The following is a 57671-nucleotide window of genomic DNA, read 5'->3' on the forward strand; positions in this document are numbered from 1 at the left end:
CGGGCGCTTCCCTTCGTTCTTGCGTTTCCGACTCTATCAGATCTTTTCTCGACCCGATTTCCTCGGTGCTTTCCAGGTTCCCGCTTCCGCGTTTCCCTTTCCGGCGGTTCCGACTCTATCAGACCCTTTCGGCGCCTGACCCCCAGTCAGCGGGGCTTGTCCTCGCGGCCGTTGGGCCGTTCCGACGTCTCAAACCTTAGCGGATCCGCCCGGCGATTCCCAATCGGGCCGCCGAGCCCCTATTCGAATTGAATTCGGGCACGCCGAAATCAATCCCGTAGGGAGATCGTGCTGGTGTGAGGGTGCCGCTCGTAGCGGCGGAGGTGTCGTCGAGGAACCGTTACGGCTCCGCGGCAACCCGGAGAACTTTACGGATCGGGCAGGGAGGTGTCAAGCATCCCTGTCAAGAACTTTTGCGGGACCTCAGTCCAGGTCGCTGAGCCGGCCGCCGGCGTCCGGCTGGGCATGCTCCACCCGGCGCAGGAGCCTGGTCAGCACCTCGCCGAGCACCAGGCGCTCGGCGGGGCTGAGGTCCTGGAGCAGCTCCTCCTCGAAGACGGTGGCGAGGCGCATGGCCTCGAGCCACTTCTCCCTGCCCTCGGGGGTGAGCTCCACGATCACCCGTACGCGGTTGGTCTCGTCACGCTCCCGGGTGACCAGGCCCTCCGTGACCATGCGGTCGATGCGGTGGGTCATGGCGGCCGGCGTGAGGCCGAGCCGCTTGGCCAGTTCGCTCGGTCCCAGGCGGTACGGAGCACCGGAGAGGACCAGTGCCTTGAGGACCTCCCACTCGGCGTTGCTGATCCCGAGGTCCGCCGTCTGGCGGCCGTACGCCACGTTCATGCGGCGGTTCAGCCGGGACAGCGCCGACACGATCTTCTCGACCTGGGGGTCGAGGTCCTGGAACTCGCGCTGGTAGGCGGCGATCTGTTCTTCGAGGGTCGGCTCCGTGTCGCCGGGCGTGTCGGCCATGGCCGCAGTATCGCACGACGTCCCTTTGCCTTGAAGTCCTTGGACGTGTACTCTTTAGCTTCGAACTTTAGCTTCGAAGTCTTCACTCCTAACTTGTGAGAGAGGTGAACGTGACCAGGGCGATGGGCGCAGCGATGCGCCGGATCCACGTGGGCAACGCACTCAGCGCTTTCGGGCTCGGCTTCACGGTCCCCTACCTGTACGTCTACGTGGCGCAGGTGCGGGGTCTCGGAGCCATGACGGCGGGTCTCGTGCTCGCCGTCTTCGCCGTGGCCGCGCTGATAGTGCTGCCGTTCGCCGGCCGCGCGATCGTGCGCCGCGGCCCGCTGCCGGTCCTGCTCGCCGCCCTGGTCGCCGCCGCGCTGGGTGCGCTGAGTCTGGGACTGGCGGGCAACGCCGGCGCCGTCCTGCTGTCCGCCGCGGTGCTCGGCGCCGGGCAGGCCGTGATGCAGCCCGCACTGGCCACGATGATCGTGGACTGCTCGACGGCGGAGACCCGGTCGCGCGCCTTCGCGATGCAGTTCTTCCTGCAGAACCTGGGACTCGGCGTCGGCGGCCTGATAGGCGGCCACCTCGTCGACACCACCAAGGTCTCCTCCTTCACCCTGCTGTTCGCGATCGAGGCGGGGATGTTCCTGCTGCTGGTCGCGGTGATGGCGACGGTGCGGATGCCGCACTCGCCGCGTATCGCCGACGCGCCGTCCGACGGAGTGAAGGGGAGCTGGAAGCGGCTGCTCGGGAACCGGGCGATGGTGCAGCTGTGCGTGCTGGGCTTCGTGCTGTTCTTCGCCTGCTACGGGCAGTTCGAGTCGGGGCTGAGCGCCTACGGCGTCGAGGCCGCGGGGATATCGACCTCGGCGCTCGGCACGGCGCTGGCCGCGAACACGCTGATGATCGTCGTCGCGCAGTTCGCCGTGCTGAAGTTCGTCGAGCGCCGCCGACGGTCCCGGGTGATCGCCGCTGTGGGGCTGGTCTGGGCCGTGGCGTGGCTCGCCGCGGGGTACGCCGGGCTGGGACACGGCAGCCAGGAGATGGCCACCGCCGCGTTCGTGTCGACGTACGCGCTGTTCGGTCTGGGCGAGGCGATGCTGTCGCCTACGGTCGCTCCGCTGGTCGCCGATCTGGCTCCGGAGGGGATGGCCGGCCAGTACAACTCGGCTTTCGCTCTGGTGAAGCAGTTGGCGCTGGCGGTCGGGCCGGCGGTGGGCGGGCCGCTCGGCGCCTCGCTGCACGCGCCGTACATCGTGACGTTCCTGCTGTTCTCGCTGGGGATCACCGTGCTGGCGCTGCGGCTGGGCCGTGGGCTGACCGCCGCGCAGGACCAGCCCTGGGCTGTCTCCGCGAGCCGGGTCGTGGCCCGGGGCGCGGCCGCGGAGCCGGTCGCCGCGGAGGCGTAGGCGCCCGGTGCCGGTGCGGCGCGGTGCGGCGCGCCTGGCACGTGCCCTGCGGGTGTCCGGACCACTGCCGAACGGCCGCTAGCCCTTCGGCAGCAGGAACTCGCACCACACTGCCTTGCCGCCGCCCGGGGTTCTTCGTGAGCCCCAGTGGGAGGCGATGGTGGCGACGATGGCGATGCCCCGGCCCGATTCGTCCGCCGGTTCCGCCTGGCGGCGCCGGGGGAGGTGGTCGTCGCCGTCGGTGACCTCGATGATCAGGCGGCGGTCGGTGCGGCGCAGCCGCAGGCGCATCGGGGGTGTGCCGTGCTGGAGGCTGTTGGCGACCAGTTCGCTGGTGGCGAGGACGCCCAGGTCGTGCAGGTCGGCGGGGAACCGCCAGCTCGTCAGCACGCCGGAGGCGAAGGCTCTGGCCCGGGGGGCCGCTTCCACGCCGCCGAGGAGTTCCAGGGCGGCGTTGCGGAAGAGGTCGCCCTCGTGGCCCCTGCGGGCGGGGTGCTGGAGGACGAGGACGGCCACGTCGTCGTCGTGGTCGGCGGTGACGCCGGCCGAGCGGACCAGGCGGTCGCAGACGACCTGGGGGGTGCCGGTGGCGCCGGACAGGGCGCGTTCCAGGGACGCGATGCCCTCGTCCAGGTCCTCGTCCCGGCGTTCGACCAGGCCGTCGGTGTAGAGGACGGCCGTGGAGCCGGGCCCCAGTGGGATCGAGCCGGAGGCGTGCACCCAGCCGCCGGTGCCGAGCGGCGGGCCGGTGGGCTCGTCGGCCCGCAGCACCGTGCCGTTCTCGTCGCGGACCAGGATGGGCAGGTGGCCCGCGGACGCGTACACCAGGCGGCCCTCGTTGGGGTCGTGGACGGCGTAGGCGCAGGTGGCGATCTGGTTGGCGTCGATCTCGGCGGCGAGGCCGTCGAGGAGCTGCAGTACCTCGTGTGGCGGGAGGTCGAGGCGTGCGTAGGCCCGCACGGCCGTGCGGAGCTGGCCCATGACGGCGGCCGCCCGCACGCCCCTGCCCATGACGTCGCCGATCACGAGGGCCGTGCGGCCGCCGCCGAGGGTGATCACGTCGTACCAGTCGCCGCCCACGGCGGCCTCGGTGCCGCCGGGCTGGTAGGTGGCGGCGATGCGCAGGTCGTCGGGCTGTTCCAGTTCCTGCGGGAGCAGGGAGCGCTGCAGGGTGACGGCGGTCTCGCGCTGGCGGCGCTCGCTGGCGCGCAGGCGTTCGGCGGCTTCGGCGTGGTCGGTGACGTCGGTGGCGAAGACCAGTACGCCCGCGTCCCGGTCGCCGCCCTCGGTCACCGGGGTGCAGGTGAAGGTGTAGGAGCGGCCGTCGACGGCCTTGCGGGACTTCAGCGTGCGCGGTCTGCCGCTGCGCAGCACCTGGTCGAGGAGCGGGAGCAGGCCGAGTTCGGCGAGTTCCGGGAGCGCCTCGCGGGCGGGGTGGCCCGGGGGCCGCACTCCGAAGGCCGAGGTGTAGGCGTCGTTGACGTAGGCGATGTGGTGGTCGGGGCCGTGGACGAGGGCGACGAGGGCCGGGACGCGGTCGAGGACGTCGCGGGCGGGCAGTTCGTCGACGGCGGGCACGGGCGGTGTCCCGTCGGCGGGCCGGCCGGCGCGGGCCGCGGGCACGGAGCCTTCCCCCCGGCGGTCCGGTGGGACCGCGGTGTCGGTCCGCGCGGCGGCGCGGCGCTGCGTTCCGGGGAGCCGGGCGCTCCAGCGCGTGAAGTTCACAGTGGGGAAAGCCTCGTGTGTGCTGAGGGCGGGCGGGTGCCCGTCCGAGGACGTGGGGCAGTCTGGCAGGTGGCCGTCGTCCGCGGCGATATTCGTCAGACGCCGGGGCGGCCCGGGGAGTTCCCGGGCCCGGTCAGGACGACCCCTTCGGGTCGTCGGAGGGGCTGTGAGGAGGCCGTCCCCCGGCCGCGAGTTCGAACTCCGCTCGGGGGTGTTCGAGTGAACCGAGCGAGACGATCTCCCGTTTGAAGAGACCGGCGAGGGTCCACTCCGCCAGGACCCGGGCCTTGCGGTTGAAGGTGGGCACCCGGCTGAGGTGGTAGACGCGGTGCATGAACCAGGCGGGGTAGCCCTTCAGCTTGCGCCCGTAGATCTGTGCGACGCCCTTGTGCAGGCCCAGGGAGGCCACCGAGCCGACGTACTTGTGCGCGTACGTCTCCAGGGGCTCGCCGCGCAGCGCGTGGGCGATGTTGTCACCGAGGGTCCTGGCCTGGCGGACGGCGTGCTGGGCGTTGGGCGCGGTGTGGGCGCCGGGCTGGGCCGCGGTGACGTCGGGGACGGCGGCGGCGTCGCCCGCGGCCCACGCGTGCGGGGCGCCGTCGACGGCCAGCTCGGCCGTGCACTTCAGGCGGCCGCGCGCGTCGAGGGGCAGGTCGGTGGCGGCGAGCAGCGGGTGCGGTTTGACGCCGGCCGTCCACACGAGCGTGCGGGCCGGGAAGCGCTGGCCGTCACTGAGGACGGCGACGCGGTCGGCGCAGGACTCCAGGCGGGTGCCGAGCAGGACCTGGATGTTGCGGCGGCGCAGCTGGGTGACGGTGTAGCGGCCCATCTCCTCGCCCACCTCCGGCAGGATGCGGTCGGAGGCCTCGACGAGGATCCACTTCATGTCCTCGGGGCGGACGTTGTGGTAGTAGCGCGCGGTGTAGCGGGCCATGTCCTGCAGTTCGCCCAGCGCCTCGACCCCTGCGTAGCCGCCGCCGACCACCACGAAGGTGAGTGCGGCGTCGCGGACCGCGGGGTCGCGGGTGGAGGAGGCGATGTCCATCTGCTCGATGACGTGGTTGCGCAGCCCGATGGCCTCCTCGACGGTCCGGAAGCCGATGCCGTACTCGGCGAGGCCGGGGATGGGCAGCGTGCGGGCGACCGAGCCGGGGGCGAGGACGAGCTCGTCGTAGCCGATGAGTTCGGCGGCCCTGCCCTCGCCGGCGGTGGCGAGGGTGGTGACGGCGGCGGTGCACACCGCGTGGTCGATGGAGGTGACCTCGCCGACGACGATGTGGCAGTGGTCCAGGACGCGGCGCAGCGGTACGACGACATGGCGGGGGGAGATGGAGCCCGCGGCCGCCTCCGGGAGGAACGGCTGATACGTCATATAGGGGTCGGGAGTGACGACGGTGATGTCGACCTCCCCCCGCCTGAGCTCCTGCTTCAGCCTCCGCTGCAGGCGCAGGGCCGTGTACATCCCGACGTAGCCGCCGCCGACAACCAGAATGCGCGCACGTTCCTTCACCATCCCATGACGCACCCGTAGCTGTTGTTTGTCCACAGCCCCGGCAATTTGTGTGACCGGCGAGCGGGTGTGCGCGCGCCGATGCGCGCCGCCGGGCCGGGGAGAAAGCGGGCAGGTCAGCAGGGGCGGGCGAGAGCGGGCGAAGGTGCGTTATCGGGGCGTAACTGACCCGTACTCCGATCGAGGGGCGCACTGTGCGGAACCTGCCCCTTCTGAATTGACTGCCTCTCAACTATGTTCGTGTGTCGACGGGGTGTAGGGGATGTGGCCGAACGGGTCCGCGAAGGGCGGTCCCGGTCAGGGACCGTTGCCAGGTCCGCGCACTCCGGAATCAGTGGCGGGGAGAGTCTCCGGGGGGAGACGTCATTTACCGGGGGAACACATGCATGTTCAGGACACTCATTGGTCGTCGGCAGCCGCACTCGCATCGGGCGGCACGACGGTGAGCGCGGCGGGGGGCAACGGGCGCGCGGACTCGGCGCGCACGACGCCGCTGCGGGTGGACGCACAGCGCAATCTGGAGCACGTGCTGCGTGCGGCGCGTGAGGTGTTCGGCGAGCTGGGCTACGGCGCGCCGATGGAGGACGTGGCACGGCGGGCGCGGGTCGGGGTCGGGACGGTGTACCGGCGCTTCCCGAGCAAGGACGTGCTGGTCCGGCGGATAGCCGAGGAGGAGACCGCGCGGCTGACCGAGCAGGCGCGGACCGCCCTCGGGCAGGAGGACGAGCCGTGGTCGGCGCTGTCCCGCTTCCTGCGGACGTCCGTGGCGTCGGGTGCGGGACGGCTGCTGCCGCCGCAGGTACTGCGGGTCGGCTCCGCCGGCACCGGCGAGTCGGACGGCCCGGTCGGGCTGGTCGTCGCGCCGGGTCCGAGCGGCTCGGGCGATGAGCTCCGGGTGCCGCAGCAGCGGGTGCAGCCGGGGACCGGCGAGTTGCGGCTGGTCCCGGAGGACGCGTCCGCGGCCGTGGCGGACGACGCCGGGGTCGGCGCGCTGCTCGAAGTCGTCGGGCAACTGGTGGACCGGGCCCGGGAGGCGGGCGAGCTGCGGACGGACGTGTCCGTGGCGGACGTGCTGCTCGTGATCGCCACGGCGGCTCCGTCGCTGCCGGACGCGGCGCAGCAGGCCGCCGCTTCGGCGCGGCTGCTGGACATCCTGCTGGAGGGACTCCGGTCCCGGCCGGTGTAACCGCGGCCCCCGCGGCCCCGGTCCGGCTTCGGCTTCGGCTTCGGCTTCGGCTTCGGCTTCGGCTTCGGCTTCGGCTTCGGCTTCGGCTTCGGCTTCGGCTTCGGCTTCGGCTTCGGCTTCGGCTTCGGCGGGATCTTGTTCCGGGCCCGCACCACCCGTGCGTTGTCACGGTCGGGTGGTGCGGGCGGCCCGCGTAGCGTGCGTGGCGTGCGTGCCAACTGGGAGCCCGGTAACCGAATTTCACGTTCGGGTGACGCTCGGTACTGCCGGGAAGAGTGCTGTGGCACCCTGAGCCGGTGACGGGTTGGGCTTTGCCGGTTTCGGGGGCTTTGCACGATGGGCGCTGACGGGTGGGACGAGCCGCGTGGTGATGGCGAATCCGAGGCCGGCGGGCTGACCTCGCCCCAGGTGCCGAAGCAGGGCGGCCCGGCCGAGGCACCCGTCGAGGCGGGCCTGCCCGCCCAGCGGGACGGCAGGGCCCCCGCGCACCGCCGGACGCTCCCCGCGGACGGCGAGTTGATCCACCGGATGCGCGCGGGGGACGACTCCGCCTACGAGGAGCTGTACCGGCGGCACGCGGACGCCGTGCGGCGCTACGCCCGTACCTGCTGCCGGGACGCGCACACCGCGGACGACCTCACCGCCGAGGTCTTCGCCGGCATGCTGCAGGCGGTACGGGGCGGCGCCGGGCCCGAGTACGCCGTGCGCGCCTATCTGCTCACGTCGGTACGGCGCGTGGCCGCGCACTGGGCCAGGTCCGCCCGGCGCGAGCAACTCGTCGACGACTTCGCCGTCTTCGCCCAGCAGGCCGCCGCCCGGCCCGCCGAGGGCACCGGCGACGAGGCGGTGGACGTGGGCGCGGACGTCCGTGCGCTGCACGACGCCGAGCAGTCCATGGCGCTGCGGGCCTTCCGCTCGCTGCCCGAGCGCTGGCAGGCGGTGCTGTGGCACACGGAGGTGGAGGACGAGTCGCCCAGTGAGGTGGCCGTCCTGTTCGGACTGGACGCCAACGGCACCCGGGTGCTGGCGAGCCGGGCCCGGGAGGGGCTGCGGCAGGCCTATCTGCAGGCCCATGTGAGCGCGGCGCTCACCGGTGACGAGGAGTGCGCCCGTTACGCCGACCAGCTCGGCACCTACGCCCGACGCAAGCTGCGGCTGCGTGCCGAACGGGGACTGCGCAAGCACCTTGAGGAGTGCGCGAGGTGCCGGCTGGCGGCCGCGCAGATCGAGGAGGTCGCGGGTGGCATCCCCGCCGTGGTGCCGGTCGCGGTCATCGGCTGGTTCGGGGCCGCCGGGTACGGGAAGGCCCTCGCGGTCATCGCCGGCGGCGCCGGGGCGGGTGCGGCGGGTGCCGCAGCGGCCGGAGGGTCCTCCGCGGCCGGCGGGGGCTCCGCGGGATCGGGTGCGGGCGGGGGCGCGGCCGCCGCCGGGGGGCTCGGCGCGCCCGTGAAGGCCGGGATCGCGGCCGGTGTGGTCGCGGTGGCCGCGGCCGCGGTGGCGCTGGCCCTGGTGAACGACGGCCGTCCGGCCCTGGAGGTGGCCGGGCCTGCGCCGTCCGCTCCCGTTCTGCGGACCCCGCCGCCGTCGGTGTCGTCACCCGCGCCCGTTTCGCCGCCCGCTCCATCGCCGACCGGTAGGAAGCCGCCCGCCGCCCAGCCAATGGCGCCGGTCTCCAGGACGGGCTCCGCGCCGGCGCCGGCGCCGGTCTCCTCGCCACCCGCTTCCGCGCCCGCACCCGTGCCAGGGACGACCACTGCTCCGCGGCCCACCACGGAGCCCAGTCCTGAGCCGTCCCCGACGGCCGCCCCGACCACGGCTCCCCCTCCTGCCCCGGCTCCCGTGGTCTACGAGTGGAGCGGCCTGCGTTACGACGTCAACGGGGACGGGACCGTGCCGGAGATGCGGCTGCGGCAGAGCAGTTGGGTGTGGCAGCGGTACGGGATGTCGGTCGGCGGGAAGCGGTACACGCGTGGCGTGTCCGTGCGCGGGGGCTCGTCCGTCGTCGTCGACCTCAATCGCCGGTGCACCGCCTACGACGCCCTCGTCGGCGTCGACGACATGACCCTCGGGCTCGGCAGGGCCGTCTTCTCCGTGTACGCCGACGGGGGCTTGCTGTGGCGGTCCGGGGTGGTCGCGGGGCGGGACGCGGCGGTGCCGGTGCACGTCGATCTCACCGGGCGCGGGACGGTACGGCTTGAGGTGTCGGGTCGGGGCGCCGGGCTCGACCGGGTGGCGCCGGCCGACTGGGCCGAGGCGCGGTTCAGCTGCTGAGGGCGCCCGGCGCGGTCGGGCGGCCGGGCCGGAGCTGTCCGCTCCGAACGGTGCTCGGGGCTTCGCCGCTGGTGTTCGCTCCGCGCCCTGAGCGGCGCTGGACCGGGGCTGATTGCGTAACCGCGCCGAAGGGATCACCGCTGACCCACCGGTGCCGCCCTTGGCCGCCCGCCTGTCCGCAGCCGTGCCGCCCTTCGCAGTACGCCTGCCCGCAGCCGTGCGGACCCGGTCCCCGCAGCAGCCACGCCCGGGCACCCGCGGCCACGCCCGCACCCGAGCCACCACCGGAAGACCACCGACCCGCACGACACGCGCGGGCTGCACAGGCCCACGCACCCGCGGCCACGCTGCGGGTGCCCCGCCCGCGGTGCAGGTGCCCAGGCGTCGTCGGTCAGGCGCCGGAGGCGAGGGCGTTGCGGCGGGGCTGGATTCCCGAGGGGACCGCCCGGGCGCGGGCCGGGGTGCCGGTCCAGCAGGTGCCCCGGCGGGCCAGGAGGCGGCGGAGCCAGAGTTCGAGGGAGGTCAGGTCGGCCAGGCCGTCGAGGGGCAGGGGCTCGCCCGTCGCGGCGGCGCGGACGGCCTTGCGTACCACCCGGGCCTCCACCAGACCCGCGTCCGCCAGCAGGGGCGTGGCGAAGAGGTCCATGAGGTCATCGGCGGCGAGGCGCAGGCCCGCGCGGGTGGCCGCCGCCGAGGTGCCGTGGGGCGGGGCGCCCCAGCCGGGCGGGAGGTCGGTGACGCCGGCGCCTTCCAGGACCCGGCGCAGGACGGCGGAGCGGGCGCCGGGCTGGACCCGCAGGGCCTCGGGGAGGGCGCGGCAGGCACGGACGACCTGGTTGTCGAGGAAGGGCGCGTGCAGTCGCTGGGAGCGGACCTCGGCGGCCTGTTCCAGGACGCGGAGGTCGGCGGCGTGGCGGGCGAGGGCGGCTCGCGCGCGGTAGTCGCCGGGGCGCTGGGCGGAGCCGAGGGCGGAGCGGTCCGGCTCCGCCTGCAGCAGAACCGATACTTCAGCCAGTGCCTCCCCGGTCAGCCAGCGGGCCGCCGGCCCGGGTCTGGCCCAGGCGAGGCCGGCGAGGGAGGCGCCGACCGCGCCCTTCGGCTCGTCGAAGCGGTGGCGCATCAGCCGCTCGGCGAGCAGTTCGAGGCCCGTCCGGTACGGGGTGCGGGCCAGCCGCCGGGCGGCGCCGTACACGCGCGCGGGGACCATCACCGAGCCGTCGGCCCGGGCGAGCGCCGCGACCGGCCGGACCAGGTGGCGGCGCTTGCGGTCCATGAGGAGGTCGGCGAGGCGGGCGGGGTGGGCGTCCAGGACCTGCCGGGCGCCGTGGCCGGTGAAGTGGTCGGCGCTGCCCGCGGCGAGGCGGGCGCGGTGGCGGGCGGCCGTCACCAGGGACGGGCCGGGCTCGTCGGTGAGGGGGCCGTCGAGGTCGGCGTACGGCAGGGTCCGCTCGTCGCCGGTGACCACGACATGGTGCAGGCGCGGGTTGGCCGCGAGGGCGCCGGCGCGTTCGACCTCCGGCTCGCGGCCGCCGACGGCCAGGTCGTTGAAGGTGACGGCGAGCAGCCGCTCCCCGGCGCCGGTGCCGTGGCCGAGCAGGGTGCCGGGCCTGCCGGGCAGCCCGGCGGCCAGCAGGGCCAGCGTGCCGGAGGCCGGTCCGCCGGACAGGTCGGCGCCGATGCCGGGCACGGGCATCCCGCGCGCGGCCCGCCGCTCGGCCGGTCCCATGCCGGGCACCGGGCCGGGGTCGAGGCCGGGTACGTGCCGGGGCGCCGACAGCCGCGCGCGTACCGCCTCGACGAGGGCGTCGCGTACGGCGTCCACCGCGCGGTCCGGGTCGGCGGGAGGCGCGGCGACCGCGAGGGAGGCGACCGGCTCGTAGCCGGTGATCTCGCGCGCTCCGGCGCGCAGGACGAGGGCGTGGCCCGGCGGTACCCGCCGCACGCCCTCGTACGGGGTGGTGTCGCGCAGCGCGGCCGGCACGTCGGGGGCGGCGAGCAGGGCGGCCAGGTGACCGAAGTCGAGGTTGGCCTCGACGAGGTCGGCGAGCGGCAGCGCCGCCGTGGCGTAGGCCGTGCCGCCGGCCCAGGGGGTGTGGAAGACGGGGCGGGCGCCGGCGAGGTCGCCGCAGACGGTGATGCGGCGGCCCACCTGGACGACGGCCGTGTAGCTGCCGGGCCAGGCGGTCAGATGGCGCAGCGCGCCCCCGCGCGCGGTGAACAGGCCGCGCCGCAGCTCCTCGTCGGTGGCGCCGCAGGTGCCGAGGACGGCGATGCGGTTCTGGCCGTCGGAGTGCACCACGCGCACCTCATCGGGGCGCCAGTCGCCGACGGCCCACAGCGGGTCGGGGTCGCCCCACAGGAGCTGGGAGCCGACCGGGTGCAGCGTCTCGCCGTCATGTCCGGTGGCGCCCGCCGAGCCGATCCCGGCGACGGCAGCGGCGGTGCTGCTCCAACCCACCAACCACCGCATCGACGCCTCCACACAGCGTGGACAACCACTGCACCGTACGAACCGGGTCCCCATGCTGCCATGAAGAACGCGCCACGGAGGCGCGGTGACGCCGCCTTCGATCGAGGGAAACCGGGGAACGGGTCCGCGAGGTGCGGCAGAGTACCGGGTACGGACCGACGGGTGAACTCCCGGTCGCCCGGCGGCCGGCGACGGAAACGGGCACGACGGGTGCGACGCGAATGCGCCCCTCTATGCGCCCCGCGAACGCCTTTCGCGCCCTCAAGTACCGTGGTGGGAGCGGTAATCGCTCATCCTGAGCAGGGCTTGTTTTCAGCCAAATCGGTGACAGCCGCGGAGGTTTGAGCACGCTCCGTACAGGCCTGCGCAACGCCTGCCGGCGCGGTCACGCGCACAGTCCGGGAGGCGGTCAACGCCTCCCGGACCGGTCCGCCACCCGCGGGGATGAAGGCGGCGGTGTCCCCCAGCCCACTGGATCCAGTACAGCGGGCCGACCCACGCGACAGCCATGGAACCGCTTGCCGGATGGCCGGAGAAGAGCGCACGGACGGGCGCACGGCCACACGTGCGGGGGCACGCCGCGAGGCCCCGTGCACGGTGCGTACAGGGCCGTACTCCCGTACGGACCACAATCCCGCCAACCGGAACAATGCCCCTTAACGCTTGGGATGCGGCGAACTACGCTGGGTTTACGAATGCCGCACGGTTATGCCAGCGCGGCAGCCGTCTGTGTCGAGGGGTGGCGCATGTCCAGGGAGCAACGCGGGCCGAACGAAAAGCTCGGCGCCGTTCTCGCCCTCGCGGGAATCAGCAACGCCGGACTCGCGCGGCGCGTCAACGACCTCGGCGCCCAACGCGGGTTGACGCTTCGCTACGACAAGACCTCGGTGGCGCGCTGGGTGTCGAAGGGGATGGTGCCGCAGGGCGCGGCGCCGCACCTCATCGCGGCCGCCATCGGCCAGAAGCTCGGCCGCCCGGTGCCGCTGCACGAGATAGGCCTGGCGGACGCGGACCCCGCACCCGAAGTGGGCCTCGCCTTCCCCCGGGACGTGGGGCAGGCCGTGCGGTCCGCCACCGAGCTGTACCGGCTCGACCTGGCCGGGCGCCGGGCCGGCGCCGGCGGCATCTGGCAGTCCCTCGCGGGATCGTTCGCGGTGAGCGCGTACGCCACGCCCGCGTCGCGGTGGCTGATAACCCCCGCCGACAGCTCGGTCGCACGCGAGGCGAACACCGCCGAGGGCTCCGGCGCACCGATAAAAGTCGGCCACAGCGATGTGCAGAAACTGCGGGAGGCCGCCGAGGACGCCAGGCGCTGGGACTCCAAGTACGGAGGCGGCGACTGGCGTTCGTCCATGGTGCCGGAGTGCCTGCGGGTGGAGGCGGCGCCCCTGCTGCTCGGCTCCTACTCCGACGAGGTGGGCCGCGCGCTGTTCGGGGCCTCCGCCGAACTGACCAGGCTGGCCGGCTGGATGGCCTTCGACACCGGGCAGCAGGAGGCGGCGCAGCGGTACTACATCCAGGCGCTGCGGCTCGCCCGGGCGGCGGCGGACGTCCCGCTCGGGGGGTACGTGCTGGCCTCCATGTCGCTGCAGGCGACGTACCGGGGCTTCGGCGACGAGGGCGTCGACCTGGCGCAGGCGGCGCTCGAGCGCAACCGGGGGCTGGCGACCGCCCGCACCATGAGCTTCTTCCGGCTGGTCGAGGCGCGGGCCCACGCGCGCGCGGGGGACGCGCCGGCCGCGGGGGCAGCCCTGAAGGCGGCGGAGAGCTGGCTCGAACGATCCAGGGACGGTGACAACGACCCTTCGTGGCTTGGTTTCTATGGTTATGACCGGTTCGCCGCTGACGCGGCGGAGTGCTACCGCGACCTGAAGGCGCCGCGCCAGGTGCGGCGGTTCACCGAACAGGCGCTGTCGAAGCCGACGGAGGAGTTCGTGCGGTCGCACGGGCTGCGCCTGGTGGTGTCGGCCGTCGCCGAGCTGGAGTCGGGCAATCTGGACGCCGCCTGCGAGCAGGGGGTGCGGGCCGTGGAGGTGGCGGGGCGGATCTCGTCCGCGCGGACCACCGAGTACGTCAAGGACCTGCTGCACCGGCTGGAGCCGTACGGCGACGAGCCACGGGTGGTGGAGCTGCGGGAGCGGGCCCGGCCCCTGCTGGTCGCCCCGGCGTAGAACCGCCCGGTCCGGGTTTGAAGGCGTTGTCAGTGGCGCAGTGCACTATCGGAGCCGGGAGGTGGTGCGGGTGCGTGAGGGTGCGTACGACTGCGACGTGCTGGTGATCGGAGGCGGGATCGTCGGCCTGTCGACGGCCTACGCGATCACGCGGGCGGCGCCGGGTACGCGGGTGACCGTGCTGGAGAAGGAGCCGGGCCCGGCCCGGCACCAGACGGGGCGCAACAGCGGCGTCATCCACAGCGGCGTCTACTACCGCCCGGGCTCGCTCAAGGCGCGGTTCGCCGTGCGCGGCGCGGCCGAGATGGTGAAGTTCTGCGCCGAGTACGGCATCGCGCACGCCGTCACCGGGAAGCTGATCGTGGCCACCGAGCGGGACGAGCTGCCCCGGCTGCACGCGCTCGTCCAGCGCGGCCGGGAGAACGGCATCCCGGTGCGCGAGCTGGGCGCCGCGCAGATCGGCGAGTACGAGCCGGAGGTGCGCGGGCTGGCCGCGATCCACGTCGGCACGACCGGGGTGTGCGACTTCGTGGGCGTGGCCCGGCAGCTCGCGCGGGCCTCGGGCGCGGAGATCCGCTACGGCGCGCGGGTGGTCCGGGTGGACCGGCGCCCCGAGCGGGGCGTGGCCGTGCTGACCGCGTCCGGGGACGTGGTGCGGGGCCGGGTGCTGGTGAACTGCGCCGGGCTGTACTGCGACGAGGTGGCCCGGCTGACCGGGGACGAGCCCGGGGTACGGATCGTGCCGTTCCGGGGCGAGTACTACGAGCTGGCGCGCCCGGAGCTGGTGCGCGGTCTGGTGTACCCGGTGCCCGATCCGGCGTTCCCGTTCCTCGGCGTGCATCTGACCCGGGGGATCGACGGGGGCGTGCACATCGGGCCGAACGCGGTCCCGGCCCTGGCCCGGGAGGGGTACGGCTGGGGGGTCGTACGGCCCGGGGAGCTGGCCGGGACGGTGGCGTGGCCCGGTTCGTGGGTGATCGCCCGGCGGCACTGGCGCTACGGGGCCGGGGAGCTGCGCCGGTCGGTGTCGAAGGGGGCGTTCCTGACGGCGGTGCGCAGGCTGCTGCCGGCCGCCGAGGAGTCCGATCTGGTGCGCGCCCCCGCCGGGGTGCGGGCGCAGGCGGTGCTGCGGGACGGGACGCTGGTGGACGACTTCCTGATCCGGGAGGGCAGCCGTGCGGTGCACGTGCTCAACGCCCCGTCCCCCGCGGCGACCGCTTCGCTGCCGATCGGCAGGGAGGTGGGGCGCCGGGCGCTGGACATGCTCGGTGCGCTGTGACGTCGCTCCCGGGCCCCGGGCGCCGTCCCGGGAAATCCCGCCGCCGCCGTAAAATCGGTGTCACTGTGTCTGACTCCCTGAACCTCCCCGAAGCCCCCCGGCCCGCTGCCGCCGCCGCGCCGCGGCCCCCGCACGTCCCCGGTGTGTCCGTGCGGCACAGCCGGGCCAAGGGGGAGCCGCGGTTCCCCGACGGGCCCAGGGCCGACCCGGCCGGGTCGCACTTCGAGCGGCGGATCCGCAGCTTCCAGCCGCGGCGGAGCCGGGTCACGGCGGGGCAGGCCGACGCCCTGCAGCGGCTGTGGCCCAAGTGGGGGCTGGACATCGACGGGCAGCGCGTCATCGACCTCGGCGAGCTGTTCGGCGACGACGGTCCCGTGGTGCTGGAGATCGGGTTCGGGATGGGCGAGGCCACCGCGCTGATGGCGGCCGGCGACCCCGGCGCCAACATCCTCGCGGTGGACGTGCACACCCCGGGGCAGGGCAACCTGCTCAACCTCGCCGACCAGCAGGGGCTGTCCAACGTCCGGGTGGCCAACGGCGACGCCATCATCCTGCTCCGGGAGATGCTCGCGCCCGACTCGCTGGACGGGCTGCGGGTGTACTTCCCCGACCCCTGGCCCAAGAAGCGGCACCACAAGCGGCGGCTGATCCAGCCCGAGTTCCTGACGCTGGCCGCGAGCCGGCTGAAGCCCGGCGCGGTCGTGCACTGCGCGACCGACTGGGAGCCGTACGCCGAGCAGATGCTCGAGGTGCTCACCGCGCACCCGGACTTCGAGAACACCCGGGCCGACGGCGGCTTCGCGCCGCGTCCCCCGTTCCGGCCGCTGACCCGTTTCGAGGGACAGGGACTGGACAAGGGGCACGTGGTGAACGATCTGCTCTTCCGCCGCGTACCGCACCGGGACCACCAGGCCTGAACCAGCCGACAGCCCCTCCCCCGGTCACCGTTAGGGTCGATGCCGTGGCCATCAGTCCTCCGTACCCGAGCTACTCACCCGGCCGCGGAAGCGGAACGCACCCGCACTGGTGGCAGCGCCGGTGGGTGCGCTACGGGGCGCTGATCACGCTGCTGGCGCTGTCCGGCCTGGTCATCCTGGCGCTGGTGCGCCGGCAGACCGGCACCGAGGGCTTCCTGGTCGGGCTCGGGCTCGCCGTGCTGCCCGTGCCCTGGCTCCTGGCCGCCTTCCGCTGGCTGGACCGGGTCGAACCGGGCCCCTGGCGGAACCTGGTCTTCGCGTTCGCCTGGGGCGCCTGCGCGGCGGCGCTGATCGCCATCGTGGCCAACAGTTTCGCGACGAAGTGGATAGCCACCTCGACCGCCGACCCGGCCGGCGCCGACACCCTGGGCGCCACCGTGATAGCGCCCGTCGTGGAGGAGTCCGCGAAGGCCGCGGCCGTGCTGCTGGTCTTCCTGTTCCGCAGACGGGACTTCACCGGGATCGTCGACGGCGTGGTGATAGCCGGGGTCACCGCCACCGGCTTCGCGTTCACCGAGAACATCCTCTACCTGGGCACGGCCTTCGGGACCGACCAGCTCACCGGCGGCCGTGGCATCGCCTCCGTCACCGCCGCCACCTTCTTCGTGCGCGTGGTGATGTCCCCGTTCGCGCATCCCCTGTTCACCGTGCTCACCGGCATCGGCTTCGGCGTCGCGGCGCTCTCCACCGAACGCCGGCCCGCCCGGCGCCTGCTGGTGCCGCTCGGCGGACTGCTGCTGGCGATGGGCATGCACGCCCTGTGGAACGGCTCGGCGGCCTTCGGCCAGTTCGGCTTCCTCGCCGTCTACGCCGCCTTCATGGTGCCCGCGTTCGGGCTGCTGACCTGGCTGGCGGTCTGGACCCGGCAGCGGGAGCTGCGCACCGTGCGGGAGGAGCTGCCGGCGTACGTGCGGGCCGGGTGGCTGGGGCCGGCCGAGCCGTTCGCCCTCGGGTCGATGCGGGCGCGGCGCGCCGCCCGGGACCACGCCCGCCGCCACCTCGGCGGGCGGCCCGCCGCGCGGGCCGTCGCGCAGTACGAGGCGTACGCCACCTCGCTGGCCTTCCTGCGGCACCGGGGGCGCCGGGGGCGGGCCGGCGCCGGCGCCGTGGCCCGGGAGCGGGAACTGCTCGCCGAGCTGTGGCGGCGCCGTGAGGTGGCCCGGCCGGCGCTGGAGCACGCGGCCAGGACCGTGGCGCCGGTGCCGAGGGTGACCGCGCACTGGGCACGGTACGGATACCCGGCGGCGCCTTCCGGCCGCCCGGCGGCGTACGGGCACCCCGCAACGTACGGATACCCGGCGGCGTACGGGCAGCCCACGGCGTACGGGCAGCCGAACCCGGCGGCGCCGTACGGACAGCCGGCGCCGCCGCACGGACATCCGGCGACGCCTCAGGGGACCTGGGCGGTGCCGTACGGCGATGCGTCCGGGCCGCCGGAGCCGCACCCCCAGCACAACCCGTACCGGTCCTAGGGCCTGTCTGACGCCAACCCCCGCCCGCTCCCGGCCGTGGATCAGGCGGAGGCCTGGGTCAGCCGGTCCAGGTCCTGCTGCGAGAGCCGCAGCTCCGCCACGCCCAGCAGCGCCGGGAGCTGTTCCACCGTGCGGGCCGAGGCGATGGGAGCCGTGACCGTGGGCTGGGCGGCCAGCCAGGCGAGGGCGACCGTGGCGACGGGGGCGTCGTGGGCGGCGGCGATCTCGTCCAGGGCCGTGAGCACCCGCTGACCGCGCTCGGACTCCAGGTGCTTGGCGGCCGAGCCGGCGCGGGCGCTGTCGACCGTCGTGCCGGGGCGGTACTTGCCGGTCAGGAAGCCGGAGGCGAGCGAGAAGTACGGGACCGCCGCGAGGCCCTCACGGGCGGCGAGGTCCTGCAGCGGCCCCTCGTAGGTGTCGCGGGAGACCAGGTTGTAGTGGGGCTGGAGGGCGACGTACCGGGCCAGGCCCTCCCGGTCGGAGAAGTCGAGGGAGGCCCGCAGCCGCTCCGGGCTGATGTTGGAGGCGGCGATCTGCCGGACCTTGCCCGCCTTCACCAGCTCGTCCAGGGCGCCGACGATCTCCTCCACCGGCACCTCGGGCTGGTCGAAGTGCGTGTAGTAGAGGTCGATGTAGTCGGTGTCCAGGCGCCGCAGGGAGGCGTCGGCGGCGGCCCTGATGTTGGCCGCGCTCAGCCCCTGGTACTCGGGGTGCTGGCTGACCTTGGTCGCGATGACGACGTCGGAGCGGTTGCCGCGGGCCTTGACCCACTTGCCGATGATGGTCTCCGACTCACCGCCCTTGTTGCCCTCGATCCACGCCGAGTAGGAGTCGGCGGTGTCGACGAAGTTGCCGCCGGCCGCCGTGTAGGCGTCGAGGACGTCGAAGGAGGTCTTCTCGTCGGCGGTCCAGCCGAACACGTTGCCGCCCAGGGCGAGCGGGAAGACCTCGAGGTCGGAGGAGCCGAGTTTGCGCAGATGGACAGTCATGCCCTGTTACAACGATCAATCCGGTACCGCTCATTCCGGAACCGCGCGGGGGATCCCGGAACACGGCCGGCGGCCCTGACGCCGGGGGACGGTGTCAGGGCCGCCGGGGAAGCGGTCCGCGGTGCCGGGCGGGGTCAGGAGGCCCCGGCCGGGCTCAGGGGTTGAGGCCCTTGTCGCGCAGCCACGCCATCGGGTCGATGCCGGTGGCGGCGCCGCCGGGGTGGACCTCGAGGTGCAGGTGCGGGCCGGTGACGTTGCCGGTGGCGCCGACGCGGCCGATGACGTCACCGGTGCTGACCTTCTGGCCGACGGAGACGCTGATCGAGGACTGGTGGCAGAACCAGAGCTCGGTGCCGTCGTCGAGGGTGAGGATGGTGCGGTAGCCGTAGGAACCGGCCCAGCCCGCCTCGGTGATGGTGCCGCTGTGGATGGCCTTGATCAGGGTGCCGGTGGGCGCGGCGAAGTCGAGGCCGGTGTGGTGCCCGGAGGACCACATCGAGCCGGCCTGGCCGAAGGTCGAGGTGATCGTGTACGACGAGGTCGGCAGCGCGTACTGCTTGGCCAGCGCGGACAGCCGCTCCTCCTCGGCCTTCTTCTCGGCCGCGGCCTCCGCCTCCTTCTTGGCCTCGGCGGCCTTGGCGGCGGCTTCCTTCTGCGCCTTGGCGGCCGCGTCGGCGGCCTGCTTCTCGGCGGCGGCCGCGGCGGCTGCCGCGGCCCTGGAGTCGGCCTTGCTCTGCTGCTGCTCGGCCTGGGCCATGATCCGGTTGCGCAGCGTCTCGCCCGCGTCGGAGGCGTCCTGCTGGTCGCCGGCGGCGGCGGTGGTGGTGCCGACCGTGCTCAGCGAGGCCTCGGCGGCCTTGGGCGCATCGGAGTGGCCGTCGTCGAAGAGGGAGCCGACGGAGGGCAGGTCCGGCATGGAGATGGACACCGGCGGCTTGCCGGTCTGGGCGCTGGCCATGCCGCCCGCGCCGACGGCCGCGATGACGCCGACGCCGAGGACGGTGGAGCTGCGGGCGAGTCCGCCGCCGCGCTGCTTGGCGACGCGGTGTCGGCCGCGTACGGGGCGGATGGACTCCTCGGTGGGATTCCACTCCTCCCAGGGACCCTCTTCGGCGCGGTAGCCGCCGTAGCCGAATGTTTCGGTGTCACGCTGGCCGGGCACGAATGAGGCCTCGGGGGCAGGCCGGTTGGACGCCACGCGGGCGTTCTCCTTTCCCTCCTCCGCCTACCGGGTTAGCTGACGGGTTCGGAGCAGGAAGGTCTCCTACGCGCGTATACGTACCGGGAACCGGATCGGTTCACGGTGGCATCCGCGTGATTCACCCCAAGGTGGTGGTTCCCCGGTTCCCTCGCGGGATTCGGCGCGTGCGCACGGAGCCGCCTCTGGTGACGGCTGGGACGACCGCGCTGCGTTATCGAACGTTAATAGACCCACCTGTGAGATTCCAAGCCGTTCGGCTTGATCATTAACGCGCTTCGTGATGGACGTAGGCGGCACGACCGGTGGAAAACGGGCGAGTTGACCGGCGTTCATGAGTTACGCCGATTTTGATGGTGACTCAGACGTTAAACGGAGGGCTTCCGTCCGCTCACTTTCGGTCACTTTCCGTCAGGGGCGTCTGACGGCCAGCAGCGCCATGTCGTCCGCCATGCCGCCCGCGGAGTGCCGCCCGACCTCCGCGACGAGCCGGGCGAGCAGCGTGCGCGGGTCGGGGAAGCGGCGCCCGGCGAGCCGGCGCACCGGGTCGTAGAACCGGCCGTGGGCGTCCCGGGCCTCGGACAGGCCGTCGGTGTGGAGCAGCAGGGTGGCGCCGTCCGGGAAGCGGTACCGGGCCGCGCGGTCGGGCCACCGGCCGAGGTCTCCCATGCCGAGCGGCAGCGCGGGGTCGTCCGCAGCCAGGACGCGCAGGGTGCCGTCGGCGTGCAGCAGCAGGGGCGGCGGATGGCCGCGGTTGACGATGCGCACCGCCCCCTCCCCGGGCGGCAGTTCCGCGAGGACGACGGTGGTGAAGCCCTCGGCCGCGTCGACTCCGTCGCGCCGGGCGCCCTCGCGGGCCAGGGCGCGCTCCAGCCGTCCGGCCACCCCCTCCAGCGTGGCCTCCTGCTCGGCGGCCTCCCGGAACGCGCCCAGCACCACGGCGACGGCGGCGACCGCCCCGATGCCCTTGCCCCGCACGTCCCCGACGACCAGCCGCACGCCGTACGGGCCGTCCTGCACCGCGTACAGATCGCCGCCGATGAACGCCCCCTCCTGCGCGGCCTCGTAGCGGGCCGCGACGTCGAAGCCGGCGATGCGGGCGGCGGGCTCGGGCAGCACGGCCCGCTGGGCGGCCTCGGCGATCTCCCGGACGGACGCGAGCCGCCGGTCGCCGAGGCGTACGACACGGTTGATGACGGCGGCCAGCAGGGCGACCGTGGCCACGGTGACCAGCTGGGTGGCGGTGTCGACGTCCAGGCCCGGACCGGAGTGGGCGTGCACCGCGTAGGTGGCGGCCAGCGCGGCCAGCCCGGTGAGGAGCGTGGTGCGCAGCGAGGCCAGGGGCGCGGCGACCAGCGGGGCGGCCGTGAAGAAGGGCACTGCGGTGAAGGCGCGCGGAGTGAGCAGGGTCGTACAGGAGGCCGCCGGCGATGAGCAGGGGGGAGAGGGCGCGGGGCAGGGTACGCGGGCCGGGGCGGCGGCTCCGCTCGGGCGGGCGGGGCGTGCGGCCGGTGCCGGGGTCCGGGTGCGCGGCGGGACCACCGGGGGACCGGCCCCCCGCCCTGGCGCACGGCTTGTCCTCCACCTCACCAGGGCGCACTGCTGGTCTCCCGTGTCCTCGACGTACGACCAGCGTGGCGGGGCCGTGGGAGGCGGGCGACTGCTGTGGCCCGAGCGGATGACCTGCTGTGACGTACGCCACTCGACTCGTGAGGCGGCCTTTCCGGCCCCCGGCCGGGAGCACGGCGGAAAACACCCAGGGCCGGGATCCATGTACTGGATCCCGGCCCTGGGCCTTCAGTAGCGGGGACAGGATTTGAACCTGCGACCTCTGGGTTATGAGCCCAGCGAGCTACCGAGCTGCTCCACCCCGCGTCGTTGTGTCTCAAGCATACGCCATGTTCGGGGTGGTCCGCGCACACGTTTCCGCGCGGCACCGCTCAGGGCAGCAGATGGGCGTTCGGCGCCTTGGCCGGACCCTCGTACTCGGGCAGCAGGACGACGTCCACGCCGGCGGCCGCCAGCACGCCGGTGCCGTCGGCGCCCGGCACGAAGGTGTCCGGCTCGCGCCAGGCCGTGACCACCCGGCGCACCCCCGCGCGCAGGATCAGTTCGGCGCAGGGCGCGGGCCGGGAGGCGCGGCGGGAGCAGGGCTCCAGGCTGCTGTAGACGGTGGCGCCGGGCAGCCGCGGGTCGGCGGGGTCCAGCTTCGCCAGGGCCGCCTCCTCGGCGTGCACCACCGGGTCGCCGCCCTCGCGCGAGTGGCCGCGGGCCAGCTCGTTGCCGTCGGCGGCCACCACCACGGCGCCGACGCTGAACGCCGTGCGGGACGGCGGGCACAGGGCGGCCAGCTCGCAGGCGGCGGCCAGCCAGTGCCGGTCGGCGGCGGCGGGCGCGGGGCCGGCGCCGGGGGCGGTGGGTTCGTAGCGCATGAGGACGACGTCCTCGATCCGGCGAGACTCGGTGAGCCGGAGCCGGCCGCCCTGGTACTCCCCCGGGCCGAACAGGCGCGGGGCGGCCGGGTCGCCGACGAACAGCGGGGCGAGGACGAGCTGGAGTTCGTCGGCGAGGCCCTGCTGGAGGAGCTGGGTGTGGACGGTCCCCCCGCCCTCGACCATCAGGCGCCGCACCCCGCGCACGTCGTGCAGGTGTTCCAGCAGGGCCCGCCAGTCGAGCGAGGGGCCGAGGGGGACCACGTCGGCGGTCCGGCCGAGGGCGCGGGCGGCCCGTACGGCGCCCCGGTCCGTGGTGTACACGAGCTTCTCCCCGCCGGTGTGCCAGAAGACGGCGGCCGGGTCGAGGTCCCCGGAGGCGGTGACCGCGATCTTCAGCGGGTACTCGGAGCGGCCCGCGGCCACCCGGGCGGCGCGGCGCTCGGGCGAGTTGACCAGGAGGCGGGGGTTGTCGGCGCGCAGGGTGCCGGCGCCGATCAGGATGGCGTCCGCCGAGGCCCGCACCTCGTCGACGCGGTCGAAGTCGGCCGGGCTGGAGAGCAGCAGCCGGTCGGGGCCGGTGTCGTCCAGGCAGCCGTCAAGGGAGACGGCGGCGGACAGCAGGACGTACGGGTACGGCATCGGCGCGCTCCCTCGCGAAGACCCCCGGCGGAGTCTTGGTTCAAGTTTGAAACAAACCTACACTGGCGGCATGACGACCCGCTGGCTCACTCCCGAGGAGCAGCGCGCCTGGCGCGCCTACATCGCCGCCTCCCGGCTGCTGGAGGACGCCGTCGACCGGCAGCTCCAGCAGGAGGCCGGCATGCCCCACCTGTTCTACTCGGTGCTGGCCAACCTCTCCGAGGCGCCCGACCGGCGGCTGCGCATGACCGACCTGGCCGAGACGCTGAAGATCACCCGCAGCCGGCTGACCTACGCGGTGACCAGGCTGGAGCGGGACGGGCTGGTGCGCCGGGAGAACTGCCGCCAGGACCGGCGCAGCAGCCTCGCGGTGCTGACCCCGCAGGGGGCGGCCGTGCTGGAGCGTACGGCACCCGGACACGTCGAGACGGTCCGCGCCACCCTGTTCGACCGGCTGACACCCGAGCAGGTGGGGCAGCTGGAGGAGATCTGCGCCGGGGTCGCCAGGGTGCTGGAGGGCGAGGAGACGGGGGCCGCGGCGGAGGACGTGCCGTGGCGGCGGCGGTCGTCGTCCTGCTCCGGGCAGCCGCCGGAGCCGCTCCGCCCCTGAGCACGGTCCGGACCCGGGCGCCCCGTGAGGCCGCGCGAAATGCGTTGCTTGAACTTTTAAGCATGCGGTAGTGTCCCGGACCGAGCCACTGCTTCAAATCTGAAGCAGATGCCAAGGGACGGAACCCGGAGGCCCGCATGTCCGACACCCCCGCCGCCACCCCGCGCGCCCGCGTCCGGGTACCGCTGCACTTCCACGACGGCTACCGCGTCGACGCCGAAATGGTCACCTTCCACGGCCTCGTCGACGGCCAGGAGCACGTGGCCCTGGTGCTCGGCGAGCCCGGGGCTGTTCCGCTGGTGCGGCTGCACTCCGAGTGCCTGACCGGGGACGTCTTCGGCTCGGCCCGCTGCGACTGCGGGCCGCAGCTGCGCGAGGCGGTCGAGCGCATCGCCGAGCGCGGGGGCGTGCTGCTCTACCTCCGCCAGGAGGGACGCGGCATCGGCCTCTACAACAAGCTCGACGCCTACGCCCTCCAGGACCAGGGCCTCGACACCTACGAGGCGAACGCCGCGCTCGGCCTCCCGGAGGACGCCCGCGACTACACGGCCGCCGCGCAGATGCTGGGCGCGCTCGGCGTCGGGGAGCTGGACCTGCTCTCCAACAACCCGGACAAGGCGGAGCAGTTGCGCTCCCTCGGCGTCCTGGTCCGGGACCGGGTGCCGACCGGTGTCTTCACCACGGCCCACAACGTCCGCTACCTGCGCGCGAAGGTCCTGCAGACGCAGCACACGCTGCCGCTGGGTGAGTTGGACGCCCTGCCGGAACTGAGCGCCGGCTGAGCGGGGCCGGACGGCGCCGGGCGCCGTGCCCCGTGCCCCGTGCCCCGTGCCCCGTGCCCCGTGCCCCGTGCCCCCGGCGGGGATGGTCAGGCAGGCCCTAGTGCACGGAGAGGCCGCCGTCGACGAAGAGCGACTGGCCGGTGACGTAGGCGGAGGCACGGCTCGCCAGGAACACCGCCGCGCCCGCGAAGTCCTCGGCCAGGCCGTTGCGGCCCGTCATCGTGCGCGCGGCGAGCGCCGCGACCCGCTCCGGGTCGGCGGACAGACGCGCGTTCAGCGGGGTCATGACGAACCCCGGCACGAGCGTGTTGCAGGTGACGCCGTACGGCGACCACGCCTCCGCCTGCGACCGGGCCAGCGACTCCAGCGCGCCCTTGGAGACGCCGTAGGCGCCGCTCTGCACGAACGCGCGGTGCGCCTGCTGGGAGGTGACGTGGATGATCCGCCCGAAGCCGCGCTCGGCCATGCCGGGCCCGAACCGCTGTCCCAGCAGGTAGGGCGCCTCCAGGTTCACCGCCATGGTGGCGTCCCAGACGTCCTCGCCCAGCTCGCCCATCGGGGGCCGCAGATTGATCCCGGCGCTGTTGACGAGGATGTCGGGCTCCCCGAACACCCCGGCCGCCTCCTCGGCCGCCGCACGCACCCCGTCGCGGGTGCCCAGATCGGCGCCCACCCAGGCCGCCCGGCAGCCGTGTGCCGTCAAATCGTCCACCGTGGCCGCCAGTCGCGCCTCACCGCGCGCCACGACCACCGTGCTCGCCCCGGCCCGCGCCAGGGCCGCCGCGACGGCCCGCCCGATGCCCGAACTCCCCCCGGTCACCACCGCGACCAGGCCGTCCAGCGAGAACAGCTCCGTCAGATACGCCCGCGAACCCATCCCCGCACCCTAGGCCCCACCACCGAAGCCCCCCGAACCGCCCCGCCCGCCGGGTGACACCGGGGCATCCCCGCACGGATCTCCCCACCGTCAGGTTCAGTCGAGGTCGCCCGTCTGCACGAGGTGCTCTGTGAAAGCGGCGGCGATGCGCGGGCGCGTGGCGTCCGGGACGGGAGCATCCGGGAGGTCGGCCTCCAGACCCCATTCCGTGTTGAACATGACAGCCATGCCATCTGGCACCACGACGTTCCTCAGCCAGAGGACGAACCTCGCCGCCGAATGTGCGGTGCAGTCCTTGACCGAGACACCTTCGGGAGACAGCAGTGCCATGCCTTCCAGCTGCTCGTCGTCCAGGGTGATCCCGAAGTGCATCGACGACCCGCTGACGGGACCGTCAGTTCCGTCGTCGACCCGGATGAACTCGTCGGGGTCGCGTTCCCGGAGCAGGGATTCCAGGCCCTCGTAGGTCAGTCCCCAGCTCTGCCCATTCAGCGGGGTGAAGATGTACATGGTGCGCAGTTCCGCGATCTGCTCCGGTTCCATGAGAGTCTGCTTCCTGTGCGAGGGGGCGGAGTCAGGGGATGTAGCGTGCATGGCCCTTGACGCCGTAGGCGGCCATCATGATGCGCCAGTACTGGACGGCTTCCTGGTTGTTGGTGACCGTCTCCACTCCGCGCATCTCCTTGTTACGCGGGTCGCGGAGCGCGGCGGCGTACTTCTTCAGTTCGTCACGATCCGACCGACAGAGGAAGTCCTTCTTTCCGCTCTCGTGGTTCATGCGGAGTTCGTCGAGCGAGCGGTAGCACCGCTGGTTCGGCTTGTTGACGTACTTGGCCTCGATGGCCATCCCGTCGGCCTCACGGAACCCGTCCACCATGAGCGTGTTGTTCGCGCTGTGCCCGGTCGGGATGGGCACTTCGTATTCGGGATAGCCGGCCACCCGCATCTGGTAGGCGACCTCGGCCGGCCTGCCGCCTGAAAAGTCCCCCGTACGCAGGGAGTTCAGCCAGGTCTGGAAGTTCTTCTGTTCGCCGGGCTTGAGTAGCGGGAAGCGTGGGTCTGGCGGAATCTCCGGTGAGATCGGCTGGACTCGTGGGCCGTTCGCGGGGCGGTAGGCGACCGGCACCAGGGTCGGTATGCGGATCAGCGGACCGAGGAGCGGCGGCAGGCCAGGCACGAAGCCGCCGCTGTCCGGCTGCGGCATCGGCACCCTTGCCTTGGAGCTGTCCAGGGCCGGTGGGATCTTGCCGAGGGCAGCGATCCGCATGTCCCCCGCGACGAGTTCATGGAGCCCGCCGTCGTGGCCGTCTCCTCCGAGACTCGGCTGCTCCCACGGCCAGAGATTGTCGAGGGGTGAGGTCTCCTCGTAGGGCAGCCGCCGCTTGGCTGTCTCTATGTGATCGGCGTAGGCGTCGCACGCATTGGCAAGCATCTTGCAGGCGACGGGAAGATTCGCCATGAGCGTCTCGTGCTCGCCGACCTCACCGGGCGGCGGGTTCTTGCCGACGAACTTCTCGAAGAAGCCCGTGACCGTGCTCGCTGCCTCACCGGTCTGCTCCAGCGTTGCGGTCCTCCACGCGGCCTCCGAGTCCCAGTAGGCGTCTTCCAGAATCTTGGACGCCTGACGCCACGTCTTGGCCACAGCTCGAAGCTTGTGGGGCTGTCCCAGGAAACGTTCATTGAAGAAGTACTGATCGACGCCACTGGTCTCGCCGACGACCTCAGGCAGGTCCTGCGCGTTGTGACTGGCCCGCGGGTTGCAGTCCGGGCCGGACGGCTGCGCACCGATCCCCATGTCCAGCGGGCTCTTCCCCAGGAGTTCCGCCGCGATCTTGCTCTCCTGCTTGAGGAGCTCCTCCGACGACTTGAGCAGAGCGCCAGCACCGTTGGCCATCACTTGATGAGCGAAGCCGGACTTGTCGAAAACCGTCGCGACGGCTTCCTTGTGCACCTTGGCGAAGGCCCGGCCCGCATCGTTGTCGCCGGCCATGCCACCGTGCTCGCTGAGTTCCGTAAAGAGGAGACTCAGCATCTCGTAGATCAGGTCACGCAGCCCCACCATCGACCAGGACGCATTGACGAAGTTCGCCGTCTGATGCCGGAGGTCCAACGTTTCCCCCGCTGACCGCTGTGGATACCCAAGGGAACCGTACAAGCTTGCGAACTCGGCCAGTCCTGGATGCACCCGATCCGCAGGGCGTGCGCACCCCCGCTCACGCACGAGCCCGAAAACGAGACAGCGTCCGAGTCAGCCGAAGCCGACCCGGACGCTGCACAGCAGGTCAGAGGGGGTATCCCCCGCCCGCCGTCCGTAGGCCCTGTGGGACTCGAACCCACAACCAATGGATTAAAAGTCCACTGCTCTGCCAATTGAGCTAAGGGCCCGGGCGATGTTGCCTGTCCGAGCATAGCCGGACGCGGCCGGGTCTCCGATCGGGTATCGGCGACCGGCCGCGTCGGCGTGGGGGACGTGGCTAGTTCTCGACCGGTTCGGCCGGTTCGGGGGTGTGGACGCGGGCCGGGCGCAGGAACCAGTGGCGGGCGGAGGCCAGCCACCAGGTGGCGGCGAAGCCCAGGACCACGAGGACGGCCACCGGCGCGTAGTTGAAGGTCTCCCAGGTGACCGGGGAGACCTGCGGGAGCATGAAGAGCACCGTGATGACGGCCACCCAGGTGACGGAGACCAGTCCGATGGGGACCGACCAGCGGCCCAGGTGCCACGGGCCCCGCTCGAAGGCGTCGCCCTTGCGGACGCGGAGGAAGGTCGGGACGACGTAGGCGATGTAGAGGCCGATCACCGCGATCGAGGTGACGGCGGCGTAGGCGGTGGAGTTGATGAGGTAGGGCAGGCCCAGGGCCAGGGCGCCGAACGCGGCCAGCCAGACCGCCGCCACGGGGGTGCGGGTGCGGGGGCTGACGGTGTGCCAGACGCGGGAGAAGGGCAGCGCGCCGTCCCGGGAGAAGGCGTAGATCATGCGGCTGTTGGCGGTCACCGAGGCCATCCCGCAGAAGAGCTGGGCGCCGATCACCACCAGGAGCAGGAGTTTGCCCGCCGTGGCGCCCAGCGCGTCCAGGAGGATCTGGGCGGGTGGCGCGCCGGTCGGGGACGCCAGCTGCTTGTCGTAGGACTGGATGGCGAAGGTGAAGCCGAGGAGCAGGACGAAGCCGGCGATCCAGGAGGTCCAGATGGAGCGCACGATGCCCTTCGGGCCCGCCGTGGAGGCGTCGTGGGTCTCCTCCGTCATGTGGGCGGAGGCGTCGTAGCCCGTGAAGGTGTACTGGGCCATGAGCAGGCCGAGCAGGACGACGTAGAAACCGCTGCCCCAGCCCGTCTCGTTGACGAACTTCGTGAAGACGAAGGACGCCGGCTGATGGTGGTCGGGGACGAGGGCCAGCGCGCCGACGATCACCGCCACGCCCAGGACGTGCCACCACACGCTGACGCTGTTCAGGAAGGCGACGATCCGGACGCCGAAGGTGTTCAACAGGCCGTGCAGGAGCAGGATCGCCGCGAAGAGCAGGACGGTGCGGCCCGGGGTGACCTCGAAGCCGAACTGGAGGTTCAGCCAGGCGCCGAGGAACGACGCCGCGCCGAAGTCGATGCCGGCGGTCACCGCCACCTGGCCCAGCACGTTGAACCAGCCGGTGAACCAGGCCCAGGCCGCCGCCGAGCGGGGCGGTGCCAGGCGGTGGGCCCAGAAGTACAGGCCCGCCGACGTCGGGTACGCCGAGCAGATCTCGGCCATGGACAGACCGACGAACAGAGTCATCAGGCCGACCGCCACCCAGCCCCAGGTGATCACCGCCGGTCCGCCGGTCACCATGCCGAAGAGGTACAGGGTCAGGCAGCCGGACAGGACCGAGATGATCGTGAAGGACACGGCGTAGTTCGAGAACGCCGACATACGGCGGGCGAGGACCTGGGTGTAGCCGAGCTGGGCGAGCCGTTCCTCGTCCGACGGCCCGCCCGTGCCACTCGTCGCTATCGCGTCATCTGTCATGCCCCCAGCGATTCCCTTCCCCATGCCGTGACATGCGTCACAGGGACGCCGTCCTGGCGGCTGGGGCGCGGGGGCGGCCCGTGGCGTGGCCGACGGGAACGGCCGCGGGCCCCGGGAGGAGTTCCCGGGGCCCGCGGCCGTCGTGCACAGGTGGTGGAGACCGGCGGTCAGCCGGTCAGCCGGTCAGCCGTTGCGCTTCCAGCGCGGCTTGTCCTCGCGGCGGCCGAAGGAGCCGGTGCCGCGGTGGTCGTCACGACGGCCGTAGGGGCGGTCGTGACCGGCGGAGCGGAAGCCCGGACGGTCGTCGCGGCGGTCGCGGTTGAAGGGACGGTCGCTGCCCCGGTGGCCGGCGCGGTCGTCGCGGCGGAAGCCGCCGCGCTCGTCACGGCGGTCGAAGGAACGGCCGCCACGGTCACGGTCGGCGGGACGGCGCTCGTCACGGCGCTCGAAACCACGGCCGCCACGGTCGCCCCGGTCGTCGCGGTCGTCGCGGCGCTCGAAGCCACGGCCACCACGCTCGCCACGGTCGTCACGACGCTCGAAACCACGGTCGCGGTCCCGGTCACGGTCGAACGGACGGCGGTCGTCGCGGCGCTCGAAGCCACGGCCACCACGCTCGCCACGGTCGTCACGGCGCTCGAAACCACGGCCACCACGCTCGCCACGGTCGTCACGGCGCTCGAAACCACGGCCACCACGCTCGCCACGGTCGTCACGGCGCTCGAAGCCACGGCCACCACGCTCGCCACGGTCGTCACGGCGCTCGAAACCACGGCCACCACGGTCGCCGCGCTCGTACGGCGCCGAAGCCGCCGGACGGTCCTCACGCTCGCTCTCGCGCTCCGCCGGCTGCTGCGCGGCGGCCTCGACCACGGCCTCCGCCGCGGCCGCCTGGGCCTCGGCGACCGCGGTCTCCGGGTCCTCGCCACGCTCCCGGGCGACCCGGGCGACGAGGCGGTCGGCCTCCTCGCGCAGCTCGGTGGCCCGGCGCTGGGCGCGCTCGAGCTCCTTGGTGAGCTGGGCCAGATCGCGCTCGGCCTGCTGGGCCGCGTTGTTCGCGGACTCGGCCTGCACCTCGGTCATCGACCGGGCGCCGGTGATCTCGGCGACCTCCGGGTCGAAGGCGCCGGCGCCCTGGATGATGTGGCGCGCGGCGTCCACGCCCGCGTCCTCCATCAGCCGGAAGATCTGGCGCCGCTGGTGCGGCAGCGACAGGGAGACGACCGTGCCGGTGCGGCCCGCGCGGGCGGTACGGCCGGCCCGGTGCAGGTAGTCCTTGTGGTCGCCGGCCGGGTCCACGTTCAGCACCAGGTCGATGCCGTCCACGTGGATGCCGCGGGCGGCGACGTCGGTCGCGACGAGCGCGTTGACGTAACCGTCCTTGAAGTCGGCCAGCGTCCGGGTGCGGGCGCCCTGGGTCATGCCGCCGTGCAGCGCGTCGGCCTTCACACCGGCGTCACGCAGCTGCTCGGCGATGCGGTCGGCGCCCAGCTGGGTGCGGACGAAGATGATCGTGCGGCCCTTGCGGGAGGCGATCGCGGCGGTGACCGGCGCCTTGTCCTTGGGCTTCACGATGAGGATGTGGTGCGACATGGTCGTGACGTTGCCCTGGGCGCTGTCGACCTCGTGCGTGACCGGGTCGGTCAGGTAGCGCTTGACCAGCGTGGAGATCTCGTTCTCCATGGTCGCGGAGAACAGCATCCGCTGGCCGCCCGCCGGGACCTGGTCGAGCAGCTCGGTGACCTCGGGAAGGAAGCCCAGGTCGGACATCTGGTCGGCCTCGTCGAGGACGGCGATCTGGGTGTCCTCGAGGGAGCAGGCGCCGCGGTTGATGATGTCGCGCAGCCGGCCCGGGGTGGCGACGAGGACGTCGACGCCGCGCTCCAGGGCGTAGATCTGGTTGCCCATCGACGTGCCGCCGCAGACGACCTTCATCTTCAGGCCGAGGACGTCGCCGTACGGCTGGAGGGCGTCGGCCACCTGCATGGCCAGCTCGCGCGTCGGGGTCAGGATGACGGCACGCGGCCGGTGCTTCTGGGTGCGGCCGCCGGCCAGCGTGGCGAGCGTCGGCAGACCGAAGGAGAGGGTCTTGCCGGAGCCGGTGCGGCCACGGCCGAGGATGTCCTTGCCGGCCAGGGCGTCCGGGATGGTCGCGGCCTGGATCGGGAAGGGGGTGGTCACGCCGTTCTGCGCGAGCTTGCGCACGACGCCCTCGGGGAGACCGAGGTCGGCGAAGGTGATCTGGGGGGACTGGGGGGTGTCAGCGGTCTCGGCGACCTCGGTGATCTCGGTCGTCCCGGCCACGAGCTCGTCGTTGACGTTCTCGTTCTCGGGCATGACGATCTGATCAGTACTGGACACGGACATGCGAATGCGAAACCTTCCGGAGTCTCTTCGGCACGCGCCCGTCAACTCCGTGATTCGCATACGACCGCCTCAATGCGGTCCGCCACGGCAAAGGAGAGTACGCGCCACACGGCGCGCTCTGTGGTGGCGCCGGGCAAATGGGATCAAACGATCTACCACCATACGCACCCACCACCCCCAAACGCAAACCGCTCTCATCGGCCCAGGTCAGCGGCGCCCCGACCGCCACACCTCACACCGGCACCCCCGCGGCGGGCGCCGGCACCCGCCGCACCAGCTGCCCCCGCGCCTCCTCATGGGCCGACGAGGACGGCTCCGCCGACGGCGGCTCCGAACTCGGCGCGGGCGGCGTCGACACCGGCGGCTCGGGCGGCGCCGAGGTCGCCGGGGGCGACGACTGGGCCTTGGTGGGCGCGGGATCCCCCGGCTGCGAAGGCTTCCCCGGCTCCGCCGGCGCCGACGGCTCACCGTCCTCCCCGGACGGCGACGCCGAGGCCGAGGCCGACTTCCCGGGCTTCGCCTTCCCCCCGTGCTCGTGCTTTCCGTCACCCCCCGGACCGTCGTACCCGGAGCCGCCCCCGCCACCGCCCGGCGCACCGTCCGGCGCCCCGCCGTCACGCCGCCCCGCCGAATGCGCGGGACGGGCCCCGCCGTCGTCGTCACCGACGCTCACACATCCCGCGGCCACGGACACCGCGAGCGCCGTGAGGGCCAGACGGACGGGTACGTAACAGCGGCGCACGGCGGCCACCTCCGGAGGCGGGAAAGGAAGTCAACCTCCCCAACTCCCGCCGCCCGCAAGAGGACACGCACCGCGCCCGAACCGGCTCCGGTCCGCTCACCCGTACCCGAGCGCGTGCAGCCGGGCGTCGTCGATGCCGAAGTGGTGCGCGATCTCATGCACCACCGTGACCTCCGTCTCGGCGACGACGTCCTCCCGTGACCCGCACATCCGCAGCGTCGGCCCCCGGTACACCGTGATCCGGTCCGGCAGCACCCCCGCGTACCACTCGCCCCGGTCCGTCAGCGGCGTCCCCTCGTACAGCCCGAGCAGCTCCGGATCGTCGGCCGGCGGTTCGTCCTCGACGAACACCGCGACGTTGTCCATCAGCCGCGTCAGTTCCGGGGGAATCCGGTCGAGCGCCTCGGCGACCAGTTCCTCGAACTCCTCGCGCGTCATCTCCAGCACACGGTCATTGTCCGGTACGGAACGGCCCCAGGAGTCGGTCGGACCGCCGCATATCCGCGCCGGGGGGTGGGCATACGGCCCCAATGGTCCGCGCCCCCCTCGCAGCCCTGACCCGCAGGCTCCACCGCAAGCCCGGCCGCACCCGCGCCGGCGGCCTCCCCGACCTCGAACTCGCCGCCCGCCCCCGCACCTGGGCCAACGCCCTCGGCCTCACCGCCGTCGTCCTCGTCGGCGCCTGGCTCGGCCTGCTCGTCGTCGGCAACGTACGGGCCCCGGTCGGGCCGATGAACACCACCATGGCCCTGCGCCCCTCCCTCTCCGGCGGCACGAAGATCAACGTCTCGCCGCTCGGCGCGCTGACCCTGGACAGCCATGTCGCCCCGGTCCGCCTGGACGTCAACGTCGACCAGCTCGACCCGCTGCGCGCCCAGGCCCTCGTCGACCACCCCGAACGCATCTCCGGCCTCCAGGACGAGGTCGCCCGGGACGTCGAGCACGGCACACTCGACCTGGCCCTGCGCTCCTGCGCCGCCGTCGTCACCGGCGCCACCGCCCTCGGCCTCGCCGTCTACCGCCGCCCCCGCCGCGCCGTCACCGCCGGCGGACTCGCCCTCGCCCTGCTCGCGGCCTCCGGCGCCTGCGCCTACGCCACCTGGAACCCCAAGTCCGTCCTCGAACCGCGGTTCTCCGGACTGCTGTCCTCGGCGCCGTCCGTGGTCGGCAACGCGCGCAGCATCGTCACCGAGTTCGACGTCTACCAGAAGGAGCTGGCACGCCTGGTCACCAACGTGACCAAGCTCTACGACGTCACCTCCACCCTCCCGGCCTACCAGCCGGACCCGGCCACCCTGCGCGTGCTGCACGTCTCCGACATCCACCTCAACCCGGCGAGCTGGAAGATCATCGCCTCGCTGGTGAAGCAGTACAAGGTCGACGTGATCGTCGACTCCGGCGACACCATGGACCACGGCACGGCGGCGGAGAACGGCTTCCTGGACCCGATCGCCGACCTCGGCGTGCCCTACGTCTGGGTCCGCGGCAACCACGACTCGCGCGCCACCCAGCGCTACCTGGAACGCATGAAGAACGTCCACGTGCTGGACGACGGCCGCGCCCGCACCGTCGCCGGCCTGCGCTTCGCCGGGATCGGCGACCCCCAGTACACCCCCGACCGCTCGGTCGCCACCGGCGGCGACGCGGCCGAACGGCTCGCCGGCGACCGCCTGGCCTCGGCCCTGCGCGACCAGCGGGCGGCCGGGACCCCGGTGGACGTGGCCGTCGCCCACGAACCCGTGGCCGCCCGCGAGACGGACGGCACCGTCCCGCTCGTGCTCTGCGGCCACCTGCACCACGAGGGCACCGAACTGCTGAAGTACGGCACCCGGCTGCGCATGGAGGGCTCGACCGGGGGCAGCGGCCTGCGCGCGGTGGAGGGCAAGTACCCCGACCCCATCGAGGCCTCGATCCTCTACGTCGACCGCGACAGCCGCCGCCTCCAGGCCTGGGACGAGATCAGGCTCGGCGGCCTCGGCCTGACCACGGCGGAGGTCAGCCGCCACCTCCCGCACGAGGTCTTCGACCACCGCCGCTCCGGCACCACCCCCGCCCCGGACACCGCCTCCCCCGCCTCCCCGTAAACCGTTTTGGCGAACCCCGCCGCCATCCCATATGCTTCTCACGTCCCCGACGCGCTGAGAAGCGCCCAGGCGGGCCGATAGCCCTCATCGTCTAGCGGCCTAGGACGCCGCCCTTTCAAGGCGGTAGCACGGGTTCGAATCCCGTTGGGGGCACGCAATACCGTGTGCGACACTGTTGCACGCAAGCTTGGTCCTGTGGAGCAGTTTGGAGTGCTCGCCACCCTGTCAAGGTGGAGGCCGCGGGTTCAAATCCCGTCAGGACCGCTGAGGCTTCCCCGGAAGCCTCGTGGCTGGGTAGCTCAGTTGGTACGAGCGATCGCCTGAAAAGCGATAGGTCGCCGGTTCGACCCCGGCCCCAGCCACAACGAAGGCCCCGATCCCCGGATCGGGGCCTTGTTGCGTTCCGGCCGTCCCGGTTCCCCCGCTCCGCGAGTCGGTGGCGCCGGGCGGTGCGGGGCGCTACGTTCTCGCTGCTGGAGAGGGCCGCCGGAACGGGGGACGAGATGGGCCGGGACGAGGCGCGGGTGGTTCGGGACGTGGAGCTGGAGAAGTACCGGGCCCGGTACGGGCTGCTCGCCGTCGTGGTCAGCAACGTCGCCATCGCCGGGGTCGCCGCCTTCGGGGTGTGGCGGCTGGGCGGGGACAAGGCCGTGATCGTCAGCGTGCTGACCGCCGCGTTCACCGCGGTGAGCAGCGTGACCACCGCCTACCTCGGCATCAAGGCCGTGTCCAACACCGCGCGGTCGATCGCGCTCGGCGACGCTTCCGCCCGGGCCGGAAGGGCGGCGGCGCCCGCCGACCCGCCCGCCTCCTAGGCGGTCCGACCCGCCCGCTTTCCAGGCGGTCCGGTCCGCGTCAGGCCGGGCGGCCGCCCGGATGGCGGTGGCGCCAGATCAGGAAGACCGCGCCGGAGACGACGGCCCAGCCGGCCAGCACCAGGAACGGGTAGGCGTGCTGGTGGCCGCGGAAGTAGACGGCGGTGTGCTGGGCGTTCACCGACGCGCCCGGCGGCAGCCAGCGGCCGACGGTGCCGAGCGGGGACGGCAGCAGCGGCCAGGAGACGGCGCCGCCGGACGAGGGGTTGCCGAGGAGCACCATCAGCCCCCAGGTGGGCAGCATGGCCCAGCGGCCGACCAGGGTGTTGAACATCGTGAACACCATGCCGCTCGCGAACATCGTCAGGGCGAGGATCAGCCAGGACTCGACGAACGGCAGTTTCACCGCGCCCAGCAGCCAGTCCACCACCGCGGCGATGGTGAACCCGCCCAGCAGGGCGTAGGCGACGGTGAAGGCGATGCGCTCCATCGGGTTCAGGGCTCGCGCGTGCACGCTGAGCTGGATGGAGCCGACGAAGCCGATGATCACGGCGGCCAGCGAGATGTAGAAGATGGCGAGGCCGCGCGGGTCGCCCCGCTGGAGGGGCTTGAGGTCGCGCACGGCGACGGCGGTGCCGGTGGCCCGGCTCACCTTCACCGCCGACTCCCCGAGGAGCTGGGCGACGCCGGCGCCGGACGCCGAGGAGACGTCCAGGGTGATCGCCCGGCCGCCGTCGGTCGCCTCGATCACCGCGAACACCTTCTGCTCGTCGACGGCCCGTACCGCGCCGGCCCGGGTGGGGTAGGGCCGCAGCGCCAGGGAGGCGTCCAGGGCCTGCTCCATGCCGTCGATGAAGCGCCGGGCGGCGGGTTCGCCGTGCGGGCCGAGGACGGCGGCGGGGATGGTGTGCGGGGTCGGGTTGGCCATCGCGTAGGTGTAGGAGCCGGCGAAGAGCCCGGCGGCGGCGGCGAGGATCAGCAGCAGGACGGTGGCGGGCAGGAAGGGCGACTCGCGGAAGGCGGCCCAGCGCTCGGCCCGGGTGGGCGGACGGCCGTGGGCGCCGTGCGGCGAATCGGACATGTCGCCCACGCTAGATCATCCCTGCGCCCGGCGGCGGCATGACGGCACCCGCCCGGCACGGGGCCGTACGCGGCCCGCGGGCAAATCGTTCGCCAGGGATTTCCGTGAGGTGAGATCCTGGACCGCGTATGTCTACGCATCCCGCCCCCGCCCTCGGCACCCTCGCCACCCGTCTGACCGAGCTCTCGCTGCGCGACGCGCACCGGCTCGGCCGGCGGCTCGAGGGCGCGCGCAAGATCCGTAAGCCGGAGGCCCGCGCCGCCGTCATCGCCGAGATCGAGGGCGAGGTGGGCAAGGCCGAGGCCCGGATGGACGAGCGGCGCTCCCGGCTGCCCGCGGTCGGCTATCCGGAGCAGCTTCCGGTCAGCCAGAAGAAGGACGACATCGCCGCCGCCATCCGGGACCACCAGGTGGTGATCGTGGCCGGTGAGACGGGTTCGGGCAAGACGACCCAGATCCCGAAGATCTGCCTCGAGCTGGGCCGCGGCGTGCGCGGCATGATCGGGCACACGCAGCCGCGGCGGATCGCCGCGCGCACGGTCGCCGAGCGGGTCGCGGAGGAACTGCGGACGCCGCTCGGGGAGGCCGTCGGCTGGAAGGTGCGTTTCACCGACCAGGTGAACCCGGACGCCACGTTCATCAAGCTGATGACGGACGGCATCCTGCTGGCGGAGATCCAGACGGACCGTGAGCTGCGCGCCTACGACACGATCATCATCGACGAGGCCCACGAGCGGTCCCTGAACATCGACTTCCTGCTGGGGTACCTCGCGCAGCTCCTGCCGCGCAGGCCCGACCTGAAGGTCGTCATCACCTCGGCCACCATCGACCCCGAGCGTTTCTCCCGGCATTTCGGCGACGCGCCGATCATCGAGGTCAGCGGGCGGACGTATCCGGTGGAGGTGCGTTACCGGCCGCTGCTGGAGGAGGACTCCGAGGACGCGGACCGGGACCAGATCACCGCGATCACGGACGCCGTCGAGGAGCTGATGGCGGAGGGGAAGGGCGACATCCTCGTCTTCCTCTCCGGAGAGCGCGAGATCCGGGACACCGCCGACGCCCTCACCCGGAAGAACTACCGGTTCACCGAGATCCTGCCGCTGTACGCGCGGCTGTCGCACGCGGAGCAGCACCGGGTGTTCCAGCCGCACACCGGCAGGCGGATCGTCCTGGCGACCAACGTCGCGGAGACGTCCCTGACGGTGCCCGGGATCAAGTACGTCATCGACCCGGGTTTCGCCCGGATCTCCCGGTACAGCCACCGTACGAAGGTGCAGCGGCTGCCGATCGAGCCGGTGTCGCAGGCGAGCGCCAACCAGCGCAAGGGCCGCTGCGGCCGTACCTCGGACGGCATCTGCGTCCGGCTGTACAGCGAGGAGGACTTCCTCGCGCGGCCGGAGTTCACGGACGCGGAGATCCTGCGGACGAACCTGGCGAGCGTCATCCTGCAGATGACCGCGGCCGGCCTGGGCGACATCGAGAAGTTCCCCTTCATCGACCCGCCGGACCACCGCAACATCCGTGACGGCGTGCAGCTGCTGCAGGAGCTGGGCGCGCTGGACCCGGCCCAGAAGGACCCGCGCAGGCGGCTCACGGACACCGGCCGCAAGCTGGCCCAGCTTCCGGTCGACCCGCGGCTGGCCCGGATGGTGCTGGAGGCCGACCGGAACGGCTGTGTCCGCGAGGTGATGGTCATCGCGGCGGCGCTGTCCATCCAGGACCCGCGCGAGCGCCCGGCGGAGAAGCAGGCCCAGGCGGACCAGCAGCACGCCCGGTTCAAGGACGAGACCAGCGACTTCCTGGCGTACCTGAACCTGTGGCGGTACGTGCGCGAGCAGCAGAAGGAGCGGGGTTCCAGCTCGTTCCGGCGGATGTGCAAGCAGGAGTACCTGAACTTCCTGCGGATCCGCGAGTGGCAGGACATCTACACGCAGCTCCGCACGGTCGCCAAGCAGATGGGCATCCACCTCGCCGAGGAGGACGCCCCGGCCGACCGCGTCCATGTCTCGCTGCTCGCCGGACTGCTGTCCCACGTCGGGATGAAGGACGTGAAGGACGGCAACAAGAACGAGTACCTGGGCGCCCGCAACGCCAAGTTCGCGATCTTCCCGGGTTCGGCGCTGTTCCGTAAGCAGCCGCGGTTCGTGATGTCGGCCGAGCTGGTGGAGACCAGCCGGCTGTGGGCCCGGGTGAACGCGAAGATCGAGCCGGAGTGGGTGGAGCCGCTCGCCGGCCACCTGCTGAAGCGCACGTACAGCGAGCCGCACTGGGAGAAGGACCAGGCGGCGGTGATGGCGTACGAGAAGGTGACGCTGTACGGCGTGCCGATCGTCGCCCAGCGGAAGGTGAACTACGGCCGGATCGATCCGGAGGTCTCCCGCGAGCTGTTCATCCGCAACGCGCTGGTGGAGGGCGACTGGCGCACGCACCACAAGTTCTTCACGGACAACCGCAGGCTGCTCAGCGAGGTCGAGGAGCTGGAGCACCGGGCGCGGCGCCGGGACATCGTCGTGGACGACGAGACGCTGTTCGACTTCTACGACCAGCGGGTGCCCGAACACGTGGTGTCCGGCGCCCACTTCGACTCCTGGTGGAAGCGCAAGCGGCAGGAGCAGCCCGAATTCCTGGACTTCGAGCGGGAGATGCTCATCCGGGAGTCGGCGGAGGCGGTCACCAAGGCCGACTATCCGGACACCTGGCGCCAGGGCCCGCTGAAGTTCCGGGTGACGTACCAGTTCGAGCCGGGCGCGGACGCGGACGGCGTCACCGTGCACATCCCGCTGCAGGTGCTCAACCAGGTCACCGACGAGGGCTTCGACTGGCAGATCCCGGGGCTGCGGGAGGAAGTGGTGACGGAGCTGATCCGCTCCCTGCCCAAGCCGGTCCGCCGCAACTACGTGCCCGCGCCGAACTACGCGAAGGCGTTCCTGGAGAAGGCGGTCCCGCTCCAGGAGCCGCTGACCGTGACGATGGCGCGCGAGCTGCGGCGCATGGTGGGCGTGCCCTTCGACGCGGAGGACTTCGACTGGTCGAAGGTGCCCGACCACCTGCGGATCACCTTCCGCATCGTCGACGAGCGGCGCCGCACGCTCGCCGAGGACAAGGACCTGGAGGCGCTGCGGCTGAGCCTGAAGCCCAAGGCGCGCAAGGCGCTCTCGCAGGCCGCCGCGGCCACCGCGTCCCGGCAGGGCGGGGAGTCCCTGGAGCGCACGGGTCTGACCGACTGGACGATCGGCGCGCTCACCCGGGTCTTCGAGACGCGCCGGGCGGGGCAGCCGGTGAAGGCGTACCCGGCGCTGGTGGACGACGGCGACACGGTCTCGGTGCGGCTGTTCGACACGGAGGCCGAGCAGGCCGAGGCGATGTGGCGGGGCACCCGCCGGCTGATCCTGCGCAACATCCCGGTGAATCCGGCGAAGTTCGCGAGCGACCGGCTGACGAACGCCCAGAAGCTCGCGCTGTCGGCGAATCCGCACGGCTCCGTGCAGGCGCTCTTCGACGACTGCGCGATGGCGGCTGCGGACAAGCTGATCGGGGACTTCGGCGGGCCGGTGTGGGACGAGGAGTCGTACCGGAAGCTCTTCGACAAGGTGCGCGCGGAGATCGTCGACACGACGGTCCGCGCGGTCGGGCAGGTGCAGCAGGTGCTGGCCGCCTGGCAGGCCTGTGAGCGCCGTCTGAAGGCCGTTCGCAGTCCCGCGCTGCTGGCGAACCTGACGGACGTACGCAAGCAGCTCGACGCCCTTGTGAAGCCCGGTTTCGTGACGTGGGCGGGGACAGGGCGGCTGCCCGACCTGATGCGCTACCTGGTGGCCGCGGACCGGCGCCTGCAGCAGATGCCGACGGGCGTCCAGCGGGACACCACGCGCATGGAGAAGGTCCACGAGATGCAGGACGAGTACGCCTGGTTGCTGGAGCAGCTGCCGCAGGGGCGGCCGGTGCCGCAGCAGGTGCTGGACATCCGCTGGATGATCGAGGAGCTGCGGGTCAGCTATTTCGCCCACGCGCTGGGCACGGCGTACCCGGTCTCGGACAAGCGGATCGTGAAGGCGATCGACGCCGCGGCGCAGTAGCCGGACGGGCACGGTGGGTGAGTTCGACCAGGGGGCTCACCCTCCTGTACAGTCCTTCTCGCAGCACAGCGCAACAGCAAGTGCCGCGAAACCTGGTCCTGTGGAGCAGTTTGGAGTGCTCGCCACCCTGTCAAGGTGGAGGCCGCGGGTTCAAATCCCGTCAGGACCGCAGTGAGAAGGGCCCCGAAAGGGGCCCTTCTTCTTTTGCCGTCGCGCCGCGCTCCGGTTCACCCGCGCACGCTGCTCCGATCTGCCGTGACACCCCGCTCCGCCGGTTCCCCGGGCGCCGTGCGGCCGTTCTCCGGGCCTTGTGCGGCCGTCCGCGCCCTTGACGGCGCCACCCCGGCTCGGTACCCAGAAGGCAGAGCGCGTTTCCCCGCGTGCGGCCTCTGGAGGTGGCGTATGGCGACATCGGCCAGGCACGAGACGCGGGCGCTGCTGAGGGCGCACCTGGCGGCCGCGTCGTCCTACGGTCACCTCACCCGCCACTGCCCCGTCTGCCATCGCCTGCTGCGGCTCGTGATGGACGCCGGCCCCTGCCCCGCGGACGCGGACGGGGAGCGGGGCGAGGAGTCCGTCGAGGACGAGCGGCCGCGCAGTGCCTGACCGGTGGCCGGCCGCCCCAACACCCTTGCGCCCGGGGGGCGTCGGGAGCGCGCCGCTCCATTAGCGCACACGGGATGCGAGCAACAAGCGTCCCGCCGTGTGACGGGAGTCACTGTATGAGTTTCCGAAACGGCGGAACTTACCCCCCTCATACAACTGGTCAATTTAATATGTGCAATTGCACCCCTCCCCGAGGGCCCGCACAGCCGATCCGACAGCCCTCCCCAGAGTCCGACAAGGACGCTCACGAACACCGCACCGGACCCGGGCCGGCGCACAAAAAAATCGCGCTGGACCCGGCGGAGTCCAGCGCGATCTACGACGCACCCTGTGGCGCTGCCGACAACGTTCTTTTCGGCTTGGGCGTGGGCCCTGTTGGGGCAGGTCCCGCGTCGCTTGGAGCTAGGGGTTCGGGCGTCGTGGCCAGTTTGGGGAACGGCCGTTTCGCCCGGTATTGAGTTGTTCAGGCCTCGCTGCGCTGCTGCGGGATGCCCGCGAGCAGTGCGCGGACCTCGGCTTCGCGGTAGCGGCGGTGCCCGCCGAGCGTACGGATCGACGTGAGCTTGCCGGCCTTCGCCCACCGCGTGACCGTCTTGGGGTCGACACGGAACATGGTGGCGACCTCAGCCGGGGTCAGCAGCGGCTCGGCATCAGGGGTGCGAGCGGTCATGAGCGGCCTCCTCGGGAGAACCGAACCTTCTCGGTTCTTTCCTCTAAATTCTGCACCTTGACCCGCGTTGCCCGAAATGGTGGACGCGGGTCGAGTCGGTTATAGGACGAACGGCTTGTCCTCGGCACTACAACTACACCATCTGTCCAGCCGCGTCGGCCAAACCGATGGAATTGCCCTCCCAGGTGTTCATCAGCGACGGAAGCCGATGGACCATGCCATAGCGGACAGTCACGCCACTGTGACGATCAGTCACAGTGGCGATCAGGAGTCACCAGACCCCCTATAGCGTGCAATGCGGAGAATCCGCCCACGATGGAGCATAGTTGGCGGACGGAGCCCTCCCCGGACTCCTTGTCCTATTTTGGCATGAGGGATGGCAACTTGGGCAAGGCTCTTGTAAGTGCCGTCCATCACCCTTGGGACATAAGCCCGGATCGGGACCAACGTCCCGTCAGGTGGTCCAATCGCCCTGGACCGTACGCCGTCCGGAGCGTTCGGACAGTGACCTGCGTCACTAGTTGGCGGAGCGCCGGTCCCGTACCGTCCGCCACCGCTCCACCAGCCGCCCGTAGGCCTCGCCCGCGGCCGTCCCGTCGCCCTGGCGCAGCGCCTCGATGCCGGCGGCCACGTCCGCCGCCGAGTGGTCGTCCTCCAGCTCGCCGGCCGGCACCGCGTGCACCAGGCCGCCGTAGTCCAGCTCCACGGTCGAGCGCGGGTGGAACTCCTCCAGCCAGCGGCCGACGTCCACCAGGCCGTCGATCAGCGGCCCTTCCCCGATCGTGTCCTTCAGCGTGCGCAGCGCCCGGGCCACCCGCCGCCGGGCCTGCACCATCGGGGTGCGGTAGCGCAGCATCGGCGGCACCTCGCCGGACGCCTTCTCGTAGCGCCGCTCGGCGTCGGCGACCAGCACGAACCAGTTCAGCGGGATCTGCCAGGTCGCGGTGCGGATCCAGGGGCGCGCGTCCGGGTTGCGGTCCAGCCAGCGCTCGTAGTCCTGGGCCGCCTGGCGGCGCACCACCGGCGGCAGCACCGCGTCCAGCACCGGCGGGGGCAGCTCCTCGCCCAGCTCCGCCAGGGCCAGCCAGCCGCGCAGCCGGGTCCGCCAGGGGCAGACGCTGAGCACCCCGTCGGTCTCCAGCACGAAGGCGTCACCGCTCTCGTGCACCGGGACCGGGACCGGCGGGGTGGGCAGCAAGTCGGCCAGCGACCGGCGCAGTTCGTCCTGGTAGGAGGGCCGGTCCGGGCGCCGGGCGTAGCGGGCCCAGTGGGTGCGCTCGGGCTCCGGGAAGGCGGTCAGCGGCTCGTACACGCGCAGGTACGCGGCATACGGGACGACCACGGAGGACACCTTGGGCACGCCTGCTCCCTCCCCATCGGGCCCGGCTCGAAACCACACCAAATCGTTTCACGGCGATACGTGCGCACACGGCCCTCGCGAGTGATCCTGAACACTGCGCGGATGGTGAGGGACCCGAGGCTCTACGCTCATGCCACGACCCCGCCACCCGTACGGGGCCCCACCCCACTCGCCGCTACTTACTCAGGAGTCACCACAGTGACCGACGTAACCGGCGCGCCTGCTGATGTCCTGCACACCCTGTTCCAGTCGGACCAGGGCGGCCATGAGCAGGTCGTGCTCTGCCAGGACCGCGCCAGCGGCCTCAAGGCCGTGATCGCCCTCCACTCCACCGCCCTGGGCCCGGCCCTCGGCGGTACGCGCTTCTACCCCTACGCCACCGAGGCCGAGGCCGTCGCCGACGCCCTCAACCTCGCGCGCGGGATGTCGTACAAGAACGCCATGGCCGGTCTGGACCACGGCGGCGGCAAGGCCGTGATCATCGGCGACCCCGAGCGGGACAAGACCGAGGAGCTGCTGCTCGCCTACGGTCGCATGGTCGCCTCGCTCGGCGGCCGCTACGTCACCGCGTGCGACGTCGGCACGTACGTCGCCGACATGGACGTCGTGGCCCGCGAGTGCCGCTGGACCACCGGCCGCTCCCCCGAGAACGGCGGCGCCGGCGACTCCTCCGTGCTCACCGCCTTCGGCGTCTACCAGGGCATGCGCGCCTCCGCCCAGCACCTGTGGGGCGACCCCGTACTGCGCGGCCGCAAGGTCGGCGTCGCGGGCGTCGGCAAGGTCGGCCACCACCTGGTCAGGCACCTGCTGGAGGAGGGCGCCGAGGTCGTGATCACGGACGTGCGCGCCGAGGCCGTCCAGCGCGTCCTCGACCAGCACCCCTCGGTGACGGCGGTCGCCGACACCGAGGCGCTGATCCGCGTCGAGGGACTGGACGTCTACGCGCCCTGCGCCCTCGGCGGCGCCCTGAACGACCTCTCCGTGCCGGTGCTCACCGCCAAGGTGGTCTGCGGCGCGGCCAACAACCAGCTCGCCCACCCGGGCGTGGAGAAGGACCTCGCCGACCGCGGGATCCTCTACGCGCCGGACTACGTGGTGAACGCCGGCGGGGTCATCCAGGTGGCGGACGAGCTGCACGGGTTCGACTTCGACCGCTGCAAGGCCAAGGCGGCGAAGATCTTCGACACCACCCTGTCGATCTTCGCACGTGCGAAGGAGGACGGGATCCCGCCGGCCGCCGCCGCCGACCGGATCGCCGAGCAGCGGATGGCCGAGGCCCGCGCGTCCCGCTGACCCGCCCCGCGACGAGCCGCCGGCGGTGCGCCCGGACGTCCGGTCGTACAGGTGAGCGGTACCCGCCGACGGGAACTTCGAGAGAACTCTCACTTCCGTCGGCGGGTCGTACCCCGATAAGTGGTTAAAATCGCCATTGACCAGCGAGGACGGGGCACCTCGCGGGTCCTGTGCACACGCGCGTGCTGCGGGCGACGTACCGTATGGGCGCGGGCTCAGGTACCGTGGAAGCCCTACGGACCGGCCTCTCCACGGAGGGCCCGTTCCGATCATGAACGCGTGTCAGACTCTGGGGCCGTCGAGCCCCGTCACCGAGGGGGTCGAGCCATGGGGCGCGGCCGGGCCAAGGCCAAGCAGACAAAGGTCGCCCGCCAGCTGAAGTACAACAGCGGTGGGACTGACCTGTCACGTCTGGCCAGTGAACTGGGCGCATCGACTTCGAGCCAGCCGCCGAACGGCGAGCCGTTCGAGGACGATGAGGACGACGAGGACGACCTGTACTCGCGCTACGCCGACCTCTATGAGGACGACGAGGACGAGGACGAGGGCCCCTCACAACATCGTCGCGGCGCTTGACCTTGTACTGAGCACTTGCCGGTCGGTGGCACAGCCACCGACCGGCTTCTGTGCTGTCCGCAGGTCAGACCGCGTAGTCGCCGACCAGCTCGGCGCCGGTCGCCTTGTCACCGCGGTCGGTGATCTCGCCGGCCACCCAGGCGTCGACCCCGCGGTCGGCCAGGGTCGTCAGGGCCGCCTCCGTGGACTCCTCGGGGACGATCGCGATCATGCCGACGCCCATGTTGAGCGTCTTCTCCAGCTCCAGGCGCTCGACGTCGCCGGTCGTGCCGACGAGGTCGAAGACCGCGCCCGGGGTCCAGGTGGAGCGGTCGACCACGGCGTGCAGCGCGTCGGGCACGACCCGGGCCAGGTTGGCCGCGAGCCCGCCGCCGGTGACGTGGCTGTACGCGTGCACCTCGGTGGTCCGGGTCAGCGCCAGGCAGTCCAGCGAGTAGATCTTGGTCGGCTCCAGCAGCTCCTCGCCGAGCGTCCGGCCCAGCTCCGCGACCTCGGTCTCGAGGGTCAGACCGGCACGGTCCAGCAGCACGTGGCGGACCAGGGAGTACCCGTTGGAGTGAAGCCCGGAGGACGCCATGGCGATCACGGCGTCACCCTTGCGGATACGATCCGGGCCCAGCAGGCGGTCGGCCTCCACGACACCGGTGCCGGCGCCGGCGACGTCGAAGTCGTCCTCGCCCAGCAGGCCCGGGTGCTCCGCCGTCTCGCCGCCCACCAGGGCGCAGCCGGCGAGCACACAGCCCTCCGCGATGCCCTTGACGATGGCCGCGACACGCTCGGGGTGGACCTTGCCCACGCAGATGTAGTCGGTCATGAACAGCGGCTCGGCACCGCACACCACGATGTCGTCCATGACCATGGCGACCAGGTCGTGGCCGATGGTGTCGTAGACGCCCAGCCGGCGCGCGATGTCGACCTTCGTGCCCACGCCGTCGGTGGCGGAGGCGAGCAGCGGGCGCTCGTAGCGCTTGAGGGCGGAGGCGTCGAAGAGCCCGGCGAAGCCGCCGATGCCGCCGAGGACCTCGGGGCGGCGGGTCTTCTTCACCCACTCCTTCATGAGTTCCACCGCGCGGTCGCCCGCCTCGATGTCGACGCCCGCCGCTGCGTAGCTGGCACCAGTTGTCTCAGACATGACTGTGAGAGCTTTCGTGTCGTACTGCAGGGGTGTTACGGGCGCCGGATCGCGTCGGAGGCGGCCGTGGCGGCCGGACCGGCCGCGAGCTCGGTCTCCAGCAGCTGCTTGCCGAGCAGCTCGGGGTCCGGAAGCTCCATCGGGTACTCGCCGTCGAAGCAGGCGCGGCACAGGTTCGGCTTGGCGATGGTGGTCGCCTCGATCATGCCGTCGATGGAGATGTAGGCGAGCGAGTCGGCGCCGAGCGAGGTGCCGATCTCCTCGATGGTCATCCCGTTGGCGATCAGCTCCGCGCGCGTGGCGAAGTCGATGCCGAAGAAACAGGGCCACTTCACGGGCGGGGAGGAGATCCGGATGTGGACCTCGGCCGCGCCCGCCTCGCGGAGCATGCGCACCAGGGCCCGCTGGGTGTTGCCGCGCACGATCGAGTCGTCGACGACGACCAGCCGCTTGCCCTTGATGACTTCCTTCAGCGGGTTCAGCTTCAGGCGGATGCCGAGCTGGCGGATGGTCTGCGAGGGCTGGATGAAGGTCCGGCCGACGTAGGCGTTCTTCACCAGGCCGGCGCCGAACGGGATGCCGGAGGCCTCCGCGTAGCCGATGGCGGCCGGGGTGCCCGATTCCGGGGTCGCTATGACCAGGTCGGCCTCGACCGGCGCCTCCTTGGCGAGGCGGCGGCCCATCTCGACGCGGGAAAGGTACACGTTCCGGCCGGCGATGTCGGTGTCGGGGCGGGCCAGGTACACGTACTCGAAGACGCAGCCCTTGGGCTTCGCTTCCGCGAATCGTGAGGTGCGCAGGCCGTTCTCGTCGATGGCGACGAACTCGCCCGGCTCGATCTCCCGCACGTAGCTCGCGCCGCAGATGTCGAGGGCGGCGGACTCCGAGGCCACCACCCAGCCGCGCTCCAGCCGGCCGAGGACCAGCGGGCGGATACCCTGCGGGTCGCGGCCTGCGTAGAGGGTGTGCTCGTCCATGAAGACGAGGCTGAAGGCGCCCTTGACCTTCGGGAGGACCGCGTGGGCGGCCTCCTCGATGGTCAGCGGCTTGCCGTCCTCGTCGACCTGGGCGGCCAGCAGGGCCGTCAGCAGGTCGGTGTCGTTGGTGGCCGCGACCCGGGTGGAACGGCCGTTGTTGTCCTTGGGCAGTTCGGCGACCATCTCGGCGAGCTGCGCCGTGTTGACCAGGTTGCCGTTGTGGCCGAGCGCGATCGAGCCGTGCGCGGTGGCGCGGAACGTCGGCTGGGCGTTCTCCCACACGGAGGCGCCGGTGGTCGAGTAGCGGGCGTGTCCGACCGCGATGTGACCCTGGAGCGAACCGAGCGAGGTCTCGTCGAAGACCTGGGAGACCAGGCCCATGTCCTTGAAGACGAGGATCTGGGAGCCGTTGCTGACCGCGATTCCCGCGGATTCCTGACCCCGGTGCTGGAGGGCGTAGAGCCCGAAGTACGTGAGCTTTGCGACCTCTTCACCCGGAGCCCAGACACCGAAGACGCCGCAAGCGTCCTGGGGGCCCTTCTCGCCGGGAAGCAGATCGTGATTGAGTCGACCGTCACCACGTGGCACGGCACCGAGTGTAGGCGAGGTCGACCACTGGTCCGAATTGGGGATGCCCGGCCGCCCTGGGACGGTGTTTGCCGATCACCTTGGCGGTTTCACGGTTTCCGCAGCTCAGCGGGATGCTAATGGACCGGTTCCGGGCATGGGCCCGCTCCCTCGGGCCGTGGTCCGGGGGCGCCGGCGGGGTGCGTGAGTGAGGTGTCGCACATCATCCGGGGGCGCCGCGGCTGAGGTGCAGGCGGTCGCCGTCGCCGTCGGTGAGGGTGAGCTTCCGGTCGGCGGTCGTGGCGGTGATGGTGCCGGTGGTGAGGAAGCGGGCGAAGGCACGCTCGAAGGTCATCCGGTCCTCGCCGCAGGCCATCTTGGTGGACCGGATGTCGCCGAAGGTGATCCGGTCGCCGTGCACGGTGGCCCGGGCGCCGAAACCGTTGCAGCCGAGGTTGCCCGACGCCCGCCCGTCCGCGTCGATCCGCAGGCGGGCGGTGGCGGGCGCCCGCAGGGTGGCGCCACCCGCGGTGAGGCCGTCGACGCGCCAGTCGACGCCGGTCACGGGCCCTTGCCGCCCGCCGCCCGGGCCGGCGCCCGGCTGCCCGGCGGGGGTGCCGCCACAGGCCACCATGAGCGGGACGAGCACGGCGGCCGCCGTCAGGGACATGCGCTGCTTGTACCGGTTCATATGGATTCGACGGGGCAGCCCGCCCGCCGGTTCCGTCACGCCATGAGCGGCAGCAGCGCCCCGATGTCGGCCCGCTCCCCGCTGGCGCTGACCTTCGCCGCGGCCACGGCGTCCGCGAAGGCCAGCCGGCCGGTGGCCAGCCGGATCCAGGTCAACGGGTCGGTCTCCACGACGTTGGGCGGGGTGCCCCGGGTGTGCCGGGGCCCCTCGACGCACTGCACCACGGCATACGGCGGCACCCGCACCTCGGTGGAGGCCCCGGGCGCCTTCAGGGCGAGCGCGTCGGCGAGGAGCCGGGTGGCGGCGGCCAGCGCCTGCCGGTCGCAGGGCACCTCGAGGCCGGGTACGGCGGCGTTGAGGTCGTCGGTGTGCACGACGAGTTCCACGGCGCGGGTCACCAGGTAGTCGTCCAGCGGCAGGGCGCCCGCGTTGGTCGACAGCAGCCGGCCGCCGGGGTGGGCGTCGAGCAGGGTGCGCAGGCCGGCTTCGGTCTCGGCGAGGTAGGCGTCGAGGTCGGGCCGCTCGGTGACGAGACCGCGGGTGAACTCGTCGATCGCGGTCGAGGCGGCCGCGGTGGCGAAGGGCCACTCGGCCACCTGGACGTCCTGCTTCGGCGGGGCCGGCAGCTCCAGGGCCCGGTGGACCGCGGTGACGGCCATGCCGATGTGCGCGACCAGCTCCCGTACGGTCCACGCGCCGAGCCGGGTGGGCAGGGCGAGCCGCTCGGGATCCAGGCCCCGGACGCCCTCCCGCACGTTGCCGAGCTGGGCGAGGACCGCGGCACGGGTCCTGACGGGGTCGTATGCGCGGGCGCGCCTCTTGGCCGGAGACATGACAGCGACCCTATGCCGCGCGGGACCGGGCATCACCTGTATTACCCCGCCGGCCCGCACACGGAGCTCCAGCACGCCCTCCGGCACGCCGCAGGCAAGCCGTACAGCGAGTGGCGCGTCGGCCCGGCACGGCCGGCGTTCCCCGGCTCCTGAGGGCGTGCTGGGCGAGCGTCCTGAGGCCTCGGGGCTCAGGAAAGCCCGCGGGCCCCGTCCGGCACTCCGGACGGGGCCCGCGGGGCGGCAGGCGCCGGGGTGTTACGCCAGCAGGGCCGGGATCGTCGCCTCGTGGGCCTCGCGCAGCTCGGACAGGGGCAGCACGAACTCGCCCTGGACCTCGACGGAGTCGCCGTCCACGACGCCGATGCGGGTGACCGGCAGGCCGCGTGCACCGCACATGTCGTTGAAGCGGACCTCCTCCGAGCGCGGCACGGCGACGACGGCGCGGCCGGCCGACTCGGAGAACAGGAAGGTGAACGCGTCCAGACCGTCCGGGACGACCAGTCGCGCACCCTTGCCACCGAGCAGCGCCGACTCCACGACCGCCTGGACCAGACCGCCGTCCGACAGGTCGTGCGCGGAGTCGATCATGCCGTCGCGGGAGGCGGAGATCAGGATCTCGGCCAGCAGCCGCTCGCGCTCCAGGTCGACCTTCGGGGGCAGACCGCCGAGGTGGTCGTGGACCACCTGGGACCAGGCCGAGCCGCCGAACTCCTCACGCGTGTCGCCGAGGAGGTACAGGAGCTGGCCCTCCTCCTGGAAGGCGACCGGGGTGCGGCGGGCCACGTCGTCGATGACGCCGAGGACGGCGACCACCGGAGTCGGGTGGATGGCCGCCTCGCCGGTCTGGTTGTAGAGCGAGACGTTGCCGCCGGTCACCGGCGTGCCGAGCTGCTGACAGCCGTCCGCGAGCCCGCGGACGGCCTCGGCGAACTGCCACATCACCGCCGGGTCCTCGGGCGAGCCGAAGTTCAGGCAGTCGGAGACGGCGAGCGGCTTCGCGCCGGTGGTCGCCACATTCCGGTAGGCCTCGGCGAGGGCCAGCTGGGCGCCCGTGTACGGGTCCAGCTTGGCGTACCGGCCGTTGCCGTCCGTCGCGATGGCGACGCCGAGGCCGGACTCCTCGTCGATGCGGATCATGCCGGAGTCCTCGGGCTGGGCGAGGACGGTGTTGCCCTGCACGAAGTGGTCGTACTGCGAGGTGATCCACTTCTTTGAGGCCTGGTTGGGCGAGGCCACCAGCTTCAGGACCTGGTCCTTCAGCTCCTCGCTCGTCGCCGGCCGCGGCAGCTTGTCGGCGTCGTCCGCCTGGAGTTCGTCCTGCCAGGACGGGCGGGCGTACGGGCGCTCGTAGGTCGGGCCCTCGTGGGCGACCGTGCGCGGGTCGACGTCGACGATCTTGCCGCCGTGCCAGTAGATCTCCAGCCGGTCGCCGTCGGTGACCTCACCGATGACGGTGGCGATGACGTCCCACTTGTCGCAGATCTCGAGGAACCGGTCGACCTTCGCCGGCTCGACCACCGCGCACATGCGTTCCTGCGACTCGCTCATGAGGATCTCCTCGGGCGAGAGCGTGGAGTCGCGCAGCGGGACGTCGTCCAGGGTGACGCGCATGCCGCCGGAGCCGTTGGAGGCCAGCTCGGACGTGGCGCAGGACAGGCCGGCCGCGCCGAGGTCCTGGATGCCGACGACCAGCTTCTCCTTGAACGCCTCCAGGGTGCACTCGATGAGGAGCTTCTCCTGGAAGGGGTCGCCGACCTGGACGGCCGGGCGCTTGCTCGGCTTGGCGTCGTCGAAGGTCTCGGAGGCGAGGATGGACGCGCCGCCGATGCCGTCGCCGCCGGTCCGGGCGCCGTACAGGATGACCTTGTTGCCCGCGCCGGAGGCCTTGGCGAGGTGGATGTCCTCGTGCCGCATGACGCCGATGGCGCCCGCGTTGACCAGGGGGTTGCCCTGGTAGCAGGCGTCGAAGACGACCTCGCCGCCGATGTTGGGCAGGCCCAGGCAGTTGCCGTAGCCGCCGATGCCGGCGACCACGCCGGGCAGCACGCGCCGGGTGTCGGGGTGGTCCGCGGCGCCGAAGCGCAGCGGGTCGACCACGGCCACCGGGCGGGCGCCCATCGCGATGATGTCGCGCACGATGCCGCCGACACCCGTGGCCGCGCCCTGGTAGGGCTCCACGTACGACGGGTGGTTGTGCGACTCGACCTTGAAGGTGACCGCGTAGCCCTGGCCGACGTCCACCACGCCGGCGTTCTCGCCGATGCCGACGAGCAGCGCGTCCGACTGGGGCGCCTTCTCGCCGAACTGGCGCAGGTGGACCTTGGAGGACTTGTACGAGCAGTGCTCGGACCACATGACCGAGTACATGGCGAGTTCGGCGCCGGTCGGGCGGCGGCCGAGGATCTCCACCACCCGCTCGTACTCGTCCTTCTTCAGACCGAGTTCGGCCCAGGGCAGCTCGACGTCGGGGGTCGCGGCCGCGTGCTCGACCGTGTCCAGAGGCGTCCGGCTCATGCGTTGACCAGCTTCTTGAGGATCGAGGTGAAGAAGGGCAGGCCGTCGGTACGGCCCGTACCGATCAGCGGCTCGACGGCGTGCTCGGGGTGCGGCATGAGGCCGACGACGTTCCCGGCCTCGTTGGTGATGCCGGCGATGTCGTTGAGCGAGCCGTTCGGGTTGTGGTCCAGGTAGCGGAACACGACCCGGCCCTCCGCCTCCAGCTTGTCCAGCGTGTACTGGTCGGCGACGTAGCGGCCGTCCATGTTCTTCAGCGGGATGCGGATCTCCTGGCCTGCGCGGTAGTCGCTGGTCCAGGCGGTCTGCGCGTTCTCCACCCGCAGCTTCTGCTCGCGGCAGACGAAGTGCAGGTGGTCGTTGCCGAGCATGCCGCCCGGCAGGAGGTGGGCCTCGGTGAGGACCTGGAAGCCGTTGCAGATGCCGAGGACCGGGAGTCCGGCCTTCGCCTGCCCGATAAGCGTCTCCATCACCGGCGAGAAGCGGGAGATGGCGCCGGCCCGCAGATAGTCGCCGTAGGAGAACCCGCCGGGCAGCACGACGGCGTCGACCTGCTTGAGGTCCTTGTCCTTGTGCCAGAGTGCGACCGGTTCGGCGCCCGCGAGGCGGATCGCGCGCTGGGTGTCCCGGTCGTCGAGACTTCCCGGGAAAGTGACGACGCCAATACGAGCGGTCACTTGGCCGCCTCCGCGACTTCCGCTCCCTCTTCGACCTTGACGGTGAAGTCCTCGATCACCGTGTTGGCGAGGAAGGATTCCGCAAGATCGTGGATGCGGGCGAGCGCGGCCTCGTCGACCGGCCCGTCAACTTCCAGTTCGAAACGCTTTCCCTGACGGACGTCCGAGATCCCCTCGAAACCCAGGCGCGGCAGCGCACGCTGGACCGCCTGGCCCTGGGGGTCGAGGATCTCCGGCTTGAGCATGACGTCGACTACGACGCGTGCCACTGGCACTCCCGGTGTGTGGTGCTGAGCAGGTTCCTTCAGACTACCCGCACAAAATTTCTACGCGGGTAGAGTTGTAGGAAACTACGTGAGCCGCATCACGATCGGGTGACAGGCGCACCCCCTCGCGAAAAGTTCTGGGAAAGTTCCACGGACCCACCCACGACATGTATTGCACGGGGACACGCGGGCGGATTTAGTCGGGCTTCACTTTGCATTGCCGGGCACTGTACAAATGAATTGGCAATAGCCGATACTCGGCACGTCATCGCCGATGAGCTGTATCGACGTGCCGCACGAAGGGACCGATATTCGTGGCGCAAAAGGTCGTGGTCACTCTCTTTGACGACATCGACGGCTCGGAAGCGGCGGAGACGATCGCCTTCGGACTCGACGGCAAGTCGTACGAGATCGACCTGAACGAAACCAACGCCGGAAAACTGCGCAAGGCGCTCGAGCCCTACGTGGAGGCGGGCCGCAAGCGCTCGCGGTCCGGCAAGGCGTACAAGCAGACGGAGGTCGCCCCGGATCCGGCGGCCGTGCGCGCCTGGGCCCAGGCGAACAAGATGGACGTGCCGGCGCGCGGACGCATCCCGAAGAAGGTCTACGAGGCGTTCAGCGCCGCGCAGTGAGGCCCGCGAAGGGGCGAGCCCTCAGGGTCCGTCAGCGGGCCCTGGGGGCCGTGCACTTGGCCGCGCCGGGAGCCGACTTGCGCAACCCCCCTGCTGATCAGCTAATGTCTGGGACACGCCGAGGGGCGAGGCCGGAAGGCCGGATCCCACGGACCGTGCGGGTGTAGTTCAGTAGTAGAACATCCCCCTTCCAGGGGGAAGGCGCAGTGTGCAATTCCTGTCACCCGCTCTGCACCGGTCGACACGACCACTCTTGTGGATCAGGTAGGCTGGTGCTCGCACCGATCGGTGGGAGCCGGTCGGGGGCAGTGCGGACGTAGCTCAGTTGGTAGAGCGCAACCTTGCCAAGGTTGAGGTCGCGAGTTCGAGCCTCGTCGTCCGCTCGGGAGAAAAGCCCCGGTCTTCTGGACCGGGGCTTTTTCGTGCGCCCGGTTCCGCCGAACACTCGCCGTCGGCACCGGACATGCGAAGACGGCCCTGTGAAGACCACCACATCCGGCGGAACCGGCCGAGCCGTCGCCTCACCCGTGCCACCCGCCCCACGCGCCCCGGAAAGCGCCGCGCGGCCCGGGAGTTGCTCCCCGCCGGAGATCCGCCGGACGCGCGAGGCCGACCCGCCACCGGCCCGCCGCCGCCCCCGGAGCGGCACGGCGCCGGCGCCGGCAGGCGGCAGTGCGTCCCGCGCACCCGCGAGGTTGGGTATAGTTGCTCTCGCGCCACGGCGCAGTGCGGACGTAGCTCAGTTGGTAGAGCGCAACCTTGCCAAGGTTGAGGTCGCGAGTTCGAGCCTCGTCGTCCGCTCCATGGAGAAGCCCCCGGTTCCGGCCGGGGGCTTTCTGCGTGCCCCCGGCTTCTCACCGGGGGCCTCGGCGTCAGGACCAGCTCATGCCGGTCAGCCGCTCGTACGCCTCCACGTACTTCCGCCGGGTCGCCTCGACGACCCGCTCGGGCAGCGGCGGCGGGGGCTGCTCGCTCCTGCGGTCCCAGCCGGACTCGGGGGAGGTCAGCCAGTCCCGGACGTACTGCTTGTCGTACGACGGCTGGGCGCGGCCGGGCTGCCACTGGTCGGCCGGCCAGAAGCGGGAGGAGTCCGGGGTGAGCACCTCGTCGGCGAGGACCAGGGTGTCGCCGTCGAAGCCGAACTCGAACTTGGTGTCGGCCAGGATGATCCCGCGCTCGCGGGCGATGTCCCGGGCGCGGGAGTACACGGCGAGCGTCGCCTGCCGGAGCTGGGCGGCGGTGTCCGCGCCGACCTGCCGGGCGACCTCCTCGTAGGAGACGTTCTCGTCGTGCTCGCCGACCTCGGCCTTGGTGGCCGGGGTGAAGATCGGGGCGGGCAGCTCCGAGCCGTCCACCAGGCCCTCGGGCAGCGCCAGGCCGCAGACCGTGCGGGACTCCTCGTACTCGGCCAGGCCCGAGCCGGTGAGGTAGCCGCGGGCCACGCACTCGACCGGGACCATCCTCAGGGACTTGCAGACCAGCGTGCGGCCCGCCCAGTCGGCGGGGGCGTGCTCGGGGAGCTCGGTGCTGATCACATGGTTCGGGGCCAGGTCGCGGAGCTGGTCGAACCACCACAGGGAGAGCCGGGTGAGCACCCGGCCCTTGTCGGGGATCTCCGTCGGGAGCACCCAGTCGTAGGCGGACACGCGGTCGCTGGCGACCATCACGAGGTCGCCCGCCTCGTTGCGGTACAGCTCGCGCACCTTGCCGGTGTGCAGGTGCACCAGGCCCGGAACCTGGATCGGCTCGGGCTTTTCTACGAATCCGGACACGGTTCCTCCCCGTGGTTCTGTCCAATGCCTCGATTCTCCCGTATGCCGGTGATCGGGCTGCGGCCAGGGTCAGTCCCGTTTGCAGATGCGGTCCAGCAGGTTCGCCGTGGCCCGTTGGACACGCGGGTCCACGTGGCCGGGACGGTCCAGGGACGGCGACCAGGCGAAGGTCCCGGAGGCGAACACCCAGGCGCCGGAGGGGGCCCGGTAGAGGGAGGTCTCCTGGTGCCGCTGGACGCCGTCGTTGTCGGTGTAGGGGGAGTGCGCGAGCAGGATGCGCTCGTCGTGCTGGGGCAGCGGCGTGCGCGGGAAGTAACGGTCCGCCTCGCCCGCGACAAGGCCCTCGATCCGGTCGCCCTCGTGCGCCCCGGTCGCGTCCCACAGCCAGTGGTCCGCGTTGCGCACGACCAGCGGATGCGGCTCGGGGACCCGGCCCGCGTACTGGATGCCGACGAGCTGCTGCTCGGGCCGGTCGATCTCGCGCCACAGCACCGGCTTCCCGGGGCCCTTGCGCTTGCGGCAGGTCAGCAGCCGGTCGGGCACACCGGACGGGGACGGGCCCAGCTCCACCTGCCAGTACATGGTGTTCGCGGAGAGGAAGACCAGGGAGGTGCCGTGGTCCCTGGCGTTCTCGGCGGCCCGGCGCATCGGCACCGTCCAGTACTCGTCGTGGCCGGGGAAGACCAGGCCCCGGTACCGGGTGGGGTCGACGCGGCCGGCGTGCAGGTCGCGGGCGTCGGCGTAGGCCAGGTCGTAGCCGTAGCGCTCGGCCCAGCGGATGAAGTCGTAGGCGTGGCCGACGTGCAGGGGCAGGCCGGCGCCCGCGTACGGGCGGTCGAAGGAGACCGTGGTGGCCGCGTCCGCCTCGCCGAGCAGGCAGCCCTTCTCGTCCCACGCGTGGTACAGGCTGGCGCCGGTGCGGCCGTCCTCCGGATAGAGGTTGTACGCCTGCCAGGTGACGTCGGGCAGCAGCAGGAGCAGGTCGGCCGGGTGGTCGTCGCGGACCGTGAAGGGCACGTGGGAGCGGTAGCCGTCGGAGGTGGTGAGGACCGCCACATAGGCGCCGACGGACCAGTGCGAGGGCACCTGGAGACGCCAGGAGAGCCACCAGTGGTGACAGGACACCGTGCGGTCCGCGGCCAGCGGAGGGGGCTGGACGATGCCGGAGAGCCGGGGGCTGGTGGTGATCTTCGAGGCGCCGTCGCCGCCGTAGTGGCCGATCCGGTAGATGTCGACGCCGAACTGCTGCGGCGGGTCGACCGTGATGTGGAAGTCGATCGCCTCGCCGGGCGCGACCGCCCCGGCCGAGGTGAATCCCTTGATCTGACGGTGCACGTCGTCGGCCGAGCGGGGCCCCGGCCCGGAGGTGCGCGGCGCGGGGACGCGCGGCCGCTCTCCGGCGGGCTGCTGCGGGCTCGGGTCGACGTACCAGGGCACCACGTGCCCCGTGTCGTCGAAGTACGTCTCACTGCCGCGCAGCCAGGGCACCGGGCCCTGGCCGAAGGGGTCCGTGACGGCGTGCGCGAGCGCTCCGGACTCCCAGCGGCGGATGTGGTCCGAGGCCATGGACGCTCCCCTCCCTCATGCCCCCGTTGCCAGCGTGGTGCGTGCTGCTCGGTCGTGCTGTCGTATGTCGCATGCCTTTGCCATGTGCGTGGTCGGTCCCAGCACATCACATAACGCACGGACACGGTCACTGTTCGTTGCGAATTGACCTGAACTGGAAGTCTGCCCTCCGTTACGGCTCCGGATCCGCTACGACCCCGGCGGATTCCCCCACGGGCGTCCGGCGGGGTCAGACCAGCCTGACCGGTTTCTCCGGGCGTATCCCGGTTGCGCTCAGCCAGTCGCGCAGCGGGCCGGGGTCGCCCTCCTCGATCAAATGCAGCACCTTGGGCCCGAGGTCGGCCGCCCGCTCACCGTCCAGCAGCAGCGAGGGGCCGTCCAGCCAGTCCAGCGCGGGGGCCGCGCCGGCCGTGTCCACGGCGGCGCAGCAGACCATCGCCGTGACGTGATCGGCGAGCAGGTCGCGTCCGGTGCGCGGGGGCTGCAGCGGGAACAGCGGCAGGGCGCCGTCGTCCCAGAGCGAGCTGTCCGGGAACAGCCCGGCCGCGGTCGCCCCCTTCGGCGCGGCGGCCTCCTCCCGGGCCAGCTCGGCCGTGAGCCCGGCGGCGAGGAGCGCGCCGCGCTCGGTGCCGGGGTCGGTGTCGGCGTCGGCGTCGCTGTCGGTGCCGGGGTCGGCGTCGCTGTCGGGATCGGTGTCGGTCTCGGCGTCGGCGCCGGTGTCGGTGTCGGTGCCACCGCCGGCGTTGGTGGCGTCGGCCCCGGTGGCGGGGGCGGCGGGCGGTCCGGCGGGCGCGGCGGGGTGGCCGTCCGCGCTGGTGTCCGCGCCGACCAGGGCGGCGTCCATGAGGTGGTCCATGACCCGGGCCAGCGTGGGGCCGCCCCGGTCGGGGGCGCCTGCGGCGGGACGGACGCCGAGGGAGTCGAGGACGCGGTGCAGCCGTGCCGCGTGCGCGCGCCAGGTGCGGTCGACGACCTCCTCCGGGTACGCCTGCCAGTCCACCGGCGCCCAGTCCGGGCCGTTCTCCGCCGGGCCGCCGTGGAAGAGGCGGGCGGCGAGCAGGGAGGCTGCCTCGTCCACCGCGCCGGGCTCCTCCAGCAGGTCGCAGGCGGGACGATCGCCCAGCCGGGACGCGAAGCCCTCGGCCAGCCGGTCCCGCCGGGACAGCTCGGTCAGGGCGGCCACGACACCCGCGTCCAGCCGGGAGGGCCAGCGGCCCATGCGCCAGGCGGGCAGCGCCACCTTGGTCAGCAGCCGGTCCCAGCCCGCGTAGGCGAGGCCGACCTGCTCCTGGGCGACGATCCGCAGGCCGTAGTCCACCGTCTGCGCGCGCTCGGCGGCGGCCGCGGCGACCCCGCGCTCCATCAGGGCCGCCTGCTCGCGGCAGCCGCGCAGCATCAGCCGGGCGACCCAGCCGA

42 protein-coding genes, 9 tRNA genes, 1 pseudogene and 1 riboswitch (1 of these 53 running past the window's edge) are annotated in these 57671 nt (G+C 72.3%); of the genes and pseudogenes, 23 read left to right on the forward strand and 29 right to left on the reverse strand.

Annotated elements, in window-relative coordinates; all coding sequences use genetic code 11:
- Positions 1 to 423: 423 nt before the first annotated feature.
- Positions 424 to 972 carry a MarR family winged helix-turn-helix transcriptional regulator gene (locus TNCT1_RS34110; RefSeq protein ID WP_143639981.1) on the reverse strand — a complete coding sequence of 183 codons (549 nt, stop codon included), beginning with the start codon at positions 970 to 972 and terminating at the stop codon, positions 424 to 426.
- Between the two features lie 110 nt (positions 973 to 1082).
- On the opposite strand from TNCT1_RS34110, the gene TNCT1_RS34115 reads away from it, so the two are divergent.
- Positions 1083 to 2369: an MFS transporter gene (locus TNCT1_RS34115; RefSeq protein WP_235903046.1), complete on the forward strand. Its 1287-nt coding sequence runs from the start codon at positions 1083 to 1085 to the stop codon at positions 2367 to 2369.
- A gap of 78 nt (positions 2370 to 2447) precedes the next feature.
- Here TNCT1_RS34115 and TNCT1_RS34120 read toward each other — a convergent pair whose 3' ends face one another.
- A complete protein-coding gene (locus TNCT1_RS34120; protein ID WP_143639985.1) occupies positions 2448 to 4094 on the reverse strand; it encodes a SpoIIE family protein phosphatase in 1647 nt (548 codons plus the stop codon).
- A gap of 133 nt (positions 4095 to 4227) precedes the next feature.
- Positions 4228 to 5607: an NAD(P)/FAD-dependent oxidoreductase gene (locus TNCT1_RS34125; RefSeq protein WP_143639987.1), complete on the reverse strand. Its 1380-nt coding sequence runs from the start codon at positions 5605 to 5607 to the stop codon at positions 4228 to 4230.
- Positions 5608 to 5986: 379 nt separating this feature from the next.
- Here TNCT1_RS34125 and TNCT1_RS34130 point away from each other — a divergent pair, with 379 nt between their 5' ends.
- Together TNCT1_RS34130 and TNCT1_RS34135 are read left to right on the forward strand one after the other, a co-directional pair.
- A complete protein-coding gene (locus TNCT1_RS34130; protein ID WP_143639989.1) occupies positions 5987 to 6790 on the forward strand; it encodes a TetR/AcrR family transcriptional regulator in 804 nt (267 codons plus the stop codon).
- A 336-nt stretch (positions 6791 to 7126) separates the two neighbouring features.
- Positions 7127 to 9061 carry a sigma-70 family RNA polymerase sigma factor gene (locus TNCT1_RS34135; RefSeq protein WP_174266547.1) on the forward strand — a complete coding sequence of 645 codons (1935 nt, stop codon included), beginning with the start codon at positions 7127 to 7129 and terminating at the stop codon, positions 9059 to 9061.
- A 391-nt stretch (positions 9062 to 9452) separates the two neighbouring features.
- Here TNCT1_RS34135 and TNCT1_RS34140 read toward each other — a convergent pair whose 3' ends face one another.
- The gene (locus tag TNCT1_RS34140) at positions 9453 to 11531 is read right to left on the reverse strand and encodes an asparagine synthase-related protein (protein ID WP_143639991.1); all 2079 of its coding nucleotides are present in this window, start codon (positions 11529 to 11531) and stop codon (positions 9453 to 9455) included.
- Positions 11532 to 12277: 746 nt separating this feature from the next.
- Between TNCT1_RS34140 and TNCT1_RS34145 the strand changes: the two genes are divergently transcribed.
- The 4 genes from TNCT1_RS34145 (at position 12278) to TNCT1_RS34160 (ending at position 17430) form a co-directional block, all read left to right on the forward strand.
- Positions 12278 to 13702, forward strand: coding sequence for an MFS transporter (locus tag TNCT1_RS34145; protein ID WP_143639993.1), 1425 nt, complete (start codon positions 12278 to 12280; stop codon positions 13700 to 13702).
- A 61-nt stretch (positions 13703 to 13763) separates the two neighbouring features.
- Positions 13764 to 14981 (forward strand): L-2-hydroxyglutarate oxidase, encoded by a 1218-nt coding sequence (gene lhgO / locus TNCT1_RS34150; protein WP_143639996.1) that lies wholly within the window; start codon positions 13764 to 13766, stop codon positions 14979 to 14981.
- 65 nt (positions 14982 to 15046) lie between these two features.
- Positions 15047 to 15898 (forward strand): tRNA (guanosine(46)-N7)-methyltransferase TrmB, encoded by an 852-nt coding sequence (gene trmB / locus TNCT1_RS34155; protein ID WP_174266548.1) that lies wholly within the window; start codon positions 15047 to 15049, stop codon positions 15896 to 15898.
- 44 nt (positions 15899 to 15942) lie between these two features.
- Positions 15943 to 17430 (forward strand): PrsW family glutamic-type intramembrane protease, encoded by a 1488-nt coding sequence (locus TNCT1_RS34160; protein WP_143639998.1) that lies wholly within the window; start codon positions 15943 to 15945, stop codon positions 17428 to 17430.
- A gap of 41 nt (positions 17431 to 17471) precedes the next feature.
- On the opposite strand, the gene TNCT1_RS34165 is transcribed toward TNCT1_RS34160, so the two are convergent.
- The 5 genes and pseudogenes from TNCT1_RS34165 to TNCT1_RS34185 form a co-directional block, all read right to left on the reverse strand.
- On the reverse strand, positions 17472 to 18419 hold the full coding sequence (locus TNCT1_RS34165) for an aldo/keto reductase (protein WP_143640000.1): 948 nt from the start codon (positions 18417 to 18419) through the stop codon (positions 17472 to 17474).
- Between the two features lie 154 nt (positions 18420 to 18573).
- Positions 18574 to 19617, reverse strand: coding sequence for a M23 family metallopeptidase (locus TNCT1_RS34170; protein ID WP_143640002.1), 1044 nt, complete (start codon positions 19615 to 19617; stop codon positions 18574 to 18576).
- Positions 19618 to 19626: 9 nt separating this feature from the next.
- Positions 19627 to 19793, reverse strand: a riboswitch (cyclic di-AMP (ydaO/yuaA leader).
- Positions 19794 to 20028: 235 nt separating this feature from the next.
- Positions 20029 to 21217, reverse strand: a pseudogene (locus TNCT1_RS34175) (PP2C family protein-serine/threonine phosphatase).
- A 201-nt stretch (positions 21218 to 21418) separates the two neighbouring features.
- Positions 21419 to 21492 (reverse strand) — tRNA-Met (locus tag TNCT1_RS34180).
- A 65-nt stretch (positions 21493 to 21557) separates the two neighbouring features.
- Positions 21558 to 22691, reverse strand: a complete 1134-nt coding sequence (locus TNCT1_RS34185; protein ID WP_143640004.1) for a dihydrofolate reductase family protein — start codon at positions 22689 to 22691, stop codon at positions 21558 to 21560.
- A 70-nt stretch (positions 22692 to 22761) separates the two neighbouring features.
- Here TNCT1_RS34185 and TNCT1_RS34190 point away from each other — a divergent pair, with 70 nt between their 5' ends.
- Together TNCT1_RS34190 and ribA are read left to right on the forward strand one after the other, a co-directional pair.
- Positions 22762 to 23301: a MarR family winged helix-turn-helix transcriptional regulator gene (locus tag TNCT1_RS34190; protein ID WP_143640006.1), complete on the forward strand. Its 540-nt coding sequence runs from the start codon at positions 22762 to 22764 to the stop codon at positions 23299 to 23301.
- Between the two features lie 137 nt (positions 23302 to 23438).
- Positions 23439 to 24083 (forward strand): GTP cyclohydrolase II, encoded by a 645-nt coding sequence (ribA, locus tag TNCT1_RS34195; protein ID WP_143640008.1) that lies wholly within the window; start codon positions 23439 to 23441, stop codon positions 24081 to 24083.
- A 97-nt stretch (positions 24084 to 24180) separates the two neighbouring features.
- Here the strand turns inward: ribA and TNCT1_RS34200 are convergent, their stop codons facing one another.
- From TNCT1_RS34200 to TNCT1_RS34235, 7 genes are all read right to left on the reverse strand, one after another.
- Complete coding sequence (locus tag TNCT1_RS34200) at positions 24181 to 24960, reverse strand: SDR family NAD(P)-dependent oxidoreductase (RefSeq protein ID WP_143640010.1); 780 nt, start codon at positions 24958 to 24960, stop codon at positions 24181 to 24183.
- A 96-nt stretch (positions 24961 to 25056) separates the two neighbouring features.
- Positions 25057 to 25503 (reverse strand): hypothetical protein, encoded by a 447-nt coding sequence (locus tag TNCT1_RS34205; protein WP_143640012.1) that lies wholly within the window; start codon positions 25501 to 25503, stop codon positions 25057 to 25059.
- Between the two features lie 31 nt (positions 25504 to 25534).
- Positions 25535 to 27070: a restriction endonuclease fold toxin-2 domain-containing protein gene (locus TNCT1_RS34210; protein WP_235903043.1), complete on the reverse strand. Its 1536-nt coding sequence runs from the start codon at positions 27068 to 27070 to the stop codon at positions 25535 to 25537.
- A 202-nt stretch (positions 27071 to 27272) separates the two neighbouring features.
- Positions 27273 to 27345 (reverse strand) — tRNA-Lys (locus TNCT1_RS34215).
- A gap of 89 nt (positions 27346 to 27434) precedes the next feature.
- On the reverse strand, positions 27435 to 28961 hold the full coding sequence (locus TNCT1_RS34220; protein WP_143640014.1) for an amino acid permease: 1527 nt from the start codon (positions 28959 to 28961) through the stop codon (positions 27435 to 27437).
- A 183-nt stretch (positions 28962 to 29144) separates the two neighbouring features.
- A complete protein-coding gene (locus TNCT1_RS34225) occupies positions 29145 to 31328 on the reverse strand; it encodes a DEAD/DEAH box helicase (RefSeq protein ID WP_174266549.1) in 2184 nt (727 codons plus the stop codon).
- A gap of 838 nt (positions 31329 to 32166) precedes the next feature.
- On the reverse strand, positions 32167 to 32517 hold the full coding sequence (locus TNCT1_RS34235; RefSeq protein WP_143640018.1) for a metallopeptidase family protein: 351 nt from the start codon (positions 32515 to 32517) through the stop codon (positions 32167 to 32169).
- 83 nt (positions 32518 to 32600) lie between these two features.
- On the opposite strand from TNCT1_RS34235, the gene TNCT1_RS34240 reads away from it, so the two are divergent.
- The 5 genes from TNCT1_RS34240 (at position 32601) to TNCT1_RS34260 (ending at position 34969) form a co-directional block, all read left to right on the forward strand.
- Positions 32601 to 34154, forward strand: a complete 1554-nt coding sequence (locus TNCT1_RS34240; protein WP_143640021.1) for a metallophosphoesterase — start codon at positions 32601 to 32603, stop codon at positions 34152 to 34154.
- 80 nt (positions 34155 to 34234) lie between these two features.
- Positions 34235 to 34307 (forward strand) — tRNA-Glu (locus TNCT1_RS34245).
- A 36-nt stretch (positions 34308 to 34343) separates the two neighbouring features.
- Positions 34344 to 34418: transfer RNA gene (locus tag TNCT1_RS34250), tRNA-Asp, on the forward strand.
- 24 nt (positions 34419 to 34442) lie between these two features.
- A tRNA-Phe gene (locus TNCT1_RS34255) sits at positions 34443 to 34516 on the forward strand.
- Positions 34517 to 34603: 87 nt separating this feature from the next.
- Positions 34604 to 34969, forward strand: coding sequence for a hypothetical protein (locus TNCT1_RS34260; protein ID WP_373920527.1), 366 nt, complete (start codon positions 34604 to 34606; stop codon positions 34967 to 34969).
- Positions 34970 to 35009: 40 nt separating this feature from the next.
- Here TNCT1_RS34260 and TNCT1_RS34265 read toward each other — a convergent pair whose 3' ends face one another.
- Complete coding sequence (locus tag TNCT1_RS34265) at positions 35010 to 36050, reverse strand: ABC transporter permease (RefSeq protein WP_143640024.1); 1041 nt, start codon at positions 36048 to 36050, stop codon at positions 35010 to 35012.
- A gap of 128 nt (positions 36051 to 36178) precedes the next feature.
- On the opposite strand from TNCT1_RS34265, the gene hrpA reads away from it, so the two are divergent.
- From hrpA to TNCT1_RS34280, 3 genes are all read left to right on the forward strand, one after another.
- Positions 36179 to 40123 (forward strand): ATP-dependent RNA helicase HrpA, encoded by a 3945-nt coding sequence (gene hrpA / locus TNCT1_RS34270; RefSeq protein ID WP_143640026.1) that lies wholly within the window; start codon positions 36179 to 36181, stop codon positions 40121 to 40123.
- A 94-nt stretch (positions 40124 to 40217) separates the two neighbouring features.
- Positions 40218 to 40292 (forward strand) — tRNA-Asp (locus TNCT1_RS34275).
- Between the two features lie 233 nt (positions 40293 to 40525).
- A complete protein-coding gene (locus TNCT1_RS34280) occupies positions 40526 to 40729 on the forward strand; it encodes a DUF6274 family protein (protein ID WP_143640028.1) in 204 nt (67 codons plus the stop codon).
- A 463-nt stretch (positions 40730 to 41192) separates the two neighbouring features.
- On the opposite strand, the gene bldC is transcribed toward TNCT1_RS34280, so the two are convergent.
- Positions 41193 to 41399, reverse strand: a complete 207-nt coding sequence (gene bldC / locus TNCT1_RS34285; protein WP_003949541.1) for a developmental transcriptional regulator BldC — start codon at positions 41397 to 41399, stop codon at positions 41193 to 41195.
- Positions 41400 to 41916: 517 nt separating this feature from the next.
- Positions 41917 to 42759 (reverse strand): hypothetical protein, encoded by an 843-nt coding sequence (locus TNCT1_RS34290; RefSeq protein ID WP_143640030.1) that lies wholly within the window; start codon positions 42757 to 42759, stop codon positions 41917 to 41919.
- 198 nt (positions 42760 to 42957) lie between these two features.
- Here TNCT1_RS34290 and TNCT1_RS34295 point away from each other — a divergent pair, with 198 nt between their 5' ends.
- Positions 42958 to 44052, forward strand: a complete 1095-nt coding sequence (locus TNCT1_RS34295) for a Glu/Leu/Phe/Val dehydrogenase dimerization domain-containing protein (RefSeq protein WP_143640032.1) — start codon at positions 42958 to 42960, stop codon at positions 44050 to 44052.
- Positions 44053 to 44379: 327 nt separating this feature from the next.
- Positions 44380 to 44628, forward strand: a complete 249-nt coding sequence (locus TNCT1_RS34300; RefSeq protein WP_143640034.1) for a DUF3073 domain-containing protein — start codon at positions 44380 to 44382, stop codon at positions 44626 to 44628.
- A gap of 64 nt (positions 44629 to 44692) precedes the next feature.
- Here TNCT1_RS34300 and purM read toward each other — a convergent pair whose 3' ends face one another.
- The 7 genes from purM to purS form a co-directional block, all read right to left on the reverse strand.
- Positions 44693 to 45760 (reverse strand): phosphoribosylformylglycinamidine cyclo-ligase, encoded by a 1068-nt coding sequence (purM, locus tag TNCT1_RS34305; protein WP_143640036.1) that lies wholly within the window; start codon positions 45758 to 45760, stop codon positions 44693 to 44695.
- A 35-nt stretch (positions 45761 to 45795) separates the two neighbouring features.
- A complete protein-coding gene (gene purF, locus TNCT1_RS34310; protein ID WP_143640038.1) occupies positions 45796 to 47325 on the reverse strand; it encodes an amidophosphoribosyltransferase in 1530 nt (509 codons plus the stop codon).
- Between the two features lie 202 nt (positions 47326 to 47527).
- A complete protein-coding gene (locus tag TNCT1_RS34315; protein ID WP_235903045.1) occupies positions 47528 to 47974 on the reverse strand; it encodes an META domain-containing protein in 447 nt (148 codons plus the stop codon).
- A gap of 56 nt (positions 47975 to 48030) precedes the next feature.
- Complete coding sequence (locus TNCT1_RS34320) at positions 48031 to 48828, reverse strand: sterol carrier family protein (protein WP_143640042.1); 798 nt, start codon at positions 48826 to 48828, stop codon at positions 48031 to 48033.
- A 255-nt stretch (positions 48829 to 49083) separates the two neighbouring features.
- On the reverse strand, positions 49084 to 51342 hold the full coding sequence (gene purL / locus TNCT1_RS34325; protein WP_143640044.1) for a phosphoribosylformylglycinamidine synthase subunit PurL: 2259 nt from the start codon (positions 51340 to 51342) through the stop codon (positions 49084 to 49086).
- Entirely contained in the window at positions 51339 to 52019 is a 681-nt protein-coding gene (gene purQ, locus TNCT1_RS34330) for a phosphoribosylformylglycinamidine synthase subunit PurQ (protein ID WP_143640046.1), read from the reverse strand. The genes purL and purQ overlap by 4 nt, the downstream gene beginning before the upstream one ends.
- The gene (purS, locus tag TNCT1_RS34335) at positions 52016 to 52288 is read right to left on the reverse strand and encodes a phosphoribosylformylglycinamidine synthase subunit PurS (protein ID WP_137307596.1); all 273 of its coding nucleotides are present in this window, start codon (positions 52286 to 52288) and stop codon (positions 52016 to 52018) included. The genes purQ and purS overlap by 4 nt, the downstream gene beginning before the upstream one ends.
- A 311-nt stretch (positions 52289 to 52599) precedes the next feature.
- Here purS and TNCT1_RS34340 point away from each other — a divergent pair, with 311 nt between their 5' ends.
- The 4 genes from TNCT1_RS34340 to TNCT1_RS34355 all read left to right on the forward strand — a co-directional run bounded on the left by TNCT1_RS34340 (position 52600) and on the right by TNCT1_RS34355 (position 53721).
- Positions 52600 to 52917, forward strand: coding sequence for an Lsr2 family protein (locus tag TNCT1_RS34340; RefSeq protein ID WP_143640048.1), 318 nt, complete (start codon positions 52600 to 52602; stop codon positions 52915 to 52917).
- A gap of 157 nt (positions 52918 to 53074) precedes the next feature.
- A tRNA-Gly gene (locus TNCT1_RS34345) sits at positions 53075 to 53146 on the forward strand.
- 81 nt (positions 53147 to 53227) lie between these two features.
- Positions 53228 to 53300 (forward strand) — tRNA-Gly (locus TNCT1_RS34350).
- A 345-nt stretch (positions 53301 to 53645) separates the two neighbouring features.
- A tRNA-Gly gene (locus tag TNCT1_RS34355) sits at positions 53646 to 53721 on the forward strand.
- Positions 53722 to 53789: 68 nt separating this feature from the next.
- Here the strand turns inward: TNCT1_RS34355 and TNCT1_RS34360 are convergent.
- From TNCT1_RS34360 to TNCT1_RS34370, 3 genes are all read right to left on the reverse strand, one after another.
- Positions 53790 to 54689, reverse strand: coding sequence for a phosphoribosylaminoimidazolesuccinocarboxamide synthase (locus TNCT1_RS34360; protein ID WP_143640050.1), 900 nt, complete (start codon positions 54687 to 54689; stop codon positions 53790 to 53792).
- A 69-nt stretch (positions 54690 to 54758) separates the two neighbouring features.
- A complete protein-coding gene (locus TNCT1_RS34365; RefSeq protein ID WP_143640052.1) occupies positions 54759 to 56255 on the reverse strand; it encodes a N,N-dimethylformamidase beta subunit family domain-containing protein in 1497 nt (498 codons plus the stop codon).
- 229 nt (positions 56256 to 56484) lie between these two features.
- Positions 56485 to 57671, reverse strand: partial view of a hypothetical protein gene (locus TNCT1_RS34370; RefSeq protein WP_143640054.1) — the 3' portion only. It continues 718 nt past the right edge of the window; only the last 1187 of its 1905 coding nucleotides appear in the window; its start codon lies off the right edge, out of view; its stop codon occupies positions 56485 to 56487.

It is taken from the genome of Streptomyces sp. 1-11, from assembly GCF_007176755.1.
In the GTDB taxonomy this organism is placed as follows: domain Bacteria; phylum Actinomycetota; class Actinomycetes; order Streptomycetales; family Streptomycetaceae; genus Streptomyces.

Bases quoted from the DNA above. Each gene is read 5' to 3' on its own strand.
- TNCT1_RS34110 (WP_143639981.1), bottom strand. From the start codon at position 972: ATGGCCGACACGCCCGGCGACACGGAGCCGACCCTCGAAGAACAGATC.
- TNCT1_RS34125 (WP_143639987.1), bottom strand. From the start codon at position 5,607: ATGGTGAAGGAACGTGCGCGCATTCTGGTTGTCGGCGGCGGCTACGTC.
- TNCT1_RS34130 (WP_143639989.1), top strand. From the start codon at position 5,987: ATGCATGTTCAGGACACTCATTGGTCGTCGGCAGCCGCACTCGCATCG.
- TNCT1_RS34135 (WP_174266547.1), top strand. From the start codon at position 7,127: ATGGGCGCTGACGGGTGGGACGAGCCGCGTGGTGATGGCGAATCCGAG.
- TNCT1_RS34140 (WP_143639991.1), bottom strand. From the start codon at position 11,531: ATGCGGTGGTTGGTGGGTTGGAGCAGCACCGCCGCTGCCGTCGCCGGG.
- TNCT1_RS34145 (WP_143639993.1), top strand. From the start codon at position 12,278: ATGTCCAGGGAGCAACGCGGGCCGAACGAAAAGCTCGGCGCCGTTCTC.
- TNCT1_RS34165 (WP_143640000.1), bottom strand. From the start codon at position 18,419: ATGACTGTCCATCTGCGCAAACTCGGCTCCTCCGACCTCGAGGTCTTC.
- TNCT1_RS34185 (WP_143640004.1), bottom strand. From the start codon at position 22,691: ATGCCGTACCCGTACGTCCTGCTGTCCGCCGCCGTCTCCCTTGACGGC.
- TNCT1_RS34190 (WP_143640006.1), top strand. From the start codon at position 22,762: ATGACGACCCGCTGGCTCACTCCCGAGGAGCAGCGCGCCTGGCGCGCC.
- ribA (WP_143640008.1), top strand. From the start codon at position 23,439: ATGTCCGACACCCCCGCCGCCACCCCGCGCGCCCGCGTCCGGGTACCG.
- TNCT1_RS34200 (WP_143640010.1), bottom strand. From the start codon at position 24,960: ATGGGTTCGCGGGCGTATCTGACGGAGCTGTTCTCGCTGGACGGCCTG.
- TNCT1_RS34205 (WP_143640012.1), bottom strand. From the start codon at position 25,503: ATGGAACCGGAGCAGATCGCGGAACTGCGCACCATGTACATCTTCACC.
- TNCT1_RS34220 (WP_143640014.1), bottom strand. From the start codon at position 28,961: ATGACAGATGACGCGATAGCGACGAGTGGCACGGGCGGGCCGTCGGAC.
- TNCT1_RS34225 (WP_174266549.1), bottom strand. From the start codon at position 31,328: ATGTCCGTGTCCAGTACTGATCAGATCGTCATGCCCGAGAACGAGAAC.
- TNCT1_RS34240 (WP_143640021.1), top strand. From the start codon at position 32,601: ATGGTCCGCGCCCCCCTCGCAGCCCTGACCCGCAGGCTCCACCGCAAG.
- TNCT1_RS34265 (WP_143640024.1), bottom strand. From the start codon at position 36,050: ATGTCCGATTCGCCGCACGGCGCCCACGGCCGTCCGCCCACCCGGGCC.
- hrpA (WP_143640026.1), top strand. From the start codon at position 36,179: ATGTCTACGCATCCCGCCCCCGCCCTCGGCACCCTCGCCACCCGTCTG.
- TNCT1_RS34280 (WP_143640028.1), top strand. From the start codon at position 40,526: ATGGCGACATCGGCCAGGCACGAGACGCGGGCGCTGCTGAGGGCGCAC.
- bldC (WP_003949541.1), bottom strand. From the start codon at position 41,399: ATGACCGCTCGCACCCCTGATGCCGAGCCGCTGCTGACCCCGGCTGAG.
- TNCT1_RS34300 (WP_143640034.1), top strand. From the start codon at position 44,380: ATGGGGCGCGGCCGGGCCAAGGCCAAGCAGACAAAGGTCGCCCGCCAG.
- purM (WP_143640036.1), bottom strand. From the start codon at position 45,760: ATGTCTGAGACAACTGGTGCCAGCTACGCAGCGGCGGGCGTCGACATC.
- TNCT1_RS34315 (WP_235903045.1), bottom strand. From the start codon at position 47,974: ATGTCCCTGACGGCGGCCGCCGTGCTCGTCCCGCTCATGGTGGCCTGT.
- TNCT1_RS34320 (WP_143640042.1), bottom strand. From the start codon at position 48,828: ATGTCTCCGGCCAAGAGGCGCGCCCGCGCATACGACCCCGTCAGGACC.
- purL (WP_143640044.1), bottom strand. From the start codon at position 51,342: ATGAGCCGGACGCCTCTGGACACGGTCGAGCACGCGGCCGCGACCCCC.
- TNCT1_RS34365 (WP_143640052.1), bottom strand. From the start codon at position 56,255: ATGGCCTCGGACCACATCCGCCGCTGGGAGTCCGGAGCGCTCGCGCAC.